Origin of the sequence: Hoylesella oralis ATCC 33269 (genome assembly GCF_000185145.2) — a bacterium.
Lineage (GTDB): Bacteria > Bacteroidota > Bacteroidia > Bacteroidales > Bacteroidaceae > Prevotella > Prevotella phocaeensis.
The window spans coordinates 807,402-854,967 of sequence record NZ_GL833119.1; the positions used below are offsets into that span (position 1 = coordinate 807,402).

Genomic DNA, 47,566 nt, shown 5'->3' on the forward strand with positions numbered 1-47,566 from the left:
CTTCGTACATGACGAGTATCGTAAGTACAACGCAAAATACGAACATCGGAGCGTTGGAAAAGAAGATTTCGACACTAAATCTATATAATAAGAAATTAGACTATAAAGTGTTTATGATACCTGCCTTGATGGGTATTGTACTGATGTTAATGTGCGGATTTCTGCCGGCTTTGAATATTGTAGGCGAGAAAGAAGCGGGCACTATCGAGCAGATAAACGTGACGCCCGTGAGCAAATGGACGTTTATACTGTCGAAACTCATACCTTATTGGATCATCGGAGTGTTTGTAATGACGGCATGTATCGTGCTTTCATGGGCTGTTTACGGCATTACATGCGAGGGGCATCTGTTCTGGATATACCTCCTGTCGATCTTATTTGCACTTATATTCAGTGCAATCGGGCTCGTTATCTCTAATTACAGTAACAACATGCAACAGGCAATGTTCGTTATGTGGTTCATAGTTGTCTGCCTTATGCTGCTTAGCGGGCTGTATACACCTGTAAGGAGCATGCCCGACTGGGCTCAGACCATCACGATTGTGAACCCGATGCATTATTTTATCGACGGCATGCGTACTGTCTTCGTGCGCGGAGGCGGCTTTTCGAGCATTGTATATCAGCTGTCCGTGCTGTTTGTTTTCGCATTGGCGACGGGTGGTTGGGCAGTGTGGAGTTATCGCAAGAACAGTTGATCAGAGGCGGCCGCGCTCTCTGTAAGAATAAAAACTGCCATCTGTGATGATCAGATGGTCGAGAAAGTAGATACGCATGATGTCGCAAGCCTTTTTGACACGCTGTGTCAGCCGGTCGTCTTCGGCACTCGAAAGGGCATTGTTGCTCGGATGATTGTGGCAAAGTGCAAGAACCGTAGCATTTGCAAGGACGGCTTCGCGAATGATGACACGCACATCGACGACCGTTTCGCTGATGCCTCCGTGCGACAGTTTCATACTTTTGATGAGTTTGAAGTTCTGGTTCATGAGCAAAATCCATGATTCTTCCACATCAAGGTCTTGCATGAACGGGTGCATATAATCGTAGATGGCCTTGGCAGAGCCAAGGTCTTGTCGCTCTTCAGCTTTCTCGCGTGCCCGTCGCTTGCCCAGTTCGCAGGCGGCAAGTACAGTAATTGCCTTGGCCGGTCCCATACCCTTGTAGCGTTGCAGTTCGGCAACGGTCATCTTACCCAGCGTGTTCAGGTTGTTTTTACAATCATTCAGAATACGCTTCATCAGGTCTACGGCACTCTCGTTCGTAGAACCAGAGCCTATCAGTATGGCAAGGAGTTCGGCGTTTGTGAGGTTGGCAGCACCGATATGTTCGAGCTTTTCGCGCGGTCTATCCTCTTCCGCCCACTGATTGATAGATAGTTTCATGGTTTTGTTTCGTATTTGTGTCGGTTCGAAATGTTCGATATGCAACTACTTATAGAATGTTTTATCGAACGCATGAAACTCGTCTTGCTTTCTCACGCAGCGTTTCCACCATGCATAGAGGAAGCCGCAACCGTATCCAGTCAGTTGGATGAAGGCCGATACGGTGCTGAGCAGGCCCACCTTGATACTTTTGTTTTGCCACGTAGAATCTATACATATCACCAGCATATAAAGAAGTATCGGCAGAAGAGCCAGCAAAGAAAGGGTGAAGTTTCCGCAAAGAATGCCGATGGGAATGCCCCACAGGAACAGCAGACCGAGCACCGTAACGCCCAAAGTGAATGCCATAGGCAGCAAATGAACGAGTTTTAAACTTTCCGGATACTTCTTGTAAAGGTTGATGCGGGCTATTCCGCTGTTGTAAACCTGCCGCCAGAATTTATGAAAATCGGTACGACGTTTGTGCCAAACCCATGCTTTAGGGAACAAACGGCATGCACATTGTGCTTTGAAAATGCGAATGGAGAAGTCTATGTCTTCGCCGAAGCGCATCTTGGAGAACCCTCCGAGGCGCATATACACATCGCGCCGGATGCCCATATTGAACGAACGCGGATAGAATTTGTCGAGTTTTTTCTTGCCGCCCCGTATGCCTCCTGTGGTAAAAAATGATGTCATGGAGTAGGAGATGGCCTTTTGAGTATCGGTAAACGAGGCATGTGCACGGTCTGGACCGCCGAATGCGTCTGCCGGTTGCCGTGTCAGTTCGTCGTCTATCGCCTGCATGTAACCCTCGGGCAGCACTACATCGCTGTCTAAAACTATCAAGTATTCGCCTTGGGCATGCTCTGCACCGTAATTACGGCTCTGTCCGGGGCCGCTATTGGGCTTGGAGAAATACTTCAGATTGAGCTTGTCGGCGTATTTATTGCATACTTCGAGGCTGGTAACCGATGAACCATCTTCAACGATAATGACTTCGAAATTACGATAAGTTTGCACGGTGAGGCTCTCGAGCAGTTCGTCTACTTCGTTCGGACGGTTGAATACGGGAATGATGAGGCTGTACTTCATGATGACAGGTTGTGTATATGGTATAAATAGGTTGCGCGTCTATATCGGACAGGCGGTGCATCTGTCGGGCGCAGACCAATGGTTCGATTGCGATAGACAGTACATGTAATGTCGGCAGGGGTAAAATATAAGGATGAAAAGTCGGCGTGTTGCCGTCTTTCCATCCTGTGTTTGGCAGGGTTATTACTCCTTGACGCGCTGCAAATACGAGCCGTCGCGCGTGTCTACCTGTATGAGGTCGCCCTCGTTGATGAACAACGGAACGCGTACTTCTACGCCTGTTTCGAGCGTAGCAGGCTTGGTTGTGTTGGTTGCAGTGTCGCCCTTAATGCCCGGTTCGCTATGTGTAACGCGCAAAACCGTCTTTACCGGCATCTCTGCAGATAGTATCGTGCCGTCGCTGGTATCGGTAACAACCTCGACAACATCGCCTTCTTTCATGAAATCAACGCCCTCTATGCCCTCTTTGGCGATAGGTATTTGCTCGAAAGTTTCCTGATTCATGAAGATATAACCCGTAGGATCTTGATACAAATACTGGTATGGACGACGCTCAACACGTACATCTTCCAATTTGAAACCTATCTGAAAGGTACGCTCCAATACGCGTCCGTCGGCAACGTTTTTCAATTTAGTGCGCATAACGGTATTACCTTTGCCCGGTTTAACGTGCTGAAAGTCGATACAAGTCCAAATCTTACCGTCCAAACGGATACAAGTTCCGATTTTAATTTCTTGTGAATTAATCATTTTGTTTGCTTATCTTGAGTTATTATAATCATCTGATGCAACAGGTAATTTGCGGGTGCAAAGTTACGCTTTTTATAGAAAAAAACCTAAATAATAGGGCTAAAAGTGGCTTAATTCTTTGTTATTTCGAAAAATATAAGTACTTTTGCAACCCAAAAGTGCGAATAATAACAATAAAAAAGATAGAAAACGATGAAAAGAACATTTCAGCCTCACAACAGAAGAAGAGTGAACAAGCACGGCTTCCGCGAGAGAATGGCAACGAAGAATGGTCGACGCGTGTTGGCTTCCCGCCGTGCCCGTGGCCGTAAGAAATTAACTGTTTCCGACGAAAACCACGGAAAATAATTTCATAGAGGTTCGTTGTCAACCGGTTTGGCAACGGAAAAGCAGCAAAGAAATCGAGGTTTCTTTGCTGCTTTTTGTATGGTAAGGTTGAGATGGCCCGTACAATCGTTTATGCAGATACGATGGAAGAGGAATATTTTTGATAGTATGTACCGTTGTTGGGCCGGTAAAAATAAATGCGATTTTTTTTGCCTTGTCTGTGAATTGCACTATCTTTGCAGAAGATAGGCTGCACCTCGGCAAATTGAAGCGGGCTTCTTTGTACTCGGTCGGCACTATCTTTATGTCAAATATAAACAGAAATGAAGTCTTCGGAGTTTGTGGGTAAATTCAAGAGTAAGTACCTTTGGGGCAATCTTGCAGCCATGGCTTTGGTTGTAATATTGTTGTGCATGGGGTTGAAATATGGCTTGAAACTGTACACGCATCACGGAGAATCCATCGCAATACCTGATATCAGGAATAAGCAATTGAGCGATGCGGAACGAATACTCGATAATCTCGGACTTCAAGTTGTAGTAACAGATACGGGGTATGTGAAAACGTTACCGCCGAAAACCGTACTTGCACAGACGCCCGGAGCAGGCGAACACGTGAAGTCGGGACACATTGTTTATCTGACGATCAACGCCTCTCATTCGCCTACCATTGCACTCCCTGACGTGATAGACAACAGCTCGTTGCGCGAAGCCATGGCAAAACTTACGGCTATGGGGTTTAAATTGGGAGAACCGAAATATATTCCGGGCGAAAGAGATTGGGTATATGGAATTCTTGTTCATGGTAAGAATGTGGCTACGGGCGATAGAATATCGATTGAAGATTTGTTGGTTATTCTTGCCGGCAATGGCGAACGAGATTCGTCTGAGGATGTGGATTATGTGGGACCTGCATACTCTAATTTCGAAGAAGATAATGGCGATGTAGATGAGTTCCAAGAAATAACGGGAACGGAAGAGCAACCTACAACGGTTCCATCGGAGAGTAAGAAAGGGGAAAAGGAGCAGGAACAGAAAACAGATAAGAAATCGAACCAGAAATAAAACGACAGATGGTGATCGATGGCTGAGTATATAGACGATATAGAAGAGTTAGAAGACGACGAGGAGCAACAGCTCTACGAGCACTTCCGGTTGGTGGTAGATAAGGGACAGGAGCCCTTGCGCATCGATAAATATATGTCGGAGAAACTTCAGCATTCGAGTAGAAACCGTATTCAAAGGGCGGCTGATGCCGGTTTTGTGCACGTGAATGACCGACCGGTGAAGAGTAATTACAAAGTACGCCCGCTGGATGTGATCACGCTAATGCTCGATCGTCCGCGACACGACAGTACGATAGAAGCGGAAGATATTCCTTTAGACATCGTATTCGAGGACTCTGAGCTGATGGTTATCAATAAACCGGCGGGATTGGTGGTACACCCGGGAGTGGGAAACTTTCATGGTACGCTCGTAAATGCTATAGCGTGGCACTTGAAGGACTTGAAATCGTTTGATCCGAACGATCCGGAAGTGGGGCTCGTGCACCGCATCGATAAGGACACGAGCGGGCTGTTGGTTATTGCGAAGACACCGATGGCCAAGACCAAATTAGGCTTGCAGTTCTTCAACAAAACCACCCATCGCAGTTACAATGCCTTGGTGTGGGGTAACTTTACGGAAGACGAGGGGCGTATCGAGGGAAACATTGCCCGTGATCCGAAAGACCGTCTGCGCATGACAGTATTTGCACCCGACTCGGAGATCGGAAAATCGGCCGTTACCCATTATCGGGTGATCGAACGCTTCGGGTATGTAACCCTTGTGGAGTGTATTCTTGAGACAGGTCGAACACATCAGATACGTGCTCACATGAAGCATATAGGGCATCCGCTTTTCGGTGACGAGCGCTACGGAGGTACGGAGATATTGCGCGGGCAGCGCAGTTCAACCTACAGAGCTTTCATACAGAATTGCTTTAAGCTGTGCAGTCGGCAGGCGCTTCATGCCCGGACACTGGGCTTTGCACATCCGGTTACGGGTAAGCAGATGGATTTCACGTCGGAACTTCCGGCAGACATGTCGATGCTGGTTGATAAGTGGCGCGGTTATATAAGCGGAACTACCAAAGATACATTTGAGGAATAAATAAATATAACGGTAAGTATGGAAAAATTAAAGAGAAACATAGCGATTGTTTGCGGCGGTGATTCGTCTGAACACGACGTGTCGTTGCGTTCGGCACAGGGACTTTATTCCTTCTTCGACAAGGAACGCTACAATGTGTATATCGTAGACGTGAAAGGAGTAGACTGGCACGTGAACTTCGAGAACGGTGAGGTGGCGTCGATAGACAGGAATGATTTTTCGTTTGTAAAAGACGGGAAAGCCGTTATCTTCGATTATGCTTATATCACCATACATGGCACTCCGGGCGAGAATGGTATTATGCAGGGTTACTTTGAACTCATACATTTGCCATACTCAACGAGCGGCGTGTTGGTGGAAGCCATGACTTTCGACAAATACGTGCTCAATAACTATCTGCGCAGTTTCGGCATCAATGTGGCGCCGAGTCTGCTGCTTCGCCGTGGCGAAGAGGACAAATATTCGGAAGAGTATATAGAAAAGACGATCGGCATGCCATGCTTTGTAAAGCCTGCAGCCGACGGATCGAGCTTCGGGGTATCGAAGGTAAAGAACGCAGATCAGCTTGCTCCTGCGCTCAGAGTGGCATTCATGGAGAGTGACGATGTGATGATAGAAGCATTTATGGAGGGAACAGAGATTTCCGTAGGCTGCTATAAGACCAAGAAAAAGTCGGTTGTATTCCCTGCCACCGAAGTGGTTACGACCAACGAATTTTTTGATTACGATGCCAAGTATAACGGACAAGTACAAGAGATTACGCCTGCACGCATCTCGACCGAAACGGCTAAGAAAGTTGCAGAGGAAACAAGCAAGATATACGACATACTCCATTGCAACGGAATTATCCGGATTGATTATATTATTACGAAAGACGATGCCGGCAACGACAAGATAAATATGCTTGAAATCAATACCACTCCGGGCATGACACACACCAGTTTCATTCCGCAACAGGTGCATGCAGCCGGTTTGGATATTAAAGATGTGCTGACCGATATTGTAGAAAATCAGTTTTAGAGTATTGATATCCGATGATATTTATTTGCTTCTTGCATGTGTATATAAATAATAATGAGGCTTTGTTTTCTCGGAACTGTTAGAAAATATATGAAGTCGTGCTATCAAAATAGCACGACTTCATTTTAGTTTAATGGTTAGTTATTGTTAGAAGATATACTGGATACGTGCCTGAATTACATTCACATTTTTTGCCTCTAAAGCATTGTTGCGGACGTGGATGTAGTGATAATTCACACGGAAAGTAACGTATTTGTTCCAAAAGAGTGAGAGACCTGCAGTGAAGTCTGACATTCTACCTGCATTCTGCATGCCGGCAATATAGGAATTTGTAATGGCTTTTGCATCATGTAGGTCGAGATAACCGTAACCGAGTGCAAGTTCTAAGTTCTTATTGTAAGGATTGTCGACACCCGATCCGCCGAAATTATAGGAGTAATCGGCAGGATTAATGATGATACCACGTGCCGAAACATAGAATCCGTCTATGTTGTACGTGTTACCGGCATCACGCGCGATATGTGACCAGTAGTATTGACTGCTTAGTTGGAAATTGTGGTAAATTCCTTGGAACTCGGCCGTGAACTTATTTTCCCAACGTGCATCTGTAATATCAATAGCTGTCGCTGTAGTTTTATCGACGGCAGTGAGGTAGCGTTTCGTATAGGCAATGTGCGAATGTGCACCGCTGTTCGACTCTGCTTTTACATGCATACCGCTGAAGCCTACATGGAAACCGTATCCATCTTTCATGATAGGGCGCCAAACAAAACGTCCGGCTAAAGAATATCCTTGCGGACCACTTTTGTTTGTACTTTTGGTAAGAGCCGAGTTATCGGCAAATAGCCCATACTGGAACCATAACGGATTATTGTATATTGTATGCATCAAACCGATACGACGCCCGGGCTGGAAAATATTTGCTTCCGGTTCGTCCATATATTCTTTCTTCGCTGAACTGTAAGATGAAGATAATCCGAATGGTACAGTATAATGGCCTGCACGCAAGAAATTATTTTTTTGGAAATTGTATTGAAGATACGTGTCTTTAAGGGAAACTTCGTTGTTTGTGTAGCTTACGTCTCCTCGGAAAGACCATTTGCCGTAAGTGCCTTTTACACCTATGCGAATATCGCGTACGGAAATGCCTTCGTTCATTTCTCCGTCTTGTGTCTTGGCGGCATCATTTTGTGTATAAGTGGCAGCATCGAATAATGCTCTGCCGGTAACATTGACTTTTAGCTGTTCTTGGGCCCATGTACCCATTGAGATAAGGGTAGTAAAGGCTGTCATTAGAATGTAACGTTTCATAATTACTTTATTTTTATTTTTTATTCATCTTTGATGTTGTCGTAAGCACGGATAGCTTTCATAAAGCAGGTGTTTACATCTTCGAGAGTGTATAGCCCATCGGCATTTTTTGTATAACCTTTCAGAGTAATCGGGAATATTTGGGGCGGGTTGCTAAGATCAAGCATACGGATACCCCGTAATTGATCGGTAGACTGATAAACGAGATTGACGTCACAGTAGACTTTACCATCTTTTCCAACGAATTTTTCGATAACGACTTTGCTACCAATAGGTGTCTTCTTTTCTATTGAGTTGGGTAGCTCGTATGTCTCAACTCCCAAGGCGGCTAATACTGATGCGATGTTAGAGTCGTGTCCGCAAAGGAATGTGAATTTACGATTTTCTGAATTTAGCTCATCATACATATAAGTAAGTAATGGATGTGCTACATTTACGGCTACAATAGGTGCACTGAACAACACATCACCATAAACATCTTTGATCTTTGCAATCTGTATCCAATCGTCTGAAGTGATGTTGTGTCCGAAAGCTGCTTTCATTGCATCTGGTTCTTCATAATACTGGAGTATCAGAGCATCGGAACATGTATTCGCATCTTTCAATGATCCCTTCATTCGAGGCTCATCACCTCTTTTGAGAATAATTTCTGTATTATAGTTGTCGAATGCACATATCTTTCCGCTTTTGCAGGCTGGAGATATTTTTAAATCAAGAACATTTGCTGTTATGGTATAGGCTTTCTTTAATCCTTCATTGATACCTATGATACCTTTCTTACCTCCCATAGCTGCAATTTGCTTCATGGCTTCGGCTTTGAATGATTCACTTACTTTTGTAAGCCTCGGAAAGAACACTGGATCCATCTTGCTGGGCAAATAACGGTGGTTTATTGTAACGTTGGCAACAGGAAAGAAGGCGGTAGTGAAATAGTGGGCGGTAGCTATGCAACGCTGCATACTGTTGGCATAAATATTTACTTCATCACTGTTGGGTACATAGTTTTCTGGGAAAAGTCCTGCGTCTACTGCCCACTTCCGAAAATAGATACCATTTATTGTTTCAAGTACACCTCCGCGTGATGTGAGCTGGCTTGCACCTGCCGACCAGTGATTCCACTCATGAGATGTTATAGTTTCAAGTAGACTACCTTTGGTTGATAATGGGGCACGAATGTTATGGCGGCTAAGGATAACTACTCCTTTTAGTGTGTAATTATCTTTAAACTGTTGTGAACGTTGCTTTTGTGCAAATAATGTAAGCGGAAATAATATTATCGCTAACAAAATGTAAGAAAAGAAATTCTTTTTCATTGTAATGAGAATTTAAAAAGTAAGAATTGGGTGATAATTAAATTAGCGTCATGTTACGAAAGACAGACATGACGCTATATCGATTAATAAACTACTACAGCTGCATCTGTAATATCGGTGGCAGCATTAGTCTTTACGCCATCTTCATCACAAACATACTTATGATTTCCTTCGGGAACATCGCGTACGTATTCGATGATACAATTAGGATCTGCTTCCCAATAAGCTTTTGCAGTTTTTCCTCCCATAACTTTTTCAGCTTTCTTGTTATCTGGATTGAGCATTAGTTTCAATCCGACAGATGTATTCATCATTTCCATATCACCTCGACTATTGCCTGCTGCAAAAAGTGGACGAGCTTTGATAAATGTATTGATAACCTCGGCCTTACCTTCATCCTGAGGAACTGGGAATACCATTTTATCGGTGGTTACACCATCAACTGTAACCAATGAACGTACACCGAGAATACGATCCGGCATAAAACCTAATTGCTGTTCACAGAATCGTTGGTAAAGTAGTTCGGGGGATGCAGATACAATCCAGAGCTCAAAATCATAATTTTTCAGATTTGCAAGTAGTGCTTTCATCTGCGGATAGAATTTATTTTGGTATTTCTGATGGAACATATCATCGCCGAGACGTTGAATTTCTTCTGTTGTCATACCACTTAGGAATTTGATGCGATTTTGTACGTATTCTACCCCTACATTATCTCCATGAAGAAGTTGGTCTACAATTTTCATCTTTTCTTTAGATTTTTTGTCGTTCTTTCCGGCATACATACGTTTCGCATAATCATAAAGTGCTTCGTCTGCCAAATAATGAGGACATTGTCCGAATAACGTTCCGTCACAGTCAAATACCGCAACTTTACGTGTATTCATAGGAACGGTAGACTCCAAGAATGCTTTTAATTTAGCGTTAGTAGCATCACTCCATCCTGCAATTTTTTGATATTGAAAAGTTTGTGCAGATACTTGCATCAAACTTGCAAGTAGGAATACAAATGTCAAAGACATCCATTTTTTTAATGTTAAGTTACTCATAACAGATTTTTTAAGTTAAACATTAGTTGAATATTATTTTCGTTTAAAAAACGATTGAACTTATAAAAAAGAGCAAAGATTGAAAATGAATCCGATAAATGCAGCCAATGAAGCACCCGCAATAGGTCCTACTATAGGCACCCAACTGTAGTTCCAGCCACTGCTACCTTTTTCTTTAATGGGCAAAAAAGCATGTGCAATGCGCGGTCCTAAGTCGCGTGCCGGATTTATAGCATATCCTGTTGTTCCCCCAAGACTCATGCCAATTGCGATGATAACGTAAGATACGGGAAAAGCACCGATACCACCAAGGTTCATAGGAGCATTACCTGCTGAGACGGGATAATTATTTTGAGCTATAGCAATAATGAGTAACAGAAGAACAAAAGTTCCCATAATCTCGCAAAAGAGATTTCTTTTCTGATGACCTGTGATTGCAGGCATGGTACAAAAGATAGTTAGTTTTGTCATCTTATCTTCCGTTATATCAAAGTGATCTTTATAGAATAGGTAGACCGTGATCGCAGCTAAAAAGGCTCCAAACAGTTGTGCGATTATATATGGGATGACATATCCCCATTTAAACATGCCTGCAAGAGCCAATCCTATAGAGACTGCAGGGTTAAGATGAGCACCTGAATCATGTGCAATAAATACTCCGCACATAACAGCAAGGCCCCAAGCTATGGTAATAGTTATCCATCCAGCTCCTTGTCCTTTAGATTTATTTAAAGATACACAAGCCACTACTCCATCGCCAATCAGGATCATTATAAACGTACCGAGGAGTTCCAAAGCACAGTTGTGAAAAAGAATCGTATCCATAATATTATTATTAATGTTGATTGTTCTCAGTTAATGTTCTCCGCACAGCATCTGCCCAATTTATTTTTGCTTTCATAATAGCTTCTGTATTATTTGTGCTCGATGAGAATTTCCGTTCCACTTTCCATTGCCGGTGAATCTCATCAATATCTTTCCAGTAGTTTACTGAGAGCCCTGCCAAGTATGCAGCACCGAGTGCGGTCGTCTCTGTAATCTTCGGACGGATAACTTCTGTGTTTAGTAAGTCTGCTTGGAATTGCATCATTAGATTGTTACGCGACGCACCGCCATCTACCTTCAGTTCTTTGATTGCTGTACCTGTGTCCCGCATCATAGCTTCTACGATGTCGTATGTTTGGAAAGCAATTCCGTCCAAAGCAGCCCTTGCTATATGTGCAGCAGTAGTTCCACGGCTAATTCCACAAATAAGTCCTCTTGCGTATTGATCCCAATAAGGTGCAGCCAAACCAGTTAATGCAGGTACAAAGTAGACTCCGTTAGAATCTGTAACAGTAGACGCAAGGGCCTCTATTTCATCAGACGATTTGATAATGCCTAATCCGTCTCGTAACCATTGTACAACAGAACCACCGACAAAAATAGAACCTTCAAGAGCATATGTAACTTTATCTCCAATCTTCCATGCTATAGTGGTAAGAAGATTATTCTTCGATTCTACGGGTTCTTCTCCTGTATTCATAACCAAGAAACAGCCAGTTCCGTAAGTATTCTTTACGCTCCCGGGCTCTACACACATCTGACCGAATAAGGCAGCCTGCTGGTCGCCTGCAATCCCTGAAATAGGAACTTTATGAGCAAATAGCGTTGTTTTTGTATGTCCATAAACTTCACTGCAAGATCTTACTTCAGGCATCATCGAGCGAGGTATGTTGAATAATTGCAACAACTCGTCGTCCCAGTCCAAAGTATGTATATTGAAGAGCATCGTACGACTCGCATTCGTTACATCGGTTACATGTATTTCACCACGAGTAAGCCGCCAAATTAACCAGCTATCTACAGTGCCGAACATTAATTTTCCCTGTTCAGCACGGGTACGTGCTCCGGGAACATTGTCCAGTATCCATTTAATTTTTGTTGCACTGAAATATGCATCGACGATCAATCCGGTTTTTTTGCGGATAAAATCGATCTTCCCCTCGGCTTTCAATTGATCACAATATTCAGATGTACGGCGATCTTGCCAAACAATAGCATTGTAAACAGGCTCTTCTGTCTCGGAATCCCAGACAATAGTTGTTTCTCGTTGATTGGTAATACCTATGCCGGCAATGTTCAAACCGTTGATGTCGATTTTGGAAATAGCCTCAGCTATAACAGATGCTTGGGATGCCCAAATCTCGTGAGGGTTATGTTCTACCCAACCGGAATGAGGGAAATATTGTGTAAATTCTCTTTGTGCAGATGAGCAGATTTCGCCTTCATGATTAAAAACAATAGCTCTTGAGCTGCTTGTTCCTTGATCTAATGATAGAATGTATTGTTCCATATCGTTTTTAGTTAATAGAGTGCCGTATATGTTGGTTTGGTAGATCGTGCCTAACACGCATACTGCACAAATTCGTAAGGTATATTTATTTTCGTTTTATCGATAATAAGTTTGGTTAGTGTTAAGATTTTTCCGTTTTTAATCTGCATCATATTTGATTAAGACAAATATAAACATTAGGTCAATGTCTTCAAAATATTTTTATTTAATTTTTCCTCCTTTCTGCGAATTTATTTCTTTTGTTTTTTCTACATCTATGGCTTGTGCCAAGAGTGAAATCGGGTTTTCTACTTTTACTCCTGCAGACATTTCTATTTGCCATTTACACGTTTCGCAATCGGTTGAAACAACATCTACATTTTCTTCTTTTATTTGTTTGAAGAGAGAAGAGCCAATCTCTTGCGAACGTTGATAATTTTCTTTCTTGAATCCGTAGGTTCCGGCAATACCGCAGCATTGAGAATCCAACATAAGAAAGTCAATTCCCGGAATCATTCTTAACAGCTGTGTGCTATACGGTATCCATCCTAACTTTTCCATGTGGCAGGCTGAGTGATATGCTACACGTTTCTTAAAATCCGATCTGAAGGCAAGTTTTACTTCTCCGCTTGCTATAAGTTTATAAATGAAACGGGTAGCAAGCGTGATACCATTACGCACATCAGTGGTTTCGAGACCGAGAACGTGCTCATATTCATCGCGCATGGTGAAAGTACAGGTAGAACTTGTCGTAAGTACGATACGACCTTGATCTTTGATAGATTTGCGTATCGATGCAATATTTATTTTGCTTTGTCGCCTTGCCTGTTTAGATAAACCATTCGCAATAAGAGCAACACCACAGCATTTCTCTTTCTCTAAAAGGTGTACTCCGTAGCCAATAGCATTCATGATCTTAACAAAATCTTTCCCCAATTGCGGGTAATTATAGTTTACATAGCAGCCGTGAAAATAACTTACATGCTTTGTAAACTTATTTTGCTGCGGGGCTGCTTCCTTTTTAAACCACGTTTCGAACTTTTGAGAGGCATACGCAGGAAATGTCCTGTGTTTGTCTACGGCGATTGTCGAGTCCATAATAATCTTGACGGGCGACAGTCTTAACGTCGTATTTACAATAGGTGCAAAGACTGTGGCCATACTACCGACAAAATCTGTATTAGCCAATACTCTGTCGCGCAAACTTGGTATGTGTGTACTGTATTTGCCTCGTGCAGATTGAATGATATCCGCAATTCTCACATCCGATGGGCATGCTACTTCACATCTTTTACAATTGAGACACAATTTCAGAGCCTCATCAAAGAATTTAGGGTTCTTTAGTCGGTAACGTTCCTGATCCGGACCGGAATGCTTCGGGCCCGGATATTCCGGCGTAATGGCCGATACGGGACAGTAGGCCGTACAGATAGAACACTTGAGGCATTGCTCAAGGTTGTTCTCACTGATATTTTTCAATTGTATTCCATTTCCCATATCTGCTATTTTAATATATTTTCAGCGACTTTCAGTGCCGTTAGAAGCGATACACCCGTACCGTCGGCCAATTTTAGATTATTGTGCCCGCTCAATACGGAACCGGTTGCATATAGGTTATCTATTGTTTTCCCTCCTTTCATTGCGTGGAATTGTGCGTCTGTCTTCACTCCGAATTCCATGTAAGGTTGTGAGTCGAAGATGTATTCTTTCGACCAGTCGGCTCTATAAAGGGTTGCATCAACATCAAGATCGAATACAGGTTCGTATATTCTGCGGTAATTGCTCGATAGACCATGACTAAGGAAAGAGCCTGAGCTCAATATGAAATATTCTGCTTCAAGGTCTTCATCTTGCATTTTTTCGGTCTGTATGCTGACAATTTTATTATTCTTTATACTTCCGCTTACTACGGTATTGCCAAGGAGATAGGTTCCTCCGTATCGGTTAAACAGTTTCTTCAGTAAGATTGTGGCTCGCACCCCTGAAACCGAGGGGGGCAATGTTGCAACCATTTTGAATGGTTTCTTTGCCAATAAATGCAGTTTCTCAATGGCTTCTCTGTTATTGAATCCCAATACTGCGGGCAGAATAAACAGTTCGGAGTCGGTTTCGATAAGGTTTAATTGTTGGGCGATTGTCTCGATATCTTCATCATTGGAGACGAGTTTTGCAATATTCGTTGCACGCATCTCTGTAGGACTTCGGCGTGCATTATCGGTAACCTTAGTGGAGATAGTCTTGATTTCACACTCCGTTGCATATTTGTTCAGGCTGGCTGCCAAGAATACCGTGGGGAAATCCAAGAACCCCTTAATATTGACAATGTCTACCTTTTTCCACGGTAGTCGGTTATAAGTCTCCGATACTACTAACTCTTCTGCTGTGAGCCATGTGGGCTTCATCACTCCTACTGGTGTCAGCCGGTAATGATTTTGTTCTGTGTTTCCTATAACTTTAACGCCTGCTTCCGTCAACAATTCTTGTGCCTTATCTGCCAATAGAGGAATGTTGTCTATTCCAATCTTGACATACGGGTGATTTACACCCAATGTCTGCATCCCGTCTAATGGCTTATCAACGATTTCACCATTCGGTGTATAGCCCAATAAATCGAAAGAACCCGAGTGAAAATGCAGGCTGTTCTGCCCCGCAGAAATAATAACGACCTTCTTGCCGGCTTTAGATAAAGCAATTCCGGCAGTCAGACCGCTCAGTCCTCCTCCTATGATGATTACGTCAAATCTCATTTTGATATCTCTTTTCTATTTGCAAAAGCATCAATTCCGCATAATCCCTCGTATATCGTTGCCATAAGTTGGGCCTCGTCTAATGACCTTCCCCATGCAACAGGTCGCATGCCTTTCCATCTTTCGTTGACAAAGCTGCCCAAGTCTGCCAACGTTTCATCCGGATTGTTACTTACGGAGCACATTACTCCGGCGGCTCTACATGCGCATAATTCGCTTTGGCATGTTCCCATACCTGTTCGGGTTCTACGGCGTAAATTTATAAGGTTGTGTACATGAAGTTTATCCATTGCATACTTTACTTCTCCCACGCTCACCTCTTCGCATTCGCATACAAGAGCTTTGTCTTCATCACTCGAGGCGCTTATCTCTTGAGCAAGATGCCCTTGGCGACCGCTTGCAGCGTTATGAGCCGTGGTGTATTTTTTGCTACTTTCGCGTGAAGACAATCCTTGCGAACCGGGTAACGGCGTGGTAGCAGTTTCACATATTTTCGTTACACCCAATTTTTTGCAGGCAAGGTCGGTAGCTTTTTCTGCCATCAGCCGGTAAGTCATCATCTTACCGCCGGTAATTGTAATGAGACCGGCAAGGCCGTCTCGTATTTCATGATCCAAACATACGATACCCCGACTGATACTTCTTCCCGACGGATCGTTATCTGCTGCTACCAATGGTCTTACCCCTGCATAGGCTCTGAGTATTCGAGTTGTGGCGAGACTTGGAGCAAGTTTTTCGCCTTCTTTTATCAGTGTGTCTACTTCTTCTGGCGTTACTTGCAGATTATCAATGGTTTCTATGGGTACCCGATCGCTTGTCGTGCCTATTACGCATACGGTGTCGTCGGGTACCAATATATCTGCATTAGCAGGTTTGCGGCATCGATTAATAACCATGTTGTTAACTCTATGGCCGAATATCAGCAATGTACCTTTAGCAGGAAACATATTTACCTGTATCCCTGCCATGTTGGTAATAAGATTTCCCCAGATACCGGCAGCGTTGATGATTACTTCCGCATGTTTTTCAGATACTTCTCCCGTTCTGTTGTTACGGAGTTTTACACCAACGGCTCTGCCGTTTTCGATGATTAAAGCCGTAACCTCGTGATACGTCAGGGCTTCTGCACCGTGCTGACGTGCATCAAGAATGTTGGCTGTTGTAAGAAAAAAAGGATCTACAGAGGCATCGGGAACCCTTACTGCGCCAATTAAATCGGGATTTACAGCGGGCTCTATTCTTCTTGCTTCCTCGGGAGAAATAGGGATGGCTTTGATGCCGGCTTCGGTACATGCTTTGACAAAAGTTGCTTGGTAGCTGATGTCGTCTTCCGGTAAGGTTATGAAAAGACCGTCCGTTTCTTCTATGCAATGCCGCGCGATCTTGCGTAATATCATGTTTTCCCGAATACATTCCGTTGCCGATTCTTTGTCTGTTACGGCATATCGTGCACCGCTGTGCAACAAACCATGGTTGCGTCCTGTGGCTCCATTGGTGAAGTCGAGCTTTTCTACCAATAGAACACGTAAGCCCCTTAGGGCACAATCACGTGCTGTACCGGCACCTGTAATGCCACCACCTATAATGATAACGTCATAATGTTTATTAATATCCTTGTTCATTTGATCTTGTCGATAGTTGTATAAGGTTAGAAGCAAATTCTCTATTATGGAATGAAAGATATTTATATTATTTTACTTTATTTTCGAAACATATTTTGTTTTGATTGCAACAAAGATAAGTATTAATTCGAAAATACAGTTCTGTTATTAATATAGTTTAACTATATTTCTTCAATCTTGTTACTTTTCTCTTTCGTTTGTAGACCACTGTTCTTTTTATACCATTTGCTAAGAAGATTTGAATGGTGAATGTTGTAGCCTGTTTTCCATAGGTTATGAGAGAAAGAGGAGCTTCCTCGCAACGTAAATGTAGTGGGCTTACACTCTTGTGGTTTCTGTATTTTACGTTGATTTGCTATTCAAAAACAGAGAAAATTAAAAGGATGTATATATTCTGTCATTTGTCTGTGTTTTTAAAATTTATTGATGATCATTGAGATATGGTTGCTTTTAGTATGATGATATGATAGTAATATAGTGGAAAATGTGTGGCGGATATCCCGAAAAGGATATTTATTTTTCGTATCGTATTGAGATATGCCTCGTGCAAATATATTGTATGGCCGGTGTAAAATAGGCGAAGTCTGTCAACTTATTACAATGCCTATCGATATAGATAGGGTGTTTAGTGGAGGCGTATATACTGTCTGTTGCCGATATGTCTATCGATTGATTAGTATATAGGATACGTGTAGATTTGCTTTTTCCATTTTCTGTTTACGATAGTGTTAATATACTGTTAAATAGTTTTGTTTTGTAATTTCTCGTTTGTAAAACTCTTATCTTTGCATAAAATAGGTGGTGCCTCTGCAATTTCAGGTATGCTTGATTGCAATTGGTTTGCACTATCTTTGCAAAAGAATAAGACCGGCCATTTTATGCGAGAGATATTTCCGATAAGTTCGGTCTGTTTTTAGTCGACAATGATTTGTGAATTTTAATGTTCGTATTCCGCATGACGAAAGAAGATAGACAGTCGTTAATTCTCGAACAGCTCTTGAAGCAGGGCTCGGTTTTGGTTTCCGATTTAGCGGAAATTCTTGATGTTTCATCTGTTACTATTAGAAAAGACCTTACGGAGTTAGAGAAAGGAGGTAAACTTTACCGCAGTCATGGTAAAGCTATCGTTATCAATCCCTTTGCAAGCAACCGGTCTGTGAACGAAAAAGAAAAGCTATTCCCCGAAGAGAAGCAGGGAATAGGCAGAGAGGCAGCTAAACTTATCACACGTGACGATTCTATTATCATCGGTTCGGGTACCACTATGCATGCCTTAGCCGGACAAATACGGCCTATTCATAGGCTTACGGTGGTGGCTGCATCTCTACAAGTATCGGAGATATTGGCCCAGAACGATAGCATTGATATAATACAACTCGGGGGGATGGTGCGCCATAGTAGTCTGTCGGTAGTAGGACAGTATTGCGATGCCATATTGCAGGATTGCTCGTTTACGAAACTTTTTCTGGGTGTAGACGGTATAGACTTCGATTTCGGTTTTACTACTACCGACATTCGTGAGGCCGAATTGAACCGAAAGATGATGCATGTAGCGCAGAAAACGATTATTCTTGCCGATTCGAGTAAGTTCGGAAGACGGGGGTTTGCCAAGATCGGAAATGTAGAAGATATCGACGTTATTATCACCGATACCAAGATACCTTCTTCCATAGTCAGAGAGATAGAAGAACTTGGTATCGAACTTATCGTTGCCGAAGCGAAATTATTATAAAAGAATTACAATTTTTCGCATATTACATAAGCAAGGTTAAATAAAGACTAAGAAAGCGTTCTTTTTAACCGAAATGCTTGCGGATGTAAATGTTTTTAGCTAATTTTGTCCTTAAATATAATGTGTTAATATCCTTTAATGACTAAAACGGTAATATGTGCTTCTGTACATGTTTCAGATACTGAAACCTGACAGGCGGGGTGTGGATGCCCGATATGAAAAACAAAGGGCCGAACGGTATGTTAAAAATGTTCTTCCCGTTTCTTAAAGGCAGGCGCACACTATTTTACAACTATGATTGCATTATCGGGTTATAATAGGTTTTCTGTGTCATTCGACCGATGATTGTCTGTTATACTCTCAATAAAATAATGAGTCGAACATTGGCTTAAAATACTTTATTATATGAATATCCCTTCAGAATTTGATGAAATTCGCCCGTATGAACCGGAAGAATTACCAGCGGTGTACGAACGCTTGTTAAGCAATCCCCAGTTCAAGATGGTTATAACATATATCATGCCCGAAGTTCCTTTTGAAGCTATTGCGGCAAAGATGCGTTCGTGTAAGACCAATCTCGAATTCCAAAAGGCTTTTTGTTACCCATTCCTTGAGAACTTGTTGGCAAAGGCAAGCAGAGGCTGCGATATGGATACTTCTGCAGTAGACAATACTTCAAGATATACTTTTATCAGTAATCATCGGGATATTGTTCTCGATTCGGCTTTGCTGGCCAAGCTGCTGATCGATGCCGGTTTTACCACTACATGCGAGATTGCAATAGGAGATAACTTGCTTTTTATTCCGTGGGTGAGCGATTTGGTACGTATCAACAAGTCTTTTAAGGTAGAGCGAGGCCTGCTGACAAGTGAGAAACTCAGGTCGAGTAAGCGCCTTGCAGACTACATGCACTTTGCTATTACGGAGAAAAAGGAGAATTTGTGGATTGCCCAGCGCGAAGGGCGATGCAAAGATTCTAATGACCGTACACAAGATGCCATATTGAAAATGATGGTATTGGGTGGCAATGGAAATGTAATAGAAAGATTGAAAGAACTTCATCTTGTGCCGTTGTCTATTTCCTATGAGTTCGATCCATGTGATTTCCTGAAAGCACGTGAGGCTCAATGTAAGCGTGATATGCCGGATTGGAAGAAAGGACCGGAGGATGATTTGGAAAGCATGAAGGTTGGCATATTAGGCTATAAAGGGCAGATACACTATCATTGTGCACCATGTATCGATGATTTTATCGGGCGTTTGGAGCCTACACAACCGAAAGCGGATATCTTCAGAACAGTGGCAGAATATATTGATCATGCCATACATAAGAATTATCGTTTGTATCCTTGTAACTATATTGCACTCGATATGTTACACGGAACAGCGGAATATACGTCCCATTATACTGCCGAAGACAAGACTTCCTTTGAACAATATCTTGCCGGACAACTTGCTAAGATTGATATTCCGAACCGTGACGAGGCTTACTTGAAACAGTATATGTTGACAATGTATGCTAATCCTGCCATCAATTATTTGGCTGCACAATGAGGATCGGAACGCTGTTAACCGTAATACTGTTGTTTATCTCATGCCATTCCGAGCATTATAAGACAGGAGATGGAAAGTATTCTTATTTGCGTTCCGATTTCGTAGAAGCCCACACTTCTACTGTCGGAGTTTTCGATTATGTGGTTACAGACGATGGTGATACGCTTTCGATGCAACCGTATATGAAGGTTTCATGGGCACAAACGCCCGATTCTCTCTATCGTTGTTTGCTATATTACAATCATGTAAATGGGTATGCAGAGCCGGTGTCGGCACGGAGCGTACCTGTAGTTGCATGTAAAAAAGCGGCGGATATCGATACCGTTTTTATGGATAAGCTCACGTTCGAGAGTGCATGGATCAGCCGAAACCGTAAATATTTGAACGTCGGTTTTTCGGTAAAAACCGGAAAAGATGGTACAACAGATCGCACGCAGCGCATCGGACTGGTCTGCGATTCTATTGTCAATCGTACCAATGGCCGTAAAGATATGTATCTTCGTATATTCCATGAGCAGAATGGAGTACCCGAATATTACAGCAGCAAGGGGTATATGAGTCTTCCGCTACAGGGGACTTCTGAAGGTACAACGATCCACTTGTCCGCTAATACCTATAATGGAAAAGTGGAAAAAACTGTAAGTTATTAGCTTTTTGTTACGTTATTGCGTGACTTTTTGTATTTGTTCTCTGATCTCGTCCATCAGTCTGTAGGTGTTTTTCAAACTGTCGAAATTGGAAATGTGCATGTCCTTTATCTTGTGTTCCACGGTGTTGGCAAAGGTTTCTATCTCGGAATAGAAACCTTGCGAGTAGATTTGGTTGTTCTCCGTGGTAGGAATGAAACCGTTTCTTCCGTAAAGGTTGATAGTCGGAATATTGTTTTTGAAGACTTTTTCCAAAGGAATACCTGCAACGGACGATTGCTTCGGAGTAAAATTTACAGTCTCCATTCGGTTCAATGAATATACTCCTTTCGATGTGTTGATATCCAATAATTCCTGTGCTGTCTGCCAAGAATAATCGGTAGAGAGCTCTAACGTTCCTAATAGGTGTCGGTGTTGTAAGATAAGGAATAAGGTTATTCCGCCTTTAAGAGAACTCTTTACAGTTTCTATAGATTTTATCTGCGCTGCTCCAAAAAGGAATGTAACATAATCGAGCGGATGTATGAACAGGTCGAGTAAGGCATCTCTTTCGGGATAGAGCCCTGTCAGATAGCGGTAATGATAACTGTGTACGGTATCTTTTCGTAGTCGGTTCTGCAAAATATAGGTACATGGAGAGAAGCGTCTTTGCAAACCTACGACGATATGTTCCGCGCCATAGAGCTTTATCTTGTCTGTCAATGCATTTAATTGGTATAAACTTTCGCATGGAGGTTTCTCTATAAACAGCGATTTACCACTCTTGAGTACTTCGCTTGCGATACTGAAATGTGCACGGGGAGCAGCAGATACGAACACTCCCTTGATGTTCTCGTCGGCCAATATCTCACTTAAAGAGTTCGTTCCTTTTATGCCTCTGTATTTTCTTTGTATCGTTTTCGCCTTTTCTGCAGATGTGCAACAGATATATTTTAGTGGAAGTTGAAGATGCTGGATGATGGGAAGCAGGTTGTTGAGACTATGTTTTCCGATGCCTACGAGTGCATATTGTTGTTCGTAGATATTCTCTAAAAACCTTTTGCTATACATTTGTTTGTATCTATTGATGATAGTTTGTATTGCGCTCATTATTACTTGTTTTATGTTTGATGTTTTTGATATGCTGTCTATAGGTTATATTTCTTTCTTCTGTCCATTGATATTTGCCGTAGAAGATTTCGATTATTCGCTTGGGTAAGAGCCGTTCCAAGTTTCGAAGAAGAATAATATCGTATTTGCGATGATAGTTTATCCAACAGTTGTTGCATTCTTTCGAGTGCCGGCATTGGGTATTACGACTGGTTTTAGAATTGAAAATCTCGTCTAAACTGCTTGTGTGTATGTTCCCCAATGTTATATCCAAGTTTTGGCATAAGGGCACGTCGCCGTTCGAATGTATGACCAGTTCACTGAATATACTGTGGCATCTCAGCCGCAGTCTTTTATTTCTCCATTCGTCGTACAGTGCTACGAAATCGTAGTTTTCTTCTGTCCGATGGATAGACATCGGTATTTTGTTGAGCCAATTCCTGTTGTTTGTATCAAGTAGACCGGTAGTTGTGTCGAAAAACGACATCGTGTTGTAAATACCGATCCTTACATCTATGCCGTATTTCTCGGCAATACAGATAACGTGTTCCATATCTTTAAACGTATTCCAAGGCGAAAGACAGAACATAAGCGATATGGATACAAGACTTTTACATTGCTCTACAACTTCACACACGTTGTCATATCCATCAGTACCTCTCATATACAAATAGGTAGCCCTATCTCCATCGAGCGACACATACAAATGTTTAGGTCGATGATTTTTTACTGCTTTGATCACTTTTCGTGGGGCAAGACAGTTCGACAATAATGTGTAATTGGGATGATGTGTATCGAACCATGCTAATATCTCGTCTGCTTCGGGATGAAGAATGAACTCTCCGCCTTCTAATCCCACTATTGTGTGTCGGGTTACACATTTGCTGTTCATAATTCGTTTGATATCGTTCAAGCTCAAGTGTTCTACTGGTTTCTTCCAAATGGAACAGTGCTTGCAACGCGATTGGCAGCGAGTAGTAGAATATATCATTAAAGATGTAAGTTTTTTGTGCCTCTTTCGTAGTATGTTGTTTACAAAGTTAAATCCATTATGGATATAATCATAAAGGGTATACATTATTTTTCGTTTGTTCTTTTTCTTTATTCTTAAAGAGCGAGGACCAACGAAAAGACTGCACAACTTAATAGTTCCTTTTTCTTATATGGTGACTTTTTGGATATTGTTACCACGTTAGTCTCAGACCGAACGGTACAGTTGTCGTGAACGGATGCTCCGTACGATAGGTCTGAATATCACTTCTGTTTCTGAAATAATAGAACATGTTAGGCTCTATATAGAAGCTGAATGGTTTGAAAATGCGGTACTGAACGCCTACACCGAGGTTGACAGACCACTGACACGTAGGCTGAATATTACTCTTAATATTGAATGAAGAGTCGGCTGTTACAATATATTTTTTGTTGATTGAGCTATGAACAGGTATCTCAAATGTAACGCCTCCGGTTGTATAAACATTGAATTTTCCTTTCCCCCAGATGCGATAAGTCAGGCGGAGCGGTATGCCTATGTAGTCTATCTTCTGTGTCTTTTTGGTAGAGGCTTTATGGAATTCGCCTTCGAATACCGATTTCAACTTTGTATAGTTTACTCCCGTACCGAAGAACCAATGCGAACTTAACTGCTTATTGAACGAAAGTCCGAAGGTTATCGGGCAGTAATGATGTGCATGCTCACCTAATCCTCTTTCCGTACTTTGGACATTATTGACAAGAATACGACTGATATTGGCCCTCTCTGTAGAGTCCATCAGTAAGCTATTCCTATTGTAATAGTCCTGATATTCGTCCCAAGAATAAATCTTAGCAGCAGCTCCTCCGTTGGCATAATCTACAACCGACAGGTAATTAAGGTTAGATAATGCGTCGCCCATCGTAGGATTAGAGGAATAACCGAAATTTATCGTCCACGGATATTTTTTCTTTTGTGTGCTGCGCATATTATTTACGGCCATGTTACTTATGGGTAAAACATTCCTTTGTAATAATATGGAATCGTTTATATCGGTAGTCTTTATTGTAGTTTTTCTTATAGAATCGATATTGAATGCTGAATTATGTTTGGTGCTGTCGCTATGATTGCAAGCAATGGCACGATTTGTTGTATTGCCTTTCTGTACAATAATGTAAGTAAGTGTAGTCCTTTTAACCCATTTCTTTTCTTCTTGTTTACCGGTAGTTTCCCGATGGTTTTCAACGAAGGAAGGTTCTTTTCTCTTAATATTTTCCGTTTTGTTTCTTGAAGTATAATAAATGTATAGCGGAATAAATACTGGTAACAAAAGAATTATCCAATACTTTCTCAGCATGTTTCGCAGCATTTTCTTAGCTCTGAACAGTTGGGAAGAAGAGCTATGTGGAGCAATACCGAGCAATTCACCTATCTCCTTATGCGATAATCCGTCTAATACAGATAACTTGAAAACCTCTCGGTACCCTTTTGGGAGGGCTTCTATCGCCAAGAGAAAAGTGTCTAAAGGAATAATTCCTTCGTCGTCTGTCGCTCTCGTTGTCAGGTTGTCTGTATCGATACCGGATAAGGGAATTTTCTTATCTTTTGTATTTCGAAGATATTTCAGAGAGAGATTACGCACAATGGTTATCATCCATCCCTCCAATTTCGAATAATCTTTCAGTGATGTTATAGAGGTGAAAATGATGATAAAGGCATCATGAAGAATATCTTGGGCTATAATTTCATCTTTTACGTAATGGCGGCATATTTTCAATAATTTGTGAGAATATGCCTTATACAGATATCCCAGAGCATCTTTGTCGCCCTGTTTGCAAGCCTCTGTCAGTTCCTTATTTTCCATAAGAAGATCATTCCTTTTATATAAAAGGAGTATCATTCTATTTAAAGACTGCACGGAACTTGAGATTTTTTATTTTGTTACGTTCAAATAAAGTCATCGCCGTTACGATAATAAAGTAACAGTGATGATTTTATTTGATAAGGTAGATAGAAAAATAATTATTTATCTAATTTGATTTTTAAATGTTCCAGCATATCTGTCGTCATACTCTGCAGATCGTAGGAGGGCTTCCAAGCCCATTCTTCACGTGCACATATATCGTCTAACCGGTCGGGCCAACTTTCGGCAATGCATTGTTTGAGCGGATCTACTTCGTATTCCATTTCAAAATCCGGTTTATGTTTTCTGATCTCGGCACAGATGTTTTCCGGTGCAAAACTCATCGAAGCGATGTTGAACCCGTTGCGGTGAACGAGCTTGGTGGGATCGGCTTCCATAAGCATGATACACGCTTTCAGAGCATCGGGCATGTAAATCATATCCATATACGTACCTTTTTGGATGGGACAAATGAACTTTCGGTTTTCAGCTGCAGCATAATAAATATCTACAGCATAGTCGGTCGTTCCGCCTCCGGGGGGTGTTACATAAGAGATTACCCCGGGAAATCTTACCGAACGTGTATCTACTCCGTATTTTAGAAAGTAGTAGTCGCTCAGCAGTTCGGTCGTTACTTTGGTAACGCCATACATTGTCCGCGGCCGTTGAATGGTATCTTGCGGTGTCATTACTTTAGGTGTGTCGGGGCCAAATGAACCGATAGAGCTCGGCGTAAATACGGCACATCTGTTTTCTCGGGCAGCTTCCAAGATGTTCCAAAGACCGTCTATCCCGATTTTCCATGCCAAATGCGGTTTCGATTCGGCTACAACAGAAAGCAACGCTGCGAGGTTATAAATCGTATCGATATCGTATTTCTTAATTACATCGGCTATCATGGCGGCGTCGGTTACGTCGGCTGGTGCCGACGGCCCGCCGTCTTTTAGTTCGCCTTTGGGCTCTGCGCCTCGGATATATCCGGCAATTACATGTTCGCTTCCATAAGTTTTTCTTAATTCTCTTGTCAGTTCAGAACCGATTTGTCCTGTAGAACCTATGATCAAGATATTTTTCATGTAGTTATTAATTAGTTTGATGTTACATTTATAGCCTGCAAATTAAGCGATTTTTTTTCATATTTATTTATTTTTGTACGATAAAATCATGCTCTATTCCCGCTATTTTATAAAAAATAACACTAATAAAAAACGATTATCGGAAATATTGATTTACTTTGTGACAATAATTTTTAAATCTCAGTATCATGTATGGTAAAATGAAAGAACACCTCAGTAAGAACCTTTCGGAACTGAGGAAAGCTGGGCTTTATAAGGAAGAACGTTTGATTGAAAGCCCGCAAAATTCGTCTATCACCGTAAAAGGAAAAGAAGTACTTAACTTTTGTGCCAATAATTATCTTGGCCTTTCTAACCATCCGAGACTCATAGAAGGGGCTAAAAAGATGATGGATCGTCGTGGTTTCGGTATGTCTTCGGTGCGCTTTATCTGCGGTACGCAGGATATACACAAAGAACTTGAGGCAGCTATCTCTGATTATTTCAAGACAGAGGATACTATTCTTTATGCAGCATGCTTCGATGCTAACGGCGGTGTTTTCGGTCCGTTGTTCGGCGAGGAGGATGCTATTATCTCGGATGCCCTTAATCATGCTTCTATTATAGATGGTGTGCGTCTGTGCAAGGCCAAGCGTTATCGCTATGCCAATGCCGATATGGCCGAGCTCGAACATTGCTTGAAGGAGGCGCAGGCGCAGCGATATCGCATCATTTGTACCGATGGAGTGTTCTCGATGGATGGTAATGTGGCGCCTGTCGATAAGATATGCGATCTCGCGGAGCGGTATGATGCACTCGTAATGGTAGACGAATCTCACTCTGCAGGGGTGGTCGGAGCCACCGGTCATGGCGTAAGTGAGCTGAAAGGCACGTACGATAGGGTAGATATTTATACCGGCACGTTGGGCAAGGCGTTCGGTGGAGCGCTCGGAGGCTTTACTACCGGTCGCAAAGAAATTATCGAAATGCTCAGGCAGAGCAGTCGTCCGTATCTGTTTTCCAATTCGCTTGCTCCTTGTATCATTGGTGCCAGTCTCGAGGTGTTCAAGATGCTAAAGGAGGATAACAGCCTGCACGACCGGCTTGTAGAGAATGTAAACTACTTCCGCGATAGGATGATGTCGGCAGGATTTGATATAAAACCCACGCAAAGTGCTATCTGTGCGGTGATGCTTTACGATGCTCCGTTGTCGCAAGAGTATGCTGCTCGTTTGCTTGACGAGGGCATCTACGTTACCGGTTTCTACTATCCGGTGGTGCCAAAGGGCGAAGCACGCATCCGTGTACAACTGTCTGCTGCCCATACACGCGAGCAGTTGAACAAATGTATCAATGCTTTCGTGAAGATAGGCAGGGAACTCGGCGTTCTCAAATAGAGATGCGAGAATACTTTCCGGCCTTTCGGGCAGGAGAGAAGTTATAATCTTATACATGCAGGATATATCTTTTCTTTTCTAATCTGTTGGAAAAGCGATTGATAGATGTATGGTCTGTGCGGAATAGCTGTGCCGTTTGTGCTTGATAGGTGTATGAATTGTGTTTGAAAGACGTATCGTCTATTTCGAATGTATATAAGAAACAGGCGCCTCGGAATAAGAATGTTCGAGGCGCCTGTTATGTTTTTATTCGTGCTGTAAGTTATACTTTACAGCGTTTCCAATATTTTTTTCAACACTACTTCGGCACTGATTTCGCGATTGGCCGCTTCGGGTATCACAAGCGAATGGTCGCCTTCGATCACGTCGTCCGTTACGATAAGGCCGCGACGCACGGGCAGACAGTGCATAAAATAACCGTTGTTCGTCCAACTCATGTGCTCCGTGTCGATTGTCCAGCTCATATCTTCGCTCAATATTTTACCGTAGTCGGCCGCGTTTCTTACCCCCGGACAGCTCCAGTTCTTGGCATATACGAAGTCTGCCCCCTGCAAAGCCTTCTTTTGATCGTACTCGATACGGGCGTTACCCGTAAAGCTCGGTTCCAATTCATAGCCTTCGGGATGCGTGATAACGAAGTCTGCATCGGCGGCATTCATCCATTGAGCGAAAGAATTCGGTACAGCTTGCGGCAATGCACGGCAGTGGGGCGCCCATGTGAGTACCACTTTAGGACGGGCAGACTGCCGGTATTCCGCTATTGTAATCAGGTCGGCAAAGGCTTGCAAGGGGTGAACGGTAGCCGTCTCCATGGCCACTACCGGCCGGCCGCTGTACTTTACGAACTGATTAACGACCGTTTCGGCGTAGTCGTATGTACGGTCTGTGAGTCCTGCAAACGAGCGCACGGCGATAATATCGCAATAACTTGCCATCACAGGTATGGCTTCAAGCAGATGTTCACTGCGGTCTCCGTTCATTATAACGCCGCGTTCGGTCTCTAATTTCCATGCTCCGGCGTTCACATCCAGTACGATGACGTTCATTCCCAAGTTCATCGCGGCCTTTTGGGTACTCAGTCTGGTACGCAGACTGTTATTGAAGAAGATCATCAGAAGCGTTTTGTTTTTGCCGAGTTGTTGGAACCCGAAGCGGTTATTCTTAATCGCTTGTGCCTCTTCGAGCGCCTTGTTGAGGTCGCCGATGTCGTGAACGTTGAAGAAATGTCTCATAAAAAAGTCTCCCTTGTCCATTCTCAATGTGGGGTATATGAATGAATGAATTTAAATATGTTTTATAAAAAGTCGATACACATTGATGTATTCAACGCGCGTCAGCACATTGTTGTCTATCTTTAATTGCAAAGATTTTATCGATATCAACAACGTTCGTAAATGCCGGCTCTTTCGTTTTATTGGTTATTATTATCCTTTTCCCTGATTTCCACACGACGAATTTTACCACTGATGGTTTTGGGCAGTTCTTCCACGAACTCTATCACGCGCGGATATTTATAGGGCGCAGTTACACGCTTTACGTGGTTTTGCAGCTCTTTTATTAATTCATCGCGCGCTTTGGTCTTCCATTCTTGTGCCAGAACTACGGTGGCTTTCACCACCATACCGCGTATTTCATCGGGTACTCCGGTAATGGCACATTCCACAACTGCGGGGTGTGTCATCAACGCACTCTCTACCTCGAACGGTCCGATACGGTATCCGGAACTCTTGATCACGTCGTCTGCCCGTCCTACAAACCAGTAGTAACCGTCTTCATCGCGCCATGCTATGTCGCCCGTATGGTACATGCCGTCGTGCCAGACCTTCTCCGTAAGAGCTTCGTCGCGGTAGTATCCCTTGAACAGACCGATGGGTTTCCGGCCACGTATGCGAATGCAAATTTCGCCTTTTTCACCATCTTCGCACTCTACACCGTCGCTCTTCATCAGACGTATGTCGTATTGCGGGTTAGGTTTGCCCATTGAACCGGGCTTAGGTTTAGTCCATGGGAATGTTCCAAGCGTCATTGTAGTCTCCGTTTGCCCAAATCCTTCCATCAAACGGATGCCGGTTAGGCGGTAAAAATGGTCGAATACCGACGGATTGAGCGCCTCTCCGGCGGTGGTGCAGTATTGTAATGACGATAGATCATACTTACTGAAGTCTTCGCGAATCATGAACCTGTAAACGGTAGGTGGTGCGCAGAACGATGTTATATGGTACTTCTCGATCTGTCGCATGAGCTTCTCGGCCGTGAATTTCTCGTGGTCGAACACGAAAACCGTGGCACCTGCGAACCATTGACCGTAGAGCTTACCCCACACGGCCTTACCCCAACCTGTGTCGGCCACGGTAAGATGAATGCTTTCTTCCGACAGATTGTGCCAGAATACGCCCGTGGTTAGATGACCGAGAGCATAAAGAAAGTCGTGTGCAACCATCTTCGGTTCGCCGCTCGTGCCGCTTGTAAAGTACATAAGCATGGTATCTTCATTGGTATTCACATGTTCCGGACGCACGAATTTCGGGGCCTTGTTCCATTCATCCTCCCAATGATGGAAGCCTGTATGCGCCGTCTTGCCTATGCTGACCAGTATCTTAACCGTTGGACTTTCGGGCATTGCCTCTAATATTTGGTTCAATATGTATTCGTCGTCAGCACAGATAATCGCCTTAATGCCTGCTCTTTGATTACGATAAACTATATCGTGTTTGGTCAACATGTGGGTGGCAGGGATGGCAACAGCACCGAGTTTGTGCAATGCAAGCATAGACAACCACCACTGATAGTGCCGTTTAAGGATCAACATTACCTTGTCATCGTGCCCGATACCGAGAGATTGGAAGTAACTTGCTACCTGATCGGTCTGCTCTTTAATATCTTTAAAGGTGAAATGTAGCTCCTCTCCTTGTTCGTTTGCCCACAACAAAGCCAGCTTGTCGGGCTTTTCGTTTGCCCAAGCATCCATAACATCGTATGCAAAATTGAACTTCTCGGGCACGATGAAGTGCATGTTACGCTTGTAATCCGTCTCGGATGTGAAATGCGTTTGCGTTAAAAATCTTTCTATCATCTTGTTTCTTCCTTTATATTACAATGCATAAAAACTTCACAGGCTCGCCGTTGAGCGCACGCATGCAGTGCATATTGGTGGAGTTGAAGTAAATGCTGTCGCCCGGGTTCAGTACGAGTATCTTGTCTCCAATGGTTATTTCGAGTACTCCTTCGAGTATAAGATCGAACTCCTGTCCGTCGTGTGCGTTCTTATTATGGTTGGTATCGCCGGGCAAGGGCGACACTGTAACAAGGAAAGGCTCTATCTTTCGCCCTCGAAAACCGGCTGCCAAACTCTGGTATTGGTAGTCTTTACTGCGATCAATACTAAAGCCTTGACCCTTTCGGGTGAGGAAGTATGCGTTCATACGCGGCTCCTCACCGAAGAGAAGCACATCAAGATCGATGCCATATCGTTTGGATATCTTGGTTAATCTGTACACGGAAGGATCGGCTTCTCCTGCTTCTATCTTCAGATAATGCTCCAAAGAGATGCCGCAAAGCTCGGCAACTTCTTCGGCAGGAATATCCAATACGTCGCGAAGACCTTTCAGGCGTTGTCCTATTTGTTTGATTGCTTCTTCCATAAAAATACGTTTTAAGTTCGCCCAAAAGTACGAAAACTTTTCTTAAATGTAAGAATGAGCCGGTCTTTTTATTTAGGATAGTCTAAATAAACGCAAAAAACTTGCACAGTATATGTTGGGAGTGTGCAGAATAGAGGGTAGATGCAGCGTTGTTATTTTTACAGTGTCGCAGCGGCGCGTTTGCAGGCTGTAGGATTTATACCTATGGTCTATGTTCCTTGGAATGCCTGTTTAAGCTCCTTAGATATGTCTGCTGGCGGACATAGACCATAGGTCTGTCGGAATTGCTTGGCAAACGGTGCTTATCTATAGGTTTGTGCTGGTGCTGTTTGGGCGGATGTATGTGAGCCCCAACTTTACGTTGTCAGATGGTTGCAAGTGCTTTTTTGAGTCGCCACACGAAGTCTTCGGCCTCGCCTTTCGATAGGCATAGCGGCGGTAGCAGACGCAGAATATTGGTTGAGGCGCAACCTGTAAAGCAGTGTTCCTTATAGACCAGCCTCGATCTAACCTCTTTGTATGGCACGTCTAAGTCGATACCGATCATCAATCCGCGCCCTCTAACATCGGTAATATGCCGCTCTGTCTTTTGCAGGGCCTTCAGCTGGTCTATTAAGTACTCGCCTATATTGTGGGCGTTCTGCACTAAATGCTCGCTTTCCATTACATCGAGCACGGATAGAGCGGCCGTGCATGCAAGATGATTGCCACCGAAAGTGGTGCCGAGTTGCCCATATACCGGTTCAAAAGCGGGCGAAATGAGCACGCCTCCCATAGGGAAACCGTTGCCGATACCCTTGGCTACGCTAATTAGATCGGGCTTTATGCCGAGCCATTGATGGGCAAAAAACTTGCCGCTACGGCCATATCCGCATTGTATTTCGTCACATATCAGCACTGTTCCGTACTTCTTGCAGGCTTGAGTCAAGCCTTTAGCGAACTCAGGAGTGGCCGATCGGATGCCTCCGACGCCCTGAATGCACTCGATAATGCAGGCTGCAACGTTGCTTTTGGCAAGCTCTTGTTCCCATACATCGAGATTGTTGAGAGGAAGGAAGGTCACATGATCGTTGTTGTTTACGGGGGCAGCGATCTTAGGATTATCGGTTACCTCTACTGCGAGCGATGTACGGCCGTGGAAAGACTTCTCTGCGGCGAGGATACGCCGCCTGCCTGTCTTGAACGAAGCGAGCTTCAGACAGTTTTCGTTGGCCTCCGCACCACTGTTGATGAGGAAAAGACGGTAGTCATCATAGCTGCTTATCTTGCCTAAACGTTCGGCCAACTGTTGTTGTAATGTGTTGACAACCGAATTACTGTAAAAGCCGAGTTTGCCTATTTGGCCGGTTATCGCCTTTACATAGTGCGGATGACTGTGCCCGATGCTGATAACAGCGTGCCCGCCGTACAGGTCTAAATACTCTTGACCGTGCGAGTCCCACACTTTGCAGCCCTTGCCTCTAACGATGTTTATATCGAACAGCGGATATACGTCGAATAGTTTCATAAGATACCTCCCTCATCCCCTCCGAAAGAGGGGTGTGCCTATGTGAATTATTTCTTCGGCACGTTTCTTTTGGTTATTGTGTATATTATATAATAATGATAGGAATTGGTCTTGATTCGGTGGCTTCTTCCCATCGTCTGAGGGGTGGATAGAAGTTAAAAAGCGCTCGCCTTCAATCTCAATCCGGCGGCTTCGTCGATGCCGAACATAATGTTCATGTTCTGTACAGCTTGACCTACCGCCCCTTTAAGTAGGTTGTCGATGCACGAGGTGACTAAAAGTCTGTCGCCATACTTATCGCAATGCACCAATGCTTTGTTGGTGTTTACCACCTGTTTCAGGTCGATAGCCCTGTCGGTGTAGTGGGTGAACGCCGCATTTTTATAGAACTCCTTGTAACCTTTCGTAATCGTATCGATGTCGGCATGTGTGTGCAGCACCGACGTAGCGAATATCCCGCGGGCGAAATCGCCGCGATAAGGAATGAAATCTATACTTGCTTCCAGAAATCCCTGTACCTGCCGAAGGCTTTGCACGATCTCCGGAACGTGCTGATGCGTAAAGGGTTTGTAAATACTTAGGTTGTTGTTTCGCCACGAGAAGTGGGTGGTAGCACTCGTACTTTGTCCGGCTCCCGTCGATCCGGTAATGGCATTCACCGCCACATCGCTGCGGATAAGCTGCATCTTCGCGGCGGGCAGCAGCGCTAACTGTATGCAGGTAGCGAAACATCCCGGGTTGGCAACATGCACGGATCGAGCTATACGGGCGTTGTTTATTTCGGGCAATCCGTATACATAGTCGTTCTCGGGAGCTTCCAAGCGGAAGTCTTGTGCCAAATCGATGATCTTTACATGTGCCGGAATGGTATGCTCTTTGAGAAAGGTTGCGCTCTTACCGTGGCCGAAGCAGAAGAACAGCACATCTACAGCGTCGAAAGGTGTCTCCGAGGTGAACCGCATGTCGGTTTCACCCAGCAGTCCTTCGTGTACTTCGGCAATAAGATTGCCGGCATTGCTCTCGCTGTTGACGAACACGATTTCGGCTTCCGGATGGTTTATCAGCAGGCGGAAAAGCTCTCCGCCCGTATAACCGGCACCGCCAAGTATTCCTATTTTTATCATAAGATGAGGCCCCTACCGAACCTCCTTCGGCAGAGGAGAGTTGCTGTTGGGGGCGTTTGTTATTGTTGTTCTTATTGTTTTTCTCTTTCCGAAGCCTCCTATACAGGGGGAAGTCGGTAAGAGTAATCTCATTCTTCGGGCATGACAAACCAGCAGATCAGGTAGATAATGATGCCGCTGAAGGCCGTGCAAACTGTGAGTATTGCATAGATAATGCGGAAAAGCGTTACGTCTACGTCCAAATAATTGGCCCATCCGCTGCATACACCCGCTATCATACGATTGTTGGAACGAACTATTTTTTTACCATTTGCCATAATATGTTATCTTTAAATGTTTTATCTATTAGACGCGATGCATAAGGAGGAAGTTGCAAAATGTACTGTTTTTCCGGATGAGATGCCGTGAAATAAACCTTTGCAGGATGCCTCTCTCTTTGGAAAGGGTAGGGAAAAGCAACAGTATTACCTCTCTTCGTCGGGGTGAATACCATAATATACGCGCAATGGAGTACTCGACACCTTTATAAATCCCTTGGCTTCTTCGGCCGTCCACCCGTGTTGCATCTCACCGTATTCGCCGAGTTTCGACTTCAAGAGGTCGTCTGCAGACTCGACACCCACGGTCTCAAAGCCCAACGGACGGAGTTTTAGGATCGCCGTACCGTTCACATGTCGCTGCGAAGAGGTCAGCATAGCCTCGATATCCGGCATCACCGGTTCCAGATATTGGCTCTCGTGCAAGAACATTCCATACCAGTTAGCTACCTGATCTTTCCAGTATTGCTGCCATTTACTTAATGTGTATTTCTCTAAGAGGCGGTGTGCTTCGATAATAAGAAGCGGTGCAGCAGCCTCAAAGCCTACACGTCCCTTTATTCCGATGATGGTGTCGCCCACGTTGCAGTTACGCCCGATGGCGTAAGAGGCGCCGATTTCTTCTATTTTTTGTATGGCCTGTATCTTGTCTTCGTACGGTTTACCGTTCACAGAACTAATTTCGCCTTTGGTAAACGTTATTTTCAGAAGCGATTCTTCGTGCCTGCTCACGTGTTTCAGATAGGCTTCTTCGGGCAAACCTTGTGCAGATTCCAGCAGTTCACCACCACAAATGCTCGTTCCCCAGATACCTACGTTGTAGCTATATCGCAGTTTGGCGAAGTCAGCTTTAAAGCCATGCGCATTCAGATAGTCCACCTCCTCCTGACGACTGAGTGCATGGTCGCGCGTAAGAGTGATGATTTCGATGCCCGGAGCCATCACCAAGAAAGTCATATCGAAGCGTATTTGATCGTTACCTGCACCGGTGGAGCCATGTGCAATGGCATCTGCGCCGATCTCTTTGGCATACCTTGCGATGGCTATTGCTTGAAATATGCGCTCCGAAGATACCGAAACGGGATAACAGTTGTTACGCATAACGTTGCCAAATATCATGTATTTCAGCGATTTTTCGTAATATTCCTGCGTTACATCGAGTGTAACGTACGCTTTGGCGCCTAATTTATAAGCGTTAGCCTCGTTGTTTTTCAGCTGTTCAGCACTGAAACCGCCCGTATTGGCGCATGCTGCGTAAACGTCATACCCATCTTGTGCGAGCTTCATCACCGTATAAGAGGTGTCTAATCCGCCCGAAAAAGCGACAACAACTTTCTTTTTTTCCATATTTGTTTATTCTGTTTTTCCGTCTATTTTCTTAATTCTATCGATGACATCTGCAGGAATTCGCGCCGGCAGATGTTCGTCGGGATCGTATAACATAGCCGTGCAAATGCAGTAACGCCTATCGGTTCGGTGCAACACATCTACGTTCACACAGCCTTCGCAGCCCCGCCAAAACGCCTCGTCATCGGTCAAATCCGAGAACGTTACGGGGTGGTATCCCAGTTGCGTATTCATTTTCATTACGGCAGAGCCACTCGTCAGCGAGAATATCTTGGCTTTCGGCCAGCGGATACGTGCCAGTGTGAAAGTCATATTCTTGATACGTTTGGACAGTCCTCTGCCGCGGAAGTCGGGATGAACGATGAGTCCGGAGGTGGTAACGTAATGCTTATTGCCCCATGTTTCTATGTAACTGAACCCCGCGAATGTATCTCCGTGCAGCGCAATTACCGCTTTTGCTTCTCTCATCTTGATGGTCAGATATTCGTGGGTGCGCTTGGCGATGCCCGTACCACGTACTTTCGCCGCTTCTGCAATGGTCTGAAGAATGGTGTCGACGTACTTCTCGTGAGAGGTATCGGCTACCATCACTTTAATCTCTTCCATTCTTTTACGTTTCTATCAGATATTCGAGATAATGCTGTTCAGCGTGTCTGTGAGCGTATCTTGGTGCGAACCTTCCTTCATAACGATGAATATAGTGTCGTCGCCCGCTATGGTTCCCAGTATTTCGGGTATGCTGCTGTTGTCAATGTTGTAGGCGATACTGCTGGCATACCCCGGGCGCGTTTTGATTACACCGATGTTTCCGGAGTAGTTGATGGATATGAAACCCGGCGTGCGCGTCATCTCTATTGCCGACAGAGGTTTGTGCACGCGCTTATACATGGTCTCGTTGGGCAGCACATAAACATATTTACCGTTCATACTGGCAGCCTTTGCCACCTTCAGTTGCTTCAGGTCGCGGCTCAGGGTGGCTTGGGTAATCTTGAAGCCCTCGCGCTTCAACGCCTGCAGAACCTCTTCCTGACTGCCCAATTCGTTACTCGAAATGAGCATCTTCAGGGCTTCCATCCTACTATTCTTTATCTTCATGAGATGTATTTTTATACGTTTAATCGTTGCAAATATACGATTTATGGCTTAAATATCCAAATAATTTCGCATAAATATTTATATTTTAAGGCAAATTTAGCAACTTTTCGTATCAGATAGAGCATATTTATACAAAAGTAGAACGGGGGGCGTGTTTTGTTTTGTGCTTATTTTCATTAGCGCTATATGTGCCGTGTAAAGCGGATAAACGACACTTTTAAGATTGTTAGATGTATGGTTTATCGGCGACAGGAGGCAGATGTAAGGTGTATTGTTTGGCGGTCTGTCGGGATTGTTTTATCTTTGTAGTCGTGAAAGATCGATTGAAAATAACAGAAATTAATAACAGAAAGCGATGTTGAAAGAAGGATTGACGCATACAAGCAGGCTCATTGTAAACAGCAAGAATACGGCTCTGTCGATGGGATCGGGTGACCTTGAAGTGCTTGCCACACCTGCTATGCTGGCATTGATGGAGAATGCAGCCATGCTGGCTGTGGCAGATGAGTTGCCTGAAGGCTCGTCTACCGTGGGCGGACATATAGAGTGTTCGCACTTGAAGCCCACCGGAATGGGCGAGGAAGTGGAGGCTACGGCTATATTAAATAAGGTGGAAGGGAGGAAGCTCTACTTCCATGTTACGGCAAAACAAGGCGATACGGTGATCGGGGAGGGCGAACATCTGCGCTTTATCATAGACCGTGAGCGCTTCTTGGCTAAGTTATGAGGCGAAATCTTGCAGGTTTCGACTTGTTGTAGTTAAGGAGTTAGGTCGTTAAGTTCTTAAGCCGTTGGTTTTATGCCGTGGAAATTTTGGCGGAAATAGATAGTAAAAACAACGGTTTAGCTACTTAACGACGGGCTTGTTTAAAATCTGTATTTGCTTTTTTCGTTCGTTCGATAGCTGTTTCAGCGTATCTCTTATTGTACTAAGAGGCACAGAGTTCTATTTTGTTTAATCGGTCTGTGGTAACGATAGAACGAGTGTATAAAAAATCCACAAGGCAGACGTGTGTCGCACCTTGTGGAAATGTTTCTTTTATCTCGCGCCTGCGGAGCTTGCGGAATGCCTATGCTCCGGCGAAACGATATTCTTTTTGCGTGTCTATAGCAAGGAGTGTAAACAGTTCTTCCGTGAGTCTGTCGGCCACGTCGAGTGCATCGAGCAGCATTTTGTCGGAGAATTGTTGTATTAATTCCTGCGCCCTGATGGGCTGAGACCGATAGATTTGCAGGTATTGTTCTTCCATTTCTTTCTGCCGTTGCGCCGTTTCCTTCTCGAATTTGGTATATGTATCTTGAATAATCGGTGCAAATCGGTTGAAATTAACCATGCCCAAAGTCTGCACTTTGCGGAACTTCCAATAGGCAGAGTCGTTGCTTGAACGGTTCGTACCTTTAGTGTAGGCCTCGGGATACGATGTTATGCCTTGGTAAAGCGGCAGGAATACGCCCAATGCAGCCATGCCCATGGCCATGTAGTTCACACTTCCGATGGCCTGAGGCAGTTCGGGACGTACCTGCAGAATGTGTGTCTGCGTGGTACGGAAGATAGAAACAGGGCGATATTTCTCCTTGGGATTGCTGTGCAGATAGGGATCGTGTTCGGTTCCGTTGTAATGAAATCTGAACGCCTTCCGCATGTCTTCCAGCGATAGTTTATGGTCGGCATCGGCAAAAACGGGGAATGTATTGCGGGTAACATCGTTTTGTATCTGCGGACTCAGCATGGCCTGCAAGCCCCATACGCGCGGATAATTGTACGTAGTGTCTAACTGTTCGTCTCTTGCATACGCCTTGTGGAAGTCGAATGCGCCGTCTTTAGGATCGTAAAGACCGTTGGCTATGGCAAATTCTATGAGGTCTTCGGAGGCCATGTAGTTATCTTTATCCTGCGGATCGTATGCACGGAAGCGACTTTGATTGCCTGTTACGAAGTATTTGTCGTCGGGTATTCGGCAAGCTAACCAACGGTGTCCGCCCGCATTCTCTATGTACCAAACCTCTTGGGCGTCTACAAAACCGATGGCAAAGCCTTCGGCCGAGCCGTGTTGTTCTATGAGCTTGCCCACACGGGCTACGCCCTCGCGAGCTGTACTTATATAGGGCAGCACGATGTTATAGATACTGTTTTCGGCAACACCGGTATCTACAAGCGGATCGGCCTGTAGGGCTTTCGCGTTGCTGAATATGGTTTCAGTGGCACTCATGCCCACTCCGACGGTGTTAAAGCCGGCACTTCCCCAATGACTATGCAGGTGATGAGGAGACAAGGCGGAATATCCGAACGCCTTACGTGGTAGTTCGCAGCGGAACGGACTGTCTTTGGCTTCGAATTTTTCGGGCCCCTCGTCGGTATCGGCGAATATTTCTAAGTTCTTTGCATGCATGGCATCCCAGTCTTCCGAGCGTGCCACGATCATCGAACCGTCGTCGGTCATCTTCCTTCCCACCAATATTGAGGTGCATTCTGAGGGCATTTCGGCCACGCCGTTCCGATATTTTTTCTTTTGCATAAGAGTGTTTTTTAGGTTTAAAATATACGGTCTGTTTTGCACAGATGTCCGCTTAATTGTTGCTTCTGCCAAAGATTCGCAACAGATAAAGGAACAAGTTGATGAAATCCAAGTACAGGCTAAGGGCGCCAAGAAGCGCTATTTTCATCGCATTCTCGTCCATTGATGTCTGCATAGCAAGCATTCGTTTGATTTTCTGGCTATCCCAAGCGGTTAAACCCACAAAGACTAACACGCCTATATAGCTCAATATCAGGTCGAAAGCGGCACTCTTCAGGAACAAGTTAACCACTGTGGCGATGATAAGTCCTATCAACGCCATGAACAGGAGCCGTCCTATCGACGTCAGGTCGCGCTTGGTAAAGTAGCCGTATGCCGCCATTGCGCCGAATGTTCCGGCCGTGATGAAGAACACTTTGGTAATAATGACCGGCGAATATACAACGAATATTGCAGACAGGGTAACGCCATTGAACGCCGAATATAGTATGAAAAGCAACGTAGCCATAGTAAGCGACAGGCGATTGATGGCTGCCGAAATGGCGAATACCATTGCTAATTCAGCGATAATCAGTCCGAACAGGAAGACTTGATGCGACCAAATGGCCATCATCAACTGCGTATTACTTGCCACGCCGTATGCCGTTAGGCCCGTTATGACCAAAGCCATCGTCATCCATACATATACTTTACGCATCAAGGCAGGGAATGCCAATGACATTGAACCTTCTTTCTCGCGTATTACTTTCTCTAATTCTTCTGCATTCATTTTATTTTCTGTTTTTAGTGAATATTTTGTTTTGCGCAGACAGAACGCGCAGCGAACGATGGAATCTGCTCCGTATCGCTGCGATGCCGCCTATCTTATGCAAAGATATATCTTTCTTTTGTTTTGAATGCAAAACCGATGCCAAATTTATAATATTATAAGTTTTCGGTTTTAAAATAGGGGGATGGGCGTCTTTGTATGTATATCTCCGCTTGCCATGCCTATAATTTTGTCATGGCAGACGGTACATCTATCGGGCTTACACTATGGGAATAACGGCGATAGATGCTATCCTTGCTTTCGATACATGGGCAGGGTAATGGGGGAGAACTGAAAAAGTGGCAGTGCCGTATGGCAGATGTTTCCCGAATAGCAAACTGCTAAAGACGGTACGTCTGGGATTTACGGTGCGTAGAAAAAGGTACTGTAGCGATTACGAACGCGACATAAGTTGAGCTCGAACATCGGGTGGAAACTTTTCGATGGCATAGCGTAACATCGTTCGGGGCATTTCTTTACGGTGTTGCATGATATAATTATAGAGCCTTTGTTCATCGCGTTTGCCGGCTTCTCGCAGCATCCAACCAATGGCTTTATGCATTAAATCGTGTGTATGCGCCATCATTTTATCGGCTAATGCAAAGGTGTCGTCGAGTTGATTATGCCGGATAAAGGCAAAAGTGGATACGATGGCGATACGATTATCCCACAACAACGGACTTTCGGCAAGCCGGTAAAGAATGTCGCGCGGTTTGTCTAAGAGATATTCGCCGACGACGAAACGGCAGGAGAGGTCAACCAAATCCCAATTGTTGATATGTTCTGTGAGCGACAGATAGAGATCAAAGAGCGTTTTACGGGCGGTATCGTCGGCTCGTTTGCACTGCTCTACCATGATGAGCAGTGCACATAGGCGTACTTCGTGCCATGCCGAGACCATGAGTTCGTGTATCTCGTCAAGGTTCGCCGCCTTGTGTTTTCGTGCTACACCCCTGACATCTGGCACTACAACGCCCAAGAAAGCGTCGCCTTCACCATATTCTCCCTTGCCTGTTTTGAAGAAACGAGGCAATACTTTACGCTTTTCGTCTTGCGAAAGAGCCTGCAATTCGGCGGTAATAGTATCTGTAATAAGCGTCGAAGTCATAAATATATCAAATTATATAATTGGCAAATAATCAATATCTTGTATTGTTTGATAATGGTTATTGGTAACAGTAAAGAAATTAGCGAACTTCAATGCTATGCTTTGTTTTGCATTTTCAAAGAATTGTTTTCCGGTTACAAAGATAATGATATATAGGGAAAGGGGGAATATTCTTCGAGTTAATTTCATGAAACCGTCCGTTTGAATGGCTTTTTTTGTTCCCTTTCATTACGACATGCTCAACAAGGTTTTTGTGTGATTCGATAACCTTGCTGCCTTTATCCTTCACTCTGAACGGGATTAACAATGCCAGCACTTCGGCTACTGCCAACGTCTTACCAAACATCATATCATATAAAGCATGTTGTGTAAGGGCAACTGTCTTGATAATGCAATGGATGAAAACTTCTTTGGTATTATGAAGTCTGGAGTTTTGTATGCTTAAAATCCTGATTTGCCGGAAGTCTTTAGACAATTATATCGAGTATTGCAACAATACAAAGAAGTAAGTTACGGTGAAAAGGAAGGATTTCTATGCAATATCGAACTCTTTCTAAAATCGGATAATGTTTAATTCATTTAGCTCTTCGGGAACATTTCATTTCCTTTCTCCGGTCTCTGTTCTCCCCTTATAGGGAGTTGTAAGAAGAGGAAAATAATAATGGTAAACTTCGCGTTCCTAATAAATATGCACGTCGGAAATGATAAGTCCACCGCCTACAGCTTCGTTCAGTCGCTTTACAAGCTGTGTTTTCATCATCGAGAGGTCCTGTCTAAGCGCAGGACTGGTAATTTTTACGAAAAGTGTTTGGTTCTTGATGAATTTCTCGCCCGTATATCTTGTGATGGTAGGCCCCATGATGGTATCCCATGCATCAATGAGACGTTTTTGGTTGAGCGGCGTTTCGAGTCCGCCTTGTCGCAGCACCTTCTGCAACACATCGGCCAGCGACTGCACCTCTTTCTTAAACATGGCTCACCTCTCTTTCGGATATATCGCCATTGGTTACCGAGAATAACTTGTAAGCATGGCGATTATTCTGCAATATACGGTCAAGATGATCGCGATTGGTATCGGTAATAAATATCTGACCATAGCTATCTCCCGATACTAAATGTACAATCTGTTCCACACGGGCGGCATCTAATTTGTCGAAAATATCATCCAACAGCAGCAATGGAGTGGTATTGGAAGCGGTTCGTTTAAGGAAATCGAATTGCGCAAGTTTAAGGGCCAGCACAAACGTCTTGGTCTGTCCTTGACTTCCTTCGCGCTTCATAAGATAACCATCCAGTAGCATTTCCAAATCATCACGGTGCACCCCGTGGAGCGAATAGCCCACTGCACGATCTTTAGACCTATCGTGCCGGATCACTTCGAGTAACGAACCGCGCTGACAATGCGACCGATAACCGAGTTCAACCTGCTCTTTATCACCCGATATGCTACTGTAAATACGCTGGAATACAGGGATAAACTCTTTCACAAAAGCATCGCGTTTCCGGTACAGGAGCTCGCCATTGCGCGCCATTTCCTCCTCCCAAATCTCCATGAGCGCCACGTCTGGCTCCGCTTCTTGGCGCAACAATACGTTTCGTTGCTGCAAAGCTTTGTTGTAATTGCTCAATGCATCGATGTAAGAATGGTCGTATTGCGAGATTACGACATCCATCAGGCGGCGGCGCTCTTCACTTCCGTTATCTATGAGAGAGGCATCGGCCGGCGATACAAATACCAATGGTATCAGCCCGATATGCTCCGAGAGCCGCTTATATTCCTTGCCATTGCGTTTAAAGTGTTTCTTGGTGCCGCGCTTCATACCGCAGTAAATATCCTCGATCTCCTCGTCTGTATCGTTCACATAACTGCCTTGAAGCATGAAAAAGTCTTCGTCGTGCATAATAACCTGCGAATCTATGGGATTAAAAGCACTTCTGCAAAACGAAAGATAATATACTGCATCGAGAAAATTCGTTTTACCTACGCCGTTGTGACCTATCAAACAATTGATCTTGGGCGATAAGGTAAGCGAAACATCGCGGATATTGCGGTAATTAAGAATGGATATCTTTCTTAAAATCATCGTAGGACTACGTCTTCTTTCCTGCAAAGTTAACCCTTTTATCAGTGAAAAACGAAAAAAACAAGCAATATATTTCAATATGTGAGATAAATTAAGTATTTTTGCAACGCATATGCCCTACAGGACGAAAGCCCTGCAAATAAAGGCATTAAAGACAAAGAAAACAAAAAGAAAAACAAAATAATAACAATGGTAAACAAAAACTCAAAGGGCGTTCTTGATATGAACGAGGGCCCCAACAAGTCGGAGGCATTCTTTATAAAATATAAGAAAGCCATCATCATTGCAATAGCAATACTGATATTGATCATTGCCGGAATATCGCTATACAAGGCATATATCTCCGGTCCACGGGAAAACAAAGCCAGTACAGAGCTTGCCAAAGCGCAGGAATACTTCAATATGGAGCAATTCGACAAGGCACTTAATGGCGATGGAGCGGGCTCTAACGGCTTTATCAATATCATCAACAACTACGGAAGCACCGATGCAGGCAACCTCGCCAACCTATATGCAGGGCTTTGCTATGCCAATTTGAATAAATGGAACGAGGCTGTAAAATATCTCGATGCCTATTCTTCCGCCGATGATGCGATGGTGAGTCCGGCCGCAGAAGCCGCTTTAGGCAACGCATATGCCCATGTAAACCAATTAGACAAAGCTGTAAGCTGCCTTAAAAAGGCTGCCAAGATGGCCGACAGTGAACTCAAAGAAGGCGTAAACAACAGTCTATCGCCTACATTCCTGCTTCAGGCCGGTCAAATACTCGAGAGTCAAGGCAAATATGCCGATGCTCTGAAACTCTATCAAGATATAAAGAAGACCTATGTAGGGGCTGCCCTCGTACAAAACGGCGACATTGAAAAATACATAGAACGTGCATCTTTGAAGTAATGGCAACAGCTCTTCATAACTTATCCGACTACGATTTCTCCAAAGTTCCCGATGCCAGTAACATGTGTTTCGGCATTGTAGTGGCGGAATGGAATTCGGAGATTACCGGTGCATTATTGGACGGAGCCGTAAAGACACTTAAGAAACACGGAGCACTGCCGGAGAATATCCATGTTAAAACAGTGCCCGGAAGTTTCGAACTGATATATGGAGCGCACCAAATGGTACTAAATGGCGGCTACGATGCACTGATTATCCTCGGTTGCGTGGTACGTGGAGACACGCCACATTTCGATTTTATATGCCAAGGGGTAACGTATGGCATCGCTAAATTGAATACTACCAGCGAAATACCTATTATCTACGGCCTCTTAACCACCAATAATCTGCAGCAAGCCAAGGACAGAGCGGGTGGCAGATTGGGAAATAAAGGCGATGAGTGCGCTGTTGATGCAATCAAGATGGCCAAATTCTAAGCGCAGAAGTACGCGAATATCAACGATTGAATAACTTCGCAGCAATAGATTTCGAAACTGCTAACGCAGCAAGGACAAGCGTTTGCAGTGTTGGTATGGTGATAGTAGAGGACGGAGAGATAACCGATTCCTATTATCACCTTATTTGTCCTCTACCCAATTATTATACTCTGTGGACGACAGCCGTGCATGGTCTTACCTTTGAAGACACTGCCGGCGCCCCGACTTTTCCCGATGTATGGGCGGAAATTGCACCGAAAATTCGTTATTTACCCCTCGTTGCCCACAATAAGGCGTTCGATGAAAGCTGCTTAAAAGCTGTGTTTAAGGCCTACGGAATGCAATATCCCGACTATAAGTTCTATTGCACGCTCCTCGGAGCACGCCGTACATTCCGCAAAGGTATGCTTCCCAATTATCAATTGCAGACCGTTGCGCAGTACTGCGGCTATAGTCTGTCGCACCATCATCACGCGCTCGCCGACGCAGAGGCTTGTGCACACATTGCCTTGAAGATACTTTAACGACCGACACACATAGAAGTCGTTCTCCACAAAATTAGCATAAAATAAACATAGAACGAAACAATATGAAACTGATACATTTATTACAAGCTTACGATTTCGATGAACTAATGCCGATAATCAATGAAATGTTCCCCGGTGCAACGAAATATGGCAAAGCTTTAAAAGAAGCCTATGACACGTTGTTAGAACTTAAGCCGGTGGCATCTAAAAAGCCTATCCGTTATAAATTGATGCAAGATGATAACAGCAGCAACTCTTTCATGGGGGCAGAAGATGCTTGTTTCGACACCACATGGGAGGTTTGTCTCGGCAAGGAGGTGATAAGAGAAAGGGGAGTAGACTTGAGCGACATCGAATTAGCTGCCAACTGTTTGGTGAATTTATGTCTTATCGCCCGTTATCCCAAGTCGTTCGAGGAGGCCCACCGACAACTCATGAGAGGATAAAGAAAGAGAGTATGTATGAAAGACGAGGAATTAACGATAGGTGTTTGATGGTTACAATGTAAGAACTTGGCTCGTTTAAATCCTCTCAAACTACATTATTTTCGTGATACATACATAAAAAAATAAACGAATCAAGTTTCTGCAACTCAATCATGCCGTCTGTTTATTTGAAATAGATGGTATGCCTGTCAGATATAAATCATACACCTAATGCGGATATATTACAGATATTATCCGCTTTCACTATCAGCTCTTAATTAATGTCAATAGTATGTAAATGGTTTCAGTAGGAAAAACTCTACCTTTGGGTTCTGCTGTTATATTCGGCAATCTGCCTTCTGAAATATCTCTGAGGCAGGAATATCGTAAGTCGTGTAAAGAGGTAACGTTCGGTATGCATATCTTATCCAATTTGAATTTGTACACAAAAGCAGCGAATTCTAATATCAGATATGCTTTTCGAAACATAAGGTGTTGTGCATAGACATAATATAAACGGGGGTATGTTATTTCAGAAACACTCGTTACAAAAAGTATCTGTCAAGTTAAAGATGTTTCAGTAATTAAGACAATTTTAAATTACATTTCATATTTATAATATAATAATTTGATGTTTTAATAATATTCTTTACCTTTGCGCCATAATATAACGAAAGACAACACTTTATTAAACTAAGTATCATGATAAAAAATAATTTTATCAAATTATCCGTTTTATCTTTCTGTCTTTGGGGAGTATCTAACGCAATATTTGCAAAAGATGTCGTTTTCGATGCAAGTAAAGATCACAAATACTTATTTATTACAAAAGACGAAGTAACGATAAATATATGTGAAGGTAACGGAGATTTCGGTAATAAGGACTATCCGTTCTATACCTTTAAGAAAGATAGTAAAATCAAAATTACATCCTGTGGAGGACACATTTCTAAAATCATATTCACATGGAAGGACAAGAAGAGCGGACCGGGGCATGTAAATCTTATTTCTACAGGCACATATAATGACAATGAAACCGAAGGTGTATGGACTGAAGATACAGAAATAGGAGCTACAGATACCGTTAATTTCGAGATGTACTCTATAGTGCATACCGCTTCCATTACGGTTACGATCGAACCGGACACCATCAATATAAAAAATACCATCGATGAAGATAAACCTTTTAACCCCATCACAGCAGGCATATCAGACGTTAGCCTTCGTCGTACATTCAATGCCAATGCGTGGAATACTCTCGTATTACCATTCGATTTATCAGCCGAACAGGTCTTGAAAACATTCGGTACAAATACGAAAATAGCTGATTACATAGGAGCTAAAAGACAGCAGGACGGTTCATACACACTTTGTTTTGAAGTTTCAACTACAGGCATTAAAGCTAACACTCCCGTATTCATCCGTGACACAGAAGATAAAGAAAGTTACGAAATCCACAGAGTTACCGTTACGAACCAACCTCCTATCTCCCTTAAATCAGGATTCGATTTCATAGGCACTTACAACGAAACGAAACTGAATGTCAACGATTACTTTATCAGTTCCGATAACAAATTCTACCAAGCTAACGGAACGGAACCTCTGAAAGCCACACACGCCGCATTCCGTTCATCCGTCCAAAACGGTTCCAATCATAAGGTTCGCCTATCGGTCAGTGAACAAACAACAGCTATCAAGAATGTATTCCGCCCGCAGGCATCTGCAGATCACATTATGTATAACCTTTCCGGACAACGAGTAAATACTACCTTCAAAGGAATTATCATTTGTGAAGGGAAGAAAATCGTACAGAAACCATGAAAAAGTCGTACATCATACCCAACATTCACATATTTATCATTAGCACAACAAATACTTTCTTACAAAGTTCCCTCTCGAAGTCGAGACCTTCTTCCGGCCTTCCGACAGGTACAGAACCCTCGAATGGGGGAACTAATGATGGCACCCATCCCGTTGGTTCGAAGTGTTTTGACGAATGGAATGAAGAAGATAACTGACATAATTAGTAGGCGAAGCTGAAATGAAAATCTCATTTTCTTTTGCTGTGATTGTTGGATTTCCGAATTACTTTGTCAAGTTTGTGATGCTTATATTTATATATAATAATGTATTTAGTTTTATTTGTTTTGATTTACATCAATATTCTTTAAAAATATCTTTTTATTGTATCTTTTTGTTGTTTTATTTGGCGGTTCGGTTTAATCTGTTTACTTTTGCGTTCGCTTTCCCCTGCTAGGGGTTGTGCATATTAGAAAGAGTTCTTTGACTAATTT

At 43.6% G+C, this 47,566-nt stretch carries 45 protein-coding genes (1 of these 45 running past the window's edge); 16 read left to right on the forward strand and 29 right to left on the reverse strand.

Annotated elements, in window-relative coordinates; genetic code table 11:
• Positions 1–695 carry the 3' portion of an ABC transporter permease gene (locus HMPREF0663_RS05950; RefSeq protein ID WP_004369401.1) on the forward strand. Its footprint begins 391 nt before the window's first position, so only the last 695 of its 1,086 coding nucleotides appear in the window; the start codon falls outside the window, past its left edge; its stop codon occupies positions 693–695.
• Here the strand turns inward: HMPREF0663_RS05950 and radC are convergent, their stop codons facing one another.
• From radC to efp, 3 genes are all read right to left on the reverse strand, one after another.
• A complete protein-coding gene (radC, locus tag HMPREF0663_RS05955) occupies positions 696–1,379 on the reverse strand; it encodes a RadC family protein (RefSeq protein ID WP_187115897.1) in 684 nt (227 codons plus the stop codon).
• Between the two features lie 45 nt (positions 1,380–1,424).
• Positions 1,425–2,453 carry a glycosyltransferase gene (locus HMPREF0663_RS05960; protein ID WP_004369403.1) on the reverse strand — a complete coding sequence of 343 codons (1,029 nt, stop codon included), beginning with the start codon at positions 2,451–2,453 and terminating at the stop codon, positions 1,425–1,427.
• Between the two features lie 183 nt (positions 2,454–2,636).
• Positions 2,637–3,203: an elongation factor P gene (efp, locus tag HMPREF0663_RS05965; protein ID WP_004369405.1), complete on the reverse strand. Its 567-nt coding sequence runs from the start codon at positions 3,201–3,203 to the stop codon at positions 2,637–2,639.
• A gap of 192 nt (positions 3,204–3,395) precedes the next feature.
• On the opposite strand from efp, the gene rpmH reads away from it, so the two are divergent.
• From rpmH to HMPREF0663_RS05990, 4 genes are all read left to right on the forward strand, one after another.
• Positions 3,396–3,551, forward strand: a complete 156-nt coding sequence (gene rpmH, locus HMPREF0663_RS11705) for a 50S ribosomal protein L34 (RefSeq protein ID WP_016665496.1) — start codon at positions 3,396–3,398, stop codon at positions 3,549–3,551.
• A 302-nt stretch (positions 3,552–3,853) separates the two neighbouring features.
• Positions 3,854–4,594, forward strand: a complete 741-nt coding sequence (locus HMPREF0663_RS05980; RefSeq protein ID WP_004369407.1) for a PASTA domain-containing protein — start codon at positions 3,854–3,856, stop codon at positions 4,592–4,594.
• An 18-nt stretch (positions 4,595–4,612) separates the two neighbouring features.
• Entirely contained in the window at positions 4,613–5,680 is a 1,068-nt protein-coding gene (locus HMPREF0663_RS05985; RefSeq protein ID WP_004369408.1) for an RluA family pseudouridine synthase, read from the forward strand.
• Positions 5,681–5,698: 18 nt separating this feature from the next.
• Positions 5,699–6,700 carry a D-alanine--D-alanine ligase gene (locus HMPREF0663_RS05990; protein ID WP_004369409.1) on the forward strand — a complete coding sequence of 334 codons (1,002 nt, stop codon included), beginning with the start codon at positions 5,699–5,701 and terminating at the stop codon, positions 6,698–6,700.
• A 147-nt stretch (positions 6,701–6,847) separates the two neighbouring features.
• Here the strand turns inward: HMPREF0663_RS05990 and HMPREF0663_RS05995 are convergent, their stop codons facing one another.
• The 8 genes from HMPREF0663_RS05995 to glpA all read right to left on the reverse strand — a co-directional run bounded on the left by HMPREF0663_RS05995 (position 6,848) and on the right by glpA (position 17,056).
• Complete coding sequence (locus HMPREF0663_RS05995; RefSeq protein WP_004369410.1) at positions 6,848–8,011, reverse strand: porin; 1,164 nt, start codon at positions 8,009–8,011, stop codon at positions 6,848–6,850.
• 20 nt (positions 8,012–8,031) lie between these two features.
• The gene (locus tag HMPREF0663_RS06000) at positions 8,032–9,324 is read right to left on the reverse strand and encodes a histidine-type phosphatase (protein WP_004369411.1); all 1,293 of its coding nucleotides are present in this window, start codon (positions 9,322–9,324) and stop codon (positions 8,032–8,034) included.
• Positions 9,325–9,407: 83 nt separating this feature from the next.
• Entirely contained in the window at positions 9,408–10,373 is a 966-nt protein-coding gene (locus HMPREF0663_RS06005; RefSeq protein ID WP_004369412.1) for an HAD family hydrolase, read from the reverse strand.
• A 60-nt stretch (positions 10,374–10,433) separates the two neighbouring features.
• On the reverse strand, positions 10,434–11,198 hold the full coding sequence (locus HMPREF0663_RS06010; protein ID WP_004369413.1) for an MIP/aquaporin family protein: 765 nt from the start codon (positions 11,196–11,198) through the stop codon (positions 10,434–10,436).
• A gap of 10 nt (positions 11,199–11,208) precedes the next feature.
• Positions 11,209–12,708 carry a glycerol kinase GlpK gene (gene glpK / locus HMPREF0663_RS06015; RefSeq protein ID WP_016665500.1) on the reverse strand — a complete coding sequence of 500 codons (1,500 nt, stop codon included), beginning with the start codon at positions 12,706–12,708 and terminating at the stop codon, positions 11,209–11,211.
• 201 nt (positions 12,709–12,909) lie between these two features.
• Positions 12,910–14,184 (reverse strand): anaerobic glycerol-3-phosphate dehydrogenase subunit GlpC, encoded by a 1,275-nt coding sequence (gene glpC / locus HMPREF0663_RS06020; protein ID WP_004369415.1) that lies wholly within the window; start codon positions 14,182–14,184, stop codon positions 12,910–12,912.
• A 5-nt stretch (positions 14,185–14,189) separates the two neighbouring features.
• Entirely contained in the window at positions 14,190–15,434 is a 1,245-nt protein-coding gene (glpB, locus tag HMPREF0663_RS06025; RefSeq protein WP_004369416.1) for a glycerol-3-phosphate dehydrogenase subunit GlpB, read from the reverse strand.
• Positions 15,431–17,056 carry an anaerobic glycerol-3-phosphate dehydrogenase subunit A gene (gene glpA / locus HMPREF0663_RS06030; RefSeq protein ID WP_004369417.1) on the reverse strand — a complete coding sequence of 542 codons (1,626 nt, stop codon included), beginning with the start codon at positions 17,054–17,056 and terminating at the stop codon, positions 15,431–15,433. Before glpA ends, glpB begins: the two co-directional genes overlap by 4 nt.
• 955 nt (positions 17,057–18,011) lie before the next feature.
• Here glpA and HMPREF0663_RS06035 point away from each other — a divergent pair.
• The 3 genes from HMPREF0663_RS06035 (at position 18,012) to HMPREF0663_RS06045 (ending at position 20,992) form a co-directional block, all read left to right on the forward strand.
• Positions 18,012–18,788, forward strand: a complete 777-nt coding sequence (locus tag HMPREF0663_RS06035) for a DeoR/GlpR family DNA-binding transcription regulator (protein ID WP_016665504.1) — start codon at positions 18,012–18,014, stop codon at positions 18,786–18,788.
• A gap of 405 nt (positions 18,789–19,193) precedes the next feature.
• Positions 19,194–20,342, forward strand: coding sequence for a 1-acyl-sn-glycerol-3-phosphate acyltransferase (locus HMPREF0663_RS06040; RefSeq protein ID WP_004369420.1), 1,149 nt, complete (start codon positions 19,194–19,196; stop codon positions 20,340–20,342).
• Entirely contained in the window at positions 20,339–20,992 is a 654-nt protein-coding gene (locus tag HMPREF0663_RS06045) for a NigD1/NigD2 family lipoprotein (RefSeq protein ID WP_004369421.1), read from the forward strand. Before HMPREF0663_RS06040 ends, HMPREF0663_RS06045 begins: the two co-directional genes overlap by 4 nt.
• A 12-nt stretch (positions 20,993–21,004) precedes the next feature.
• Here the strand turns inward: HMPREF0663_RS06045 and HMPREF0663_RS06050 are convergent, their stop codons facing one another.
• The 4 genes from HMPREF0663_RS06050 to HMPREF0663_RS06065 all read right to left on the reverse strand — a co-directional run bounded on the left by HMPREF0663_RS06050 (position 21,005) and on the right by HMPREF0663_RS06065 (position 26,027).
• Positions 21,005–22,078 (reverse strand): Gfo/Idh/MocA family protein, encoded by a 1,074-nt coding sequence (locus HMPREF0663_RS06050; protein WP_004369422.1) that lies wholly within the window; start codon positions 22,076–22,078, stop codon positions 21,005–21,007.
• Positions 22,050–23,156, reverse strand: a complete 1,107-nt coding sequence (locus HMPREF0663_RS06055; RefSeq protein ID WP_040560273.1) for a radical SAM/SPASM domain-containing protein — start codon at positions 23,154–23,156, stop codon at positions 22,050–22,052. Before HMPREF0663_RS06055 ends, HMPREF0663_RS06050 begins: the two co-directional genes overlap by 29 nt.
• Before the next feature lie 106 nt (positions 23,157–23,262).
• On the reverse strand, positions 23,263–24,912 hold the full coding sequence (locus HMPREF0663_RS06060; protein WP_040560275.1) for a sigma-70 family RNA polymerase sigma factor: 1,650 nt from the start codon (positions 24,910–24,912) through the stop codon (positions 23,263–23,265).
• Positions 24,913–25,070: 158 nt separating this feature from the next.
• Positions 25,071–26,027: an NAD-dependent epimerase/dehydratase family protein gene (locus HMPREF0663_RS06065; RefSeq protein WP_004369426.1), complete on the reverse strand. Its 957-nt coding sequence runs from the start codon at positions 26,025–26,027 to the stop codon at positions 25,071–25,073.
• Between the two features lie 188 nt (positions 26,028–26,215).
• On the opposite strand from HMPREF0663_RS06065, the gene kbl reads away from it, so the two are divergent.
• Positions 26,216–27,403, forward strand: coding sequence for a glycine C-acetyltransferase (kbl, locus tag HMPREF0663_RS06070; RefSeq protein ID WP_004369427.1), 1,188 nt, complete (start codon positions 26,216–26,218; stop codon positions 27,401–27,403).
• Between the two features lie 269 nt (positions 27,404–27,672).
• On the opposite strand, the gene HMPREF0663_RS06075 is transcribed toward kbl, so the two are convergent.
• The 9 genes from HMPREF0663_RS06075 to argR form a co-directional block, all read right to left on the reverse strand.
• The gene (locus HMPREF0663_RS06075) at positions 27,673–28,635 is read right to left on the reverse strand and encodes a Rossmann-fold NAD(P)-binding domain-containing protein (protein ID WP_036859576.1); all 963 of its coding nucleotides are present in this window, start codon (positions 28,633–28,635) and stop codon (positions 27,673–27,675) included.
• A gap of 179 nt (positions 28,636–28,814) precedes the next feature.
• Positions 28,815–30,476, reverse strand: a complete 1,662-nt coding sequence (locus tag HMPREF0663_RS06080) for an AMP-binding protein (protein WP_004369430.1) — start codon at positions 30,474–30,476, stop codon at positions 28,815–28,817.
• Positions 30,477–30,489: 13 nt separating this feature from the next.
• Entirely contained in the window at positions 30,490–31,044 is a 555-nt protein-coding gene (locus tag HMPREF0663_RS06085; RefSeq protein ID WP_004369431.1) for a helix-turn-helix domain-containing protein, read from the reverse strand.
• A 364-nt stretch (positions 31,045–31,408) separates the two neighbouring features.
• A complete protein-coding gene (locus HMPREF0663_RS06090) occupies positions 31,409–32,551 on the reverse strand; it encodes an aspartate aminotransferase family protein (RefSeq protein ID WP_004369432.1) in 1,143 nt (380 codons plus the stop codon).
• Between the two features lie 155 nt (positions 32,552–32,706).
• A complete protein-coding gene (gene argC, locus HMPREF0663_RS06095; protein ID WP_004369433.1) occupies positions 32,707–33,675 on the reverse strand; it encodes an N-acetyl-gamma-glutamyl-phosphate reductase in 969 nt (322 codons plus the stop codon).
• A gap of 128 nt (positions 33,676–33,803) precedes the next feature.
• Positions 33,804–33,992, reverse strand: coding sequence for a PspC domain-containing protein (locus HMPREF0663_RS06100; protein ID WP_016665507.1), 189 nt, complete (start codon positions 33,990–33,992; stop codon positions 33,804–33,806).
• Between the two features lie 147 nt (positions 33,993–34,139).
• Positions 34,140–35,339 (reverse strand): argininosuccinate synthase, encoded by a 1,200-nt coding sequence (locus HMPREF0663_RS06105; protein ID WP_004369436.1) that lies wholly within the window; start codon positions 35,337–35,339, stop codon positions 34,140–34,142.
• A gap of 6 nt (positions 35,340–35,345) precedes the next feature.
• A complete protein-coding gene (locus HMPREF0663_RS06110) occupies positions 35,346–35,945 on the reverse strand; it encodes a GNAT family N-acetyltransferase (RefSeq protein ID WP_004369437.1) in 600 nt (199 codons plus the stop codon).
• Positions 35,946–35,960: 15 nt separating this feature from the next.
• Complete coding sequence (gene argR, locus HMPREF0663_RS06115; RefSeq protein WP_004369438.1) at positions 35,961–36,434, reverse strand: arginine repressor; 474 nt, start codon at positions 36,432–36,434, stop codon at positions 35,961–35,963.
• A gap of 355 nt (positions 36,435–36,789) precedes the next feature.
• Between argR and HMPREF0663_RS06120 the strand changes: the two genes are divergently transcribed.
• Entirely contained in the window at positions 36,790–37,161 is a 372-nt protein-coding gene (locus HMPREF0663_RS06120) for a thioesterase family protein (RefSeq protein WP_004369439.1), read from the forward strand.
• Between the two features lie 343 nt (positions 37,162–37,504).
• Here HMPREF0663_RS06120 and HMPREF0663_RS06125 read toward each other — a convergent pair whose 3' ends face one another.
• The 5 genes from HMPREF0663_RS06125 to recF all read right to left on the reverse strand — a co-directional run bounded on the left by HMPREF0663_RS06125 (position 37,505) and on the right by recF (position 42,950).
• Positions 37,505–38,950, reverse strand: a complete 1,446-nt coding sequence (locus tag HMPREF0663_RS06125) for a C69 family dipeptidase (RefSeq protein ID WP_004369440.1) — start codon at positions 38,948–38,950, stop codon at positions 37,505–37,507.
• A gap of 52 nt (positions 38,951–39,002) precedes the next feature.
• Positions 39,003–39,719: a Bax inhibitor-1/YccA family protein gene (locus HMPREF0663_RS06130; RefSeq protein WP_004369441.1), complete on the reverse strand. Its 717-nt coding sequence runs from the start codon at positions 39,717–39,719 to the stop codon at positions 39,003–39,005.
• A gap of 433 nt (positions 39,720–40,152) precedes the next feature.
• Complete coding sequence (locus HMPREF0663_RS06135) at positions 40,153–40,866, reverse strand: DNA alkylation repair protein (protein WP_004369443.1); 714 nt, start codon at positions 40,864–40,866, stop codon at positions 40,153–40,155.
• A 679-nt stretch (positions 40,867–41,545) separates the two neighbouring features.
• On the reverse strand, positions 41,546–41,839 hold the full coding sequence (locus tag HMPREF0663_RS06145; protein ID WP_004369445.1) for a DciA family protein: 294 nt from the start codon (positions 41,837–41,839) through the stop codon (positions 41,546–41,548).
• Positions 41,832–42,950, reverse strand: coding sequence for a DNA replication/repair protein RecF (recF, locus tag HMPREF0663_RS06150; RefSeq protein ID WP_004369447.1), 1,119 nt, complete (start codon positions 42,948–42,950; stop codon positions 41,832–41,834). The genes HMPREF0663_RS06145 and recF overlap by 8 nt, the downstream gene beginning before the upstream one ends.
• A 189-nt stretch (positions 42,951–43,139) precedes the next feature.
• On the opposite strand from recF, the gene HMPREF0663_RS06155 reads away from it, so the two are divergent.
• The 6 genes from HMPREF0663_RS06155 to HMPREF0663_RS06180 all read left to right on the forward strand — a co-directional run bounded on the left by HMPREF0663_RS06155 (position 43,140) and on the right by HMPREF0663_RS06180 (position 47,290).
• Positions 43,140–43,844, forward strand: a complete 705-nt coding sequence (locus HMPREF0663_RS06155; RefSeq protein WP_004369449.1) for a tetratricopeptide repeat protein — start codon at positions 43,140–43,142, stop codon at positions 43,842–43,844.
• Positions 43,844–44,320, forward strand: a complete 477-nt coding sequence (gene ribH / locus HMPREF0663_RS06160; protein WP_004369451.1) for a 6,7-dimethyl-8-ribityllumazine synthase — start codon at positions 43,844–43,846, stop codon at positions 44,318–44,320. The genes HMPREF0663_RS06155 and ribH overlap by 1 nt, the downstream gene beginning before the upstream one ends.
• A gap of 26 nt (positions 44,321–44,346) precedes the next feature.
• Complete coding sequence (locus HMPREF0663_RS06165; protein ID WP_004369453.1) at positions 44,347–44,844, forward strand: 3'-5' exonuclease; 498 nt, start codon at positions 44,347–44,349, stop codon at positions 44,842–44,844.
• Between the two features lie 65 nt (positions 44,845–44,909).
• Positions 44,910–45,293, forward strand: a complete 384-nt coding sequence (locus HMPREF0663_RS06170; RefSeq protein ID WP_004369455.1) for a hypothetical protein — start codon at positions 44,910–44,912, stop codon at positions 45,291–45,293.
• A gap of 681 nt (positions 45,294–45,974) precedes the next feature.
• On the forward strand, positions 45,975–47,093 hold the full coding sequence (locus tag HMPREF0663_RS06175) for a hypothetical protein (RefSeq protein WP_004369457.1): 1,119 nt from the start codon (positions 45,975–45,977) through the stop codon (positions 47,091–47,093).
• A complete protein-coding gene (locus tag HMPREF0663_RS06180; RefSeq protein ID WP_016665510.1) occupies positions 47,090–47,290 on the forward strand; it encodes a hypothetical protein in 201 nt (66 codons plus the stop codon). Before HMPREF0663_RS06175 ends, HMPREF0663_RS06180 begins: the two co-directional genes overlap by 4 nt.
• The last annotated feature ends 276 nt before the right edge of the window (positions 47,291–47,566 follow it).

Coding starts and splice junctions, on each gene's coding strand:
- radC (WP_187115897.1), bottom strand. CDS start 1,379: ATGAAACTATCTATCAATCAGTGGGCGGAAGAGGATAGACCGCGCGAA.
- HMPREF0663_RS05960 (WP_004369403.1), bottom strand. CDS start 2,453: ATGAAGTACAGCCTCATCATTCCCGTATTCAACCGTCCGAACGAAGTA.
- efp (WP_004369405.1), bottom strand. CDS start 3,203: ATGATTAATTCACAAGAAATTAAAATCGGAACTTGTATCCGTTTGGAC.
- rpmH (WP_016665496.1), top strand. CDS start 3,396: ATGAAAAGAACATTTCAGCCTCACAACAGAAGAAGAGTGAACAAGCAC.
- HMPREF0663_RS05980 (WP_004369407.1), top strand. CDS start 3,854: ATGAAGTCTTCGGAGTTTGTGGGTAAATTCAAGAGTAAGTACCTTTGG.
- HMPREF0663_RS05985 (WP_004369408.1), top strand. CDS start 4,613: ATGGCTGAGTATATAGACGATATAGAAGAGTTAGAAGACGACGAGGAG.
- HMPREF0663_RS05990 (WP_004369409.1), top strand. CDS start 5,699: ATGGAAAAATTAAAGAGAAACATAGCGATTGTTTGCGGCGGTGATTCG.
- HMPREF0663_RS05995 (WP_004369410.1), bottom strand. CDS start 8,011: ATGAAACGTTACATTCTAATGACAGCCTTTACTACCCTTATCTCAATG.
- HMPREF0663_RS06000 (WP_004369411.1), bottom strand. CDS start 9,324: ATGAAAAAGAATTTCTTTTCTTACATTTTGTTAGCGATAATATTATTT.
- HMPREF0663_RS06005 (WP_004369412.1), bottom strand. CDS start 10,373: ATGAGTAACTTAACATTAAAAAAATGGATGTCTTTGACATTTGTATTC.
- HMPREF0663_RS06010 (WP_004369413.1), bottom strand. CDS start 11,198: ATGGATACGATTCTTTTTCACAACTGTGCTTTGGAACTCCTCGGTACG.
- glpK (WP_016665500.1), bottom strand. CDS start 12,708: ATGGAACAATACATTCTATCATTAGATCAAGGAACAAGCAGCTCAAGA.
- glpC (WP_004369415.1), bottom strand. CDS start 14,184: ATGGGAAATGGAATACAATTGAAAAATATCAGTGAGAACAACCTTGAG.
- glpB (WP_004369416.1), bottom strand. CDS start 15,434: ATGAGATTTGACGTAATCATCATAGGAGGAGGACTGAGCGGTCTGACT.
- glpA (WP_004369417.1), bottom strand. CDS start 17,056: ATGAACAAGGATATTAATAAACATTATGACGTTATCATTATAGGTGGT.
- HMPREF0663_RS06035 (WP_016665504.1), top strand. CDS start 18,012: ATGACGAAAGAAGATAGACAGTCGTTAATTCTCGAACAGCTCTTGAAG.
- HMPREF0663_RS06040 (WP_004369420.1), top strand. CDS start 19,194: ATGAATATCCCTTCAGAATTTGATGAAATTCGCCCGTATGAACCGGAA.
- HMPREF0663_RS06045 (WP_004369421.1), top strand. CDS start 20,339: ATGAGGATCGGAACGCTGTTAACCGTAATACTGTTGTTTATCTCATGC.
- HMPREF0663_RS06050 (WP_004369422.1), bottom strand. CDS start 22,078: ATGAGCGCAATACAAACTATCATCAATAGATACAAACAAATGTATAGC.
- HMPREF0663_RS06055 (WP_040560273.1), bottom strand. CDS start 23,156: ATGTATACCCTTTATGATTATATCCATAATGGATTTAACTTTGTAAAC.
- HMPREF0663_RS06060 (WP_040560275.1), bottom strand. CDS start 24,912: ATGGAAAATAAGGAACTGACAGAGGCTTGCAAACAGGGCGACAAAGAT.
- HMPREF0663_RS06065 (WP_004369426.1), bottom strand. CDS start 26,027: ATGAAAAATATCTTGATCATAGGTTCTACAGGACAAATCGGTTCTGAA.
- kbl (WP_004369427.1), top strand. CDS start 26,216: ATGTATGGTAAAATGAAAGAACACCTCAGTAAGAACCTTTCGGAACTG.
- HMPREF0663_RS06075 (WP_036859576.1), bottom strand. CDS start 28,635: ATGAGACATTTCTTCAACGTTCACGACATCGGCGACCTCAACAAGGCG.
- HMPREF0663_RS06080 (WP_004369430.1), bottom strand. CDS start 30,476: ATGATAGAAAGATTTTTAACGCAAACGCATTTCACATCCGAGACGGAT.
- HMPREF0663_RS06085 (WP_004369431.1), bottom strand. CDS start 31,044: ATGGAAGAAGCAATCAAACAAATAGGACAACGCCTGAAAGGTCTTCGC.
- HMPREF0663_RS06090 (WP_004369432.1), bottom strand. CDS start 32,551: ATGAAACTATTCGACGTATATCCGCTGTTCGATATAAACATCGTTAGA.
- argC (WP_004369433.1), bottom strand. CDS start 33,675: ATGATAAAAATAGGAATACTTGGCGGTGCCGGTTATACGGGCGGAGAG.
- HMPREF0663_RS06100 (WP_016665507.1), bottom strand. CDS start 33,992: ATGGCAAATGGTAAAAAAATAGTTCGTTCCAACAATCGTATGATAGCG.
- HMPREF0663_RS06105 (WP_004369436.1), bottom strand. CDS start 35,339: ATGGAAAAAAAGAAAGTTGTTGTCGCTTTTTCGGGCGGATTAGACACC.
- HMPREF0663_RS06110 (WP_004369437.1), bottom strand. CDS start 35,945: ATGGAAGAGATTAAAGTGATGGTAGCCGATACCTCTCACGAGAAGTAC.
- argR (WP_004369438.1), bottom strand. CDS start 36,434: ATGAAGATAAAGAATAGTAGGATGGAAGCCCTGAAGATGCTCATTTCG.
- HMPREF0663_RS06120 (WP_004369439.1), top strand. CDS start 36,790: ATGTTGAAAGAAGGATTGACGCATACAAGCAGGCTCATTGTAAACAGC.
- HMPREF0663_RS06125 (WP_004369440.1), bottom strand. CDS start 38,950: ATGCAAAAGAAAAAATATCGGAACGGCGTGGCCGAAATGCCCTCAGAA.
- HMPREF0663_RS06130 (WP_004369441.1), bottom strand. CDS start 39,719: ATGAATGCAGAAGAATTAGAGAAAGTAATACGCGAGAAAGAAGGTTCA.
- HMPREF0663_RS06135 (WP_004369443.1), bottom strand. CDS start 40,866: ATGACTTCGACGCTTATTACAGATACTATTACCGCCGAATTGCAGGCT.
- HMPREF0663_RS06145 (WP_004369445.1), bottom strand. CDS start 41,839: ATGTTTAAGAAAGAGGTGCAGTCGCTGGCCGATGTGTTGCAGAAGGTG.
- recF (WP_004369447.1), bottom strand. CDS start 42,950: ATGATTTTAAGAAAGATATCCATTCTTAATTACCGCAATATCCGCGAT.
- HMPREF0663_RS06155 (WP_004369449.1), top strand. CDS start 43,140: ATGGTAAACAAAAACTCAAAGGGCGTTCTTGATATGAACGAGGGCCCC.
- ribH (WP_004369451.1), top strand. CDS start 43,844: ATGGCAACAGCTCTTCATAACTTATCCGACTACGATTTCTCCAAAGTT.
- HMPREF0663_RS06170 (WP_004369455.1), top strand. CDS start 44,910: ATGAAACTGATACATTTATTACAAGCTTACGATTTCGATGAACTAATG.
- HMPREF0663_RS06175 (WP_004369457.1), top strand. CDS start 45,975: ATGATAAAAAATAATTTTATCAAATTATCCGTTTTATCTTTCTGTCTT.
- HMPREF0663_RS06180 (WP_016665510.1), top strand. CDS start 47,090: ATGAAAAAGTCGTACATCATACCCAACATTCACATATTTATCATTAGC.